The sequence below is a fragment of the Alishewanella tabrizica genome, assembly GCF_014652375.1.
Classification (GTDB): Bacteria; Pseudomonadota; Gammaproteobacteria; order Enterobacterales; family Alteromonadaceae; genus Alishewanella; species Alishewanella tabrizica.
The window spans coordinates 115,343-173,013 of the sequence record NZ_BMYR01000006.1; the positions used below are offsets into that span (position 1 = coordinate 115,343).

General features: G+C 46.6%; 48 protein-coding genes (2 of these 48 running past the window's edge). 26 read left to right on the forward strand and 22 right to left on the reverse strand.

Translation table 11 applies throughout. The features are described 5' to 3' along the window. On the forward strand, positions 1–234 hold the 3' portion of the coding sequence (locus tag IE070_RS08320; RefSeq protein ID WP_189482356.1) for an ROK family transcriptional regulator. The gene continues 987 nt to the left of window position 1, outside the view; 234 of the gene's 1,221 nt are visible here — the last part of the coding sequence; its start codon lies beyond the left edge, outside the window; its stop codon occupies positions 232–234. Between the two features lie 34 nt (positions 235–268). Here the strand turns inward: IE070_RS08320 and IE070_RS08325 are convergent, their stop codons facing one another. Both IE070_RS08325 and IE070_RS08330 read right to left on the reverse strand, forming a co-directional pair. After that, positions 269–1,603, reverse strand: a complete 1,335-nt coding sequence (locus IE070_RS08325; RefSeq protein ID WP_189482358.1) for a sugar porter family MFS transporter — start codon at positions 1,601–1,603, stop codon at positions 269–271. A 119-nt stretch (positions 1,604–1,722) separates the two neighbouring features. Further along, on the reverse strand, positions 1,723–2,523 hold the full coding sequence (locus tag IE070_RS08330; protein WP_189482359.1) for a sulfite exporter TauE/SafE family protein: 801 nt from the start codon (positions 2,521–2,523) through the stop codon (positions 1,723–1,725). A 143-nt stretch (positions 2,524–2,666) separates the two neighbouring features. Here IE070_RS08330 and IE070_RS08335 point away from each other — a divergent pair, with 143 nt between their 5' ends. Continuing rightward, positions 2,667–3,707 carry a linear amide C-N hydrolase gene (locus IE070_RS08335; RefSeq protein WP_189482361.1) on the forward strand — a complete coding sequence of 347 codons (1,041 nt, stop codon included), beginning with the start codon at positions 2,667–2,669 and terminating at the stop codon, positions 3,705–3,707. Here IE070_RS08335 and IE070_RS08340 read toward each other — a convergent pair. Next, on the reverse strand, positions 3,670–4,626 hold the full coding sequence (locus IE070_RS08340) for a TDT family transporter (protein ID WP_189482363.1): 957 nt from the start codon (positions 4,624–4,626) through the stop codon (positions 3,670–3,672). The two genes, IE070_RS08335 and IE070_RS08340, sit on opposite strands and share 38 nt — an antisense overlap. Positions 4,627–4,745: 119 nt before the next feature. Between IE070_RS08340 and IE070_RS08345 the strand changes: the two genes are divergently transcribed. The 3 genes from IE070_RS08345 to IE070_RS08355 all read left to right on the forward strand — a co-directional run bounded on the left by IE070_RS08345 (position 4,746) and on the right by IE070_RS08355 (position 9,128). Further along, the gene (locus IE070_RS08345; RefSeq protein WP_189482365.1) at positions 4,746–5,612 is read left to right on the forward strand and encodes a LysR substrate-binding domain-containing protein; all 867 of its coding nucleotides are present in this window, start codon (positions 4,746–4,748) and stop codon (positions 5,610–5,612) included. Positions 5,613–5,860: 248 nt separating this feature from the next. Next, positions 5,861–7,357, forward strand: coding sequence for an MFS transporter (locus tag IE070_RS08350; RefSeq protein WP_189482366.1), 1,497 nt, complete (start codon positions 5,861–5,863; stop codon positions 7,355–7,357). 37 nt (positions 7,358–7,394) lie between these two features. Next, positions 7,395–9,128 (forward strand): alpha-amylase family glycosyl hydrolase, encoded by a 1,734-nt coding sequence (locus IE070_RS08355; RefSeq protein ID WP_189482369.1) that lies wholly within the window; start codon positions 7,395–7,397, stop codon positions 9,126–9,128. 116 nt (positions 9,129–9,244) lie between these two features. Here IE070_RS08355 and IE070_RS08360 read toward each other — a convergent pair whose 3' ends face one another. Both IE070_RS08360 and IE070_RS08365 read right to left on the reverse strand, forming a co-directional pair. Next, positions 9,245–10,117 carry a sensor histidine kinase gene (locus IE070_RS08360; RefSeq protein ID WP_189482371.1) on the reverse strand — a complete coding sequence of 291 codons (873 nt, stop codon included), beginning with the start codon at positions 10,115–10,117 and terminating at the stop codon, positions 9,245–9,247. Then, a complete protein-coding gene (locus tag IE070_RS08365) occupies positions 10,110–10,655 on the reverse strand; it encodes a heme NO-binding domain-containing protein (RefSeq protein WP_189482373.1) in 546 nt (181 codons plus the stop codon). The genes IE070_RS08360 and IE070_RS08365 overlap by 8 nt, the downstream gene beginning before the upstream one ends. A 450-nt stretch (positions 10,656–11,105) precedes the next feature. Here IE070_RS08365 and dauA point away from each other — a divergent pair, with 450 nt between their 5' ends. Continuing rightward, positions 11,106–12,836, forward strand: coding sequence for a C4-dicarboxylic acid transporter DauA (gene dauA, locus IE070_RS08370; RefSeq protein ID WP_189482383.1), 1,731 nt, complete (start codon positions 11,106–11,108; stop codon positions 12,834–12,836). 25 nt (positions 12,837–12,861) lie between these two features. Here the strand turns inward: dauA and IE070_RS08375 are convergent, their stop codons facing one another. Both IE070_RS08375 and IE070_RS08380 read right to left on the reverse strand, forming a co-directional pair. Next, complete coding sequence (locus IE070_RS08375) at positions 12,862–13,893, reverse strand: LacI family DNA-binding transcriptional regulator (protein ID WP_189482385.1); 1,032 nt, start codon at positions 13,891–13,893, stop codon at positions 12,862–12,864. Between the two features lie 126 nt (positions 13,894–14,019). Then, on the reverse strand, positions 14,020–14,691 hold the full coding sequence (locus tag IE070_RS08380) for a DUF3334 family protein (RefSeq protein WP_189482387.1): 672 nt from the start codon (positions 14,689–14,691) through the stop codon (positions 14,020–14,022). A 164-nt stretch (positions 14,692–14,855) separates the two neighbouring features. On the opposite strand from IE070_RS08380, the gene IE070_RS08385 reads away from it, so the two are divergent. Continuing rightward, positions 14,856–16,034: a multidrug effflux MFS transporter gene (locus IE070_RS08385; protein ID WP_189482389.1), complete on the forward strand. Its 1,179-nt coding sequence runs from the start codon at positions 14,856–14,858 to the stop codon at positions 16,032–16,034. A 3-nt stretch (positions 16,035–16,037) separates the two neighbouring features. Here the strand turns inward: IE070_RS08385 and IE070_RS08390 are convergent, their stop codons facing one another. Next, on the reverse strand, positions 16,038–16,190 hold the full coding sequence (locus IE070_RS08390; protein WP_189482391.1) for a hypothetical protein: 153 nt from the start codon (positions 16,188–16,190) through the stop codon (positions 16,038–16,040). Positions 16,191–16,495: 305 nt separating this feature from the next. Between IE070_RS08390 and pyrC the strand changes: the two genes are divergently transcribed. Next, positions 16,496–17,527 carry a dihydroorotase gene (gene pyrC / locus IE070_RS08395; RefSeq protein WP_189482393.1) on the forward strand — a complete coding sequence of 344 codons (1,032 nt, stop codon included), beginning with the start codon at positions 16,496–16,498 and terminating at the stop codon, positions 17,525–17,527. Between the two features lie 2 nt (positions 17,528–17,529). Here the strand turns inward: pyrC and IE070_RS08400 are convergent, their stop codons facing one another. Next, complete coding sequence (locus IE070_RS08400) at positions 17,530–19,032, reverse strand: YifB family Mg chelatase-like AAA ATPase (RefSeq protein WP_189482395.1); 1,503 nt, start codon at positions 19,030–19,032, stop codon at positions 17,530–17,532. Positions 19,033–19,197: 165 nt separating this feature from the next. Between IE070_RS08400 and IE070_RS08405 the strand changes: the two genes are divergently transcribed. The 4 genes from IE070_RS08405 to IE070_RS08420 all read left to right on the forward strand — a co-directional run bounded on the left by IE070_RS08405 (position 19,198) and on the right by IE070_RS08420 (position 27,449). Beyond that, entirely contained in the window at positions 19,198–21,498 is a 2,301-nt protein-coding gene (locus IE070_RS08405; RefSeq protein ID WP_189482396.1) for an efflux RND transporter permease subunit, read from the forward strand. After that, complete coding sequence (locus tag IE070_RS08410) at positions 21,482–22,267, forward strand: outer membrane lipoprotein-sorting protein (protein ID WP_229796988.1); 786 nt, start codon at positions 21,482–21,484, stop codon at positions 22,265–22,267. The genes IE070_RS08405 and IE070_RS08410 overlap by 17 nt, the downstream gene beginning before the upstream one ends. A 14-nt stretch (positions 22,268–22,281) precedes the next feature. Then, entirely contained in the window at positions 22,282–24,006 is a 1,725-nt protein-coding gene (locus IE070_RS08415; protein ID WP_189482400.1) for a FimV/HubP family polar landmark protein, read from the forward strand. Between the two features lie 224 nt (positions 24,007–24,230). Further along, entirely contained in the window at positions 24,231–27,449 is a 3,219-nt protein-coding gene (locus IE070_RS08420; protein ID WP_189482402.1) for a DEAD/DEAH box helicase, read from the forward strand. 104 nt (positions 27,450–27,553) lie between these two features. On the opposite strand, the gene IE070_RS08425 is transcribed toward IE070_RS08420, so the two are convergent. Then, positions 27,554–27,913 (reverse strand): c-type cytochrome, encoded by a 360-nt coding sequence (locus IE070_RS08425; protein ID WP_189482404.1) that lies wholly within the window; start codon positions 27,911–27,913, stop codon positions 27,554–27,556. A gap of 103 nt (positions 27,914–28,016) precedes the next feature. On the opposite strand from IE070_RS08425, the gene IE070_RS08430 reads away from it, so the two are divergent. After that, positions 28,017–29,126 carry a carboxysome shell carbonic anhydrase gene (locus IE070_RS08430; protein ID WP_229796989.1) on the forward strand — a complete coding sequence of 370 codons (1,110 nt, stop codon included), beginning with the start codon at positions 28,017–28,019 and terminating at the stop codon, positions 29,124–29,126. 13 nt (positions 29,127–29,139) lie between these two features. Here the strand turns inward: IE070_RS08430 and IE070_RS08435 are convergent, their stop codons facing one another. Genes IE070_RS08435 through IE070_RS08445 form a run of 3 tightly spaced genes read right to left on the reverse strand, consistent with a single transcriptional unit; the run spans position 29,140 to position 30,187 of the window. Next, entirely contained in the window at positions 29,140–29,454 is a 315-nt protein-coding gene (locus IE070_RS08435) for a YqjK family protein (RefSeq protein WP_189482421.1), read from the reverse strand. Continuing rightward, positions 29,444–29,845, reverse strand: a complete 402-nt coding sequence (locus tag IE070_RS08440; RefSeq protein ID WP_189482423.1) for a phage holin family protein — start codon at positions 29,843–29,845, stop codon at positions 29,444–29,446. The genes IE070_RS08435 and IE070_RS08440 overlap by 11 nt, the downstream gene beginning before the upstream one ends. A gap of 3 nt (positions 29,846–29,848) precedes the next feature. Continuing rightward, complete coding sequence (locus IE070_RS08445) at positions 29,849–30,187, reverse strand: ElaB/YgaM/YqjD family protein (RefSeq protein ID WP_189482425.1); 339 nt, start codon at positions 30,185–30,187, stop codon at positions 29,849–29,851. Between the two features lie 295 nt (positions 30,188–30,482). Here IE070_RS08445 and IE070_RS08450 point away from each other — a divergent pair, with 295 nt between their 5' ends. The 6 genes from IE070_RS08450 to IE070_RS08475 all read left to right on the forward strand — a co-directional run bounded on the left by IE070_RS08450 (position 30,483) and on the right by IE070_RS08475 (position 39,144). Then, positions 30,483–31,058 (forward strand): histidine phosphatase family protein, encoded by a 576-nt coding sequence (locus IE070_RS08450; protein WP_189482427.1) that lies wholly within the window; start codon positions 30,483–30,485, stop codon positions 31,056–31,058. Between the two features lie 180 nt (positions 31,059–31,238). Then, positions 31,239–32,237 carry an aldose epimerase family protein gene (locus IE070_RS08455; RefSeq protein WP_189482429.1) on the forward strand — a complete coding sequence of 333 codons (999 nt, stop codon included), beginning with the start codon at positions 31,239–31,241 and terminating at the stop codon, positions 32,235–32,237. Positions 32,238–32,461: 224 nt separating this feature from the next. After that, positions 32,462–35,179: a TonB-dependent receptor gene (locus IE070_RS08460; protein WP_189482616.1), complete on the forward strand. Its 2,718-nt coding sequence runs from the start codon at positions 32,462–32,464 to the stop codon at positions 35,177–35,179. Positions 35,180–35,355: 176 nt separating this feature from the next. Further along, a complete protein-coding gene (locus IE070_RS08465; protein WP_189482431.1) occupies positions 35,356–36,882 on the forward strand; it encodes a tryptophan halogenase family protein in 1,527 nt (508 codons plus the stop codon). 8 nt (positions 36,883–36,890) lie between these two features. Beyond that, positions 36,891–37,625, forward strand: coding sequence for a SapC family protein (locus IE070_RS08470; protein WP_189482433.1), 735 nt, complete (start codon positions 36,891–36,893; stop codon positions 37,623–37,625). A 70-nt stretch (positions 37,626–37,695) separates the two neighbouring features. Then, positions 37,696–39,144 carry an SLC5 family protein gene (locus tag IE070_RS08475; protein WP_189482435.1) on the forward strand — a complete coding sequence of 483 codons (1,449 nt, stop codon included), beginning with the start codon at positions 37,696–37,698 and terminating at the stop codon, positions 39,142–39,144. Between the two features lie 77 nt (positions 39,145–39,221). Here IE070_RS08475 and IE070_RS08480 read toward each other — a convergent pair whose 3' ends face one another. Next, complete coding sequence (locus IE070_RS08480; protein ID WP_189482437.1) at positions 39,222–41,177, reverse strand: beta-galactosidase; 1,956 nt, start codon at positions 41,175–41,177, stop codon at positions 39,222–39,224. Positions 41,178–41,362: 185 nt separating this feature from the next. Between IE070_RS08480 and IE070_RS08485 the strand changes: the two genes are divergently transcribed. Then, positions 41,363–43,504 (forward strand): alpha-galactosidase, encoded by a 2,142-nt coding sequence (locus IE070_RS08485; protein WP_189482438.1) that lies wholly within the window; start codon positions 41,363–41,365, stop codon positions 43,502–43,504. A gap of 75 nt (positions 43,505–43,579) precedes the next feature. Here the strand turns inward: IE070_RS08485 and IE070_RS08490 are convergent, their stop codons facing one another. Further along, complete coding sequence (locus IE070_RS08490) at positions 43,580–44,281, reverse strand: FadR/GntR family transcriptional regulator (protein WP_189482441.1); 702 nt, start codon at positions 44,279–44,281, stop codon at positions 43,580–43,582. 180 nt (positions 44,282–44,461) lie between these two features. Here IE070_RS08490 and IE070_RS08495 point away from each other — a divergent pair, with 180 nt between their 5' ends. Further along, on the forward strand, positions 44,462–45,220 hold the full coding sequence (locus tag IE070_RS08495) for an SDR family NAD(P)-dependent oxidoreductase (RefSeq protein WP_373296944.1): 759 nt from the start codon (positions 44,462–44,464) through the stop codon (positions 45,218–45,220). Further along, complete coding sequence (locus IE070_RS08500) at positions 45,221–46,186, forward strand: 2-dehydro-3-deoxygalactonokinase (RefSeq protein ID WP_189482445.1); 966 nt, start codon at positions 45,221–45,223, stop codon at positions 46,184–46,186. A gap of 53 nt (positions 46,187–46,239) precedes the next feature. Here IE070_RS08500 and glpD read toward each other — a convergent pair whose 3' ends face one another. Together glpD and glpK are read right to left on the reverse strand one after the other, a co-directional pair. Continuing rightward, positions 46,240–47,787 carry a glycerol-3-phosphate dehydrogenase gene (gene glpD / locus IE070_RS08505; protein ID WP_189482447.1) on the reverse strand — a complete coding sequence of 516 codons (1,548 nt, stop codon included), beginning with the start codon at positions 47,785–47,787 and terminating at the stop codon, positions 46,240–46,242. A 105-nt stretch (positions 47,788–47,892) separates the two neighbouring features. Further along, entirely contained in the window at positions 47,893–49,371 is a 1,479-nt protein-coding gene (gene glpK / locus IE070_RS08510; protein WP_189482449.1) for a glycerol kinase GlpK, read from the reverse strand. A gap of 372 nt (positions 49,372–49,743) precedes the next feature. Here glpK and IE070_RS08515 point away from each other — a divergent pair, with 372 nt between their 5' ends. Then, positions 49,744–50,670: an SMP-30/gluconolactonase/LRE family protein gene (locus tag IE070_RS08515; protein WP_189482451.1), complete on the forward strand. Its 927-nt coding sequence runs from the start codon at positions 49,744–49,746 to the stop codon at positions 50,668–50,670. A gap of 50 nt (positions 50,671–50,720) precedes the next feature. Here IE070_RS08515 and IE070_RS08520 read toward each other — a convergent pair whose 3' ends face one another. Genes IE070_RS08520 through IE070_RS08530 form a run of 3 tightly spaced genes read right to left on the reverse strand, consistent with a single transcriptional unit; the run spans position 50,721 to position 54,228 of the window. Beyond that, complete coding sequence (locus tag IE070_RS08520) at positions 50,721–52,022, reverse strand: alpha/beta hydrolase family protein (protein WP_189482453.1); 1,302 nt, start codon at positions 52,020–52,022, stop codon at positions 50,721–50,723. A 20-nt stretch (positions 52,023–52,042) separates the two neighbouring features. Then, the gene (gene galK, locus IE070_RS08525; RefSeq protein ID WP_189482454.1) at positions 52,043–53,188 is read right to left on the reverse strand and encodes a galactokinase; all 1,146 of its coding nucleotides are present in this window, start codon (positions 53,186–53,188) and stop codon (positions 52,043–52,045) included. Positions 53,189–53,193: 5 nt separating this feature from the next. Continuing rightward, positions 53,194–54,228: a UDP-glucose--hexose-1-phosphate uridylyltransferase gene (locus IE070_RS08530; protein WP_189482456.1), complete on the reverse strand. Its 1,035-nt coding sequence runs from the start codon at positions 54,226–54,228 to the stop codon at positions 53,194–53,196. A gap of 371 nt (positions 54,229–54,599) precedes the next feature. On the opposite strand from IE070_RS08530, the gene IE070_RS16715 reads away from it, so the two are divergent. The 3 genes from IE070_RS16715 to IE070_RS08545 all read left to right on the forward strand — a co-directional run bounded on the left by IE070_RS16715 (position 54,600) and on the right by IE070_RS08545 (position 56,638). Continuing rightward, positions 54,600–55,400 carry a GNAT family N-acetyltransferase gene (locus tag IE070_RS16715; RefSeq protein WP_189482458.1) on the forward strand — a complete coding sequence of 267 codons (801 nt, stop codon included), beginning with the start codon at positions 54,600–54,602 and terminating at the stop codon, positions 55,398–55,400. A 17-nt stretch (positions 55,401–55,417) separates the two neighbouring features. Next, positions 55,418–56,239 (forward strand): substrate-binding periplasmic protein, encoded by an 822-nt coding sequence (locus IE070_RS08540; protein WP_229796991.1) that lies wholly within the window; start codon positions 55,418–55,420, stop codon positions 56,237–56,239. 72 nt (positions 56,240–56,311) lie between these two features. Then, positions 56,312–56,638 carry a YceK/YidQ family lipoprotein gene (locus IE070_RS08545; protein ID WP_189482460.1) on the forward strand — a complete coding sequence of 109 codons (327 nt, stop codon included), beginning with the start codon at positions 56,312–56,314 and terminating at the stop codon, positions 56,636–56,638. A gap of 27 nt (positions 56,639–56,665) precedes the next feature. Here IE070_RS08545 and IE070_RS08550 read toward each other — a convergent pair whose 3' ends face one another. Together IE070_RS08550 and IE070_RS08555 are read right to left on the reverse strand one after the other, a co-directional pair. Further along, positions 56,666–57,532 (reverse strand): DUF7281 domain-containing protein, encoded by an 867-nt coding sequence (locus IE070_RS08550; RefSeq protein ID WP_189482462.1) that lies wholly within the window; start codon positions 57,530–57,532, stop codon positions 56,666–56,668. After that, positions 57,532–57,671, reverse strand: partial view of a hypothetical protein gene (locus tag IE070_RS08555; RefSeq protein ID WP_189482463.1) — the final stretch only. It continues 1,105 nt past the right edge of the window; the window shows 140 of its 1,245 coding nt (coding positions 1,106–1,245); the start codon falls outside the window, past its right edge; it ends in the stop codon at positions 57,532–57,534. Before IE070_RS08555 ends, IE070_RS08550 begins: the two co-directional genes overlap by 1 nt.

Consider the following 57,671-nt stretch of genomic DNA (forward strand, 5'->3'; position numbering starts at 1 on the left):
GTGATAGATGCACAGCTACCGCCGTATTTGTTAATTGAATTGATCAGCATGATTAAAAGACGTTTAGCGGCAATACCAACAGCCAATCTATTTATACCCAGCGTGCAGAAAGGCAGCCTAGGCGAAGATGCTATTGCTATTGGCGGTGCAATCTTGCCGTTGTATTCGCATTTTGCTCCGGATCGCACCGTGCTACTTAAAGGCGGCGTGCCTGACAGATTGCAGCAAAAATAGCAGCATAGTGCCCAGTATACTATGCTGCCGGTCTTTACTTAGCCGTGGCGACGTTTGAGTTTTCTTGCATAGCTACCGAAAGCGATTCCAAAGTATGCCCCTTAGTCTCTGGCATTATAAATAATACAAAAAACAGTTGTAGTAACATCATAAAAGCAAAGAACATAAAGATGCTGGCAGGGCTAAATACACTTAGGAAAAACGGCATTAGCAAAGTAATTAAAGCGGCAAATACCCAGTGGGTACTGGCACCCAGCGATTGTCCTTTTGCTCGAACTGCATTAGGAAATACTTCAGATATAAACACCCAAATTACTGCGCCCTGGCCAACGGCATGTGCAGCTATAAACAAGAACACAAAGAAGACGACTGCCATACCCCCGATATCAGCGTAAAAGGCGTAAACCACCACAGATAACGATACGAGATAACCTACAGAGCCAATCAGCATAAGCAAGCGCCTGCCTGCTTTATCAATCAGATATAGCCCTAACATGGTAAAAATAAGGTTAATCACTCCAACACCTGCAGATGAGAGTAAAGCAACATCGCTATCCAACCCCGCTAAGGAAAAGATTCTGGGGGCAAAATAAATAATAAAATTAATGCCAGACAATTGGTTAAAAAAAGCGACTAAAAACGCCAGCATCACCGGTAAACGATATTGCCTCGATAGCAGGCTCGATTTTTGTTGTGGCGGTACAGTGCGTTTAATGTCAGCGATAACCTTGTCTATGTCAGGTTCTTGTAATTTTTCAAATACTGCTCTTGCCGCGATTTCGTCTTTTTTATGCAGTATTAACCAGCGAGGACTTTCTGCTACCCGCACGACCAGAAATAAAAATACCATAGCCGGTATAATCTCAACACCGAGCATCCAGCGCCAATCTTCATTGGTGATACCGGAAAGCAGATAGTTACTGAAAAAAGCAACTAAAATACCGAATACAATCTGGAACTGGTATAAGGCAACCAAACGGCCACGATGCTTTGCCGGTGCAATCTCTGCAAGATATGCTGGTACGGCGATCGAAGACACGCCAACACCTAAGCCGCCAATAAAGCGCATAAGAGAAAAGGTATAAGGATCTGCAGCTAAGGCTGAACCCAACGCTGACACAATGTAAAGCACACCAATGGCAATAAGCGTAAGTTTGCGGCCAAACCTGTCGCAGGGCACGCTGCCAAAAAGCGCGCCAATTACCGTGCCCCATAGAGCCGACGACATGATAAAGATACCATGGAATAACGGATCCGTTTGCCACAGCTGCTGAATAGGTAAATCTGCACCGGAGATTACCGCAGTATCAAAGCCGAATAAAAATCCGGCCAGCGCCACCGTTATCGCCCATAAAAATATGGTTTTCATTTTGCCCTGCCTAAGTAACACTGATTTAGTTATTCTGGTTGAGTAGAATAAATTCAGGTAGGCTTGTCAAGATGAATTATAAGGCGAATCTCAAGCAGAGGTTATTCCGCACTCAATAGTCACATTACCGACAGCAGCATTTTAGTGCTTAACAGTAGCAATAATACGGCGAACACCTTTTTGAGCGTTGCTACCGGCAGTTTATGCGCCAGTGATGCCCCGAACGGCGCGGTAGTAAAACTGGCGATGGACATCAACAGTACCCCCGGCAGGTAAACCATACCCACAGCATAAGGTAAGTCTACCCCCGGCTGGCTATGCAACAAATAGCCTAGTGCACCAGCGAATGAAATGGGTAGACCTACGGCGGCAGAGGTGCCTATAGCCTGTTTTAGTGGCATACCCCGCCAGCTGAGATAGGGCACAGTTAATGAGCCGCCACCAATAGATACCAACGCAGACACTGCGCCAATACCACTGCCAACAGCGGCAAGTTCGCCCTTACCTATTGTTTTCGCCTCGGTGCTTACTGCCGTTTTAGGCCGTAACATATTTAAAGCCACATACCCCATAAACACCGCAAAAAAGATGGCTAAGTGTTGCCCACTGATATGGGCGGCTAAAAACGTAGCAGCAAAAGTGCCAAGAATAACGCCTGGTGCCATGGCTTTTACGGTAGGCCATAACACGCCACCTTTAGCATGGTGTGCCCGCATACTGGAAATGGAGGTCATCACAATGGATGCCATTGAAGTGCCCAAGGCTAAATGCACTACATAGTCGGGGGCTAAGCCCATCGCTAGAAAAATAGTGGTGAGCATGGGCACCATAATGCCGCCGCCGCCAATACCCAACAGGCCTGCCATAAAACCCGCAAATACGCCTAGCGCTAAAAACGCCATAATCCATTCAACTGCCATACCTTGCCTTGTTATCCACCACCTGCTAAAGAGAGTGTCACCATAACAAAAAGTGCGCGCTTCACTCATTACTTTTTGTGCCAAAATACCAGAAAAGCGTATAAGGTATTAACGCAATAACTGGCTAACGTAAGGAAGCAACAATGAAATGTCGACTATCGCTATTGCTGGCGTCAATATTGATGACACACATCACTGTCCCCGCCTCAGCGTGCACGCGTGCGGTGTATAAGGGGCCTGAGCACACGGTGATTACCGCGCGCTCAATGGATTGGAAAGACGAAATTCCCGCTAATTTATGGTTATTTCCCCGTGGTATGCAACGCTCAGGCGAAGCGGGCGCCAATTCGGTAAGCTGGACTTCAAAATACGGCAGTGTTGTTGCCAGCTCCTTTGATATTGCCAGTGCCGATGGGATGAACGAAAAAGGCTTGGTTGCGAACTTACTGTGGCTAGTCGAGTCGCGCTATCCTGAATATGACGGCAGTCAACCGGGGTTAAGTATTGCGGCGTGGGTGCAATATATGTTGGACAACTTTGCTACGGTGGCCGAGGCTGTCGCGGTAATGCAACAGGCTCCCTTCGTGATCGTGTCGGCCGATATTCCAGGTACCAGTAAATTTGCTACCTTGCATTTGGCTATCTCCGATGCCACGGGCGATAACGCCGTTTTTGAATACATTGACGGTAAATTAGTGATTCACCACAGCCCCGATTATACCGTCATGACCAATTCGCCCATTTTTGAAAAACAATTGGCGATTAACGAATATTGGAAAGAAATTGGTGGCACCACCATGTTGCCGGGTACTAACAGAGCGGCAGATCGCTTTGTACGGGCATCGTTTTACTTAAATGCGATTCCGCAAACCAGTGATCCTAAGCTGGCGGTAGCCAGCGTATTTAGCGTGATCCGTAATGCGTCTGTGCCTTTTGGCATTTCGTCAGACGCTGAACCCAATATTTCGTCAACCCGCTGGCGTACCGTGTCGGATCAAAAACACTTAACCTATTATTTTGAAACAGCGCTGACGCCCAACACCTTTTGGGTAGATATTCGCAAGGTGAACTTTGCCGCGGGGCAGCCAGTACGTAAGTTAGCGTTAGCGCAACACCAAACCTACGCAGGCGATGCGCTAGCGCAATTTAAACCGGCAAAACCTTTTGTCTTTGCGGGGCTATAACCGTGAAAAGGACAAAACGATACGCGACATAACTGCAAACGAGCGTGGCAATAAGCAGTTCAACATAGGCTAGCCAATAAACCATTGTGGCGAATTGTGACCATTGCCACTGCTGCAACACCGCGCTTGCCTTAAACAGTGCCGTTGCGCCAATCACTAAAGGAAAGGTGTATGCCGCGAAAGCGGGCGTAAAAGGTAAGCGTAACAAGCTTGGCAACGCGACATAGATAATAGCTGTCATTAGCAATGCCAGTAATAACAGCGGTAATACCAACCACGCACTTGGATTTATGGCAAAGCTTAGATAGCCGGTTAGACATAAGCTGGCAGGTGCGGCCAAAATGGCGAAGCTAGGTTTGGCTGCCGCAGGTAACTGACCACCATAGCGTAAACGGTACAGCATGATGGGCAGCATAAGTAGATATGCGATGAAACCAAACCAAAAGAGGCTCGCAATAACCTGGGGTGATATAGCGTCAGGGCTGGTGGCCACCGCCGTGACAATGCCGATAGGTGGCACAAACCACCCCGGAATGAGCTGGCTTAATTGCAGGTTGGGCAAGCGATACCTTAAAAACGCTACAAATAAACTGCTATGCACCAGTACAGCGCCACACCACAGTGGTAACGCGATGGACGCGGGTAGGGCAACTGAAACGATCATTAGTGCCATGGCGAGTGTCGGCAGCACACTGCCCAAAATAGGGTGGGCGAGTTCTTGCCGTAAGACATGCGGATTAACGCAAAACTTAAGTACAACGAGGGCAACCAAGCCACATGCCAGCAGTGCGCTAGCACGCTGTACCATGCCGTCCAACTGCAGTGCGGTATCTAAGCACCAGCCTAAGCTGGCCAGCCCTAACGCCAATGCCGCTAAGGGCGAGGGAATATGTTGGCTACGCTGTAAAATCGTTGGCATGAATCTCTTCCTCTTTATTACACGATCACGGCAGAAAACGACAAGATGGCCTAGCATAGCGCGCACAATTGAATTAGGATATCTGAACGTTTTTAACTAAGCGTTAGGATAAACCGAACATGATTAGCACAAAGAAATTGCAGGTGTTTAGTAGCATTGCCAAACATGGCAATTTAACAGCGGCCGCAGCTGAGCTTTTTCTCAGTAAAGCGGCCGTATCGCAAGCCTTGTCGGAACTGGAAACGCAGTTAACGGCACCGTTATTTGATCGGGTGCATCCCCGCTTAGCCTTAAATGCGCAAGGTAAAATATTGCAGCCGTTAGCGGATGAAGTACTCAGCCGCATTGCCGACATTGAGCAGTTGTTTACGCAAAACCAATTGCAAGGGCAATTGCGCTTGGGGGCAAGCCATACTATAGGCAACTATTTACTGCCGCCGCTTTTAACGGCCTTACCGCCCGGCCACATTCAAGTCAGTATTGAAAATACCTACAGCCTTTGTCAGCAGCTACGGCACTTTGAGTTAGATCTCGCCCTGATTGAGGGTGATAACCCTTTTTCGGAGCTGATCACCCGTCCATGGCTAACGGATGAAATGATTTTGGTGGCGTGGCCCTCGCATCCGCTGGCGATGCAGCATGATATTGATTATGCCATGTTAGCACAGCAGCCTTGGGTGTTGCGCGAAGCCCAATCGGGTAGCCGTGCTCAGTTTCATCAGCATTTAGCGCCAAAGTTAGCAACTCTGGGGCCTATTACCGAGCTGAATGCGTTAGAAGCGGTGATGGCAGCTGTAGAGGCAGGACTTGGGCTAACCTTTATTTCTGCCCATGCGGCGGCGGCACGGCTCGCGCAAGGCCGCTTGGTTAAACTGGCGTTACCCGACGTATTTAGTCGCCAGTTACATTTGGTTTGGCATAAACAAAAATACCATTCTGCTTTAGCTCGGCATTTTATGACGGTGTGCACGCAGGCGGGTTCGTAACGCGATAGGGCATTTTGTTGTGGCTGAATACGTATTCATCTTGTTCTTGCACCAAAATGGCGGTATCTAACAAGCTGACAGGTAACTACCCAAACAACGTAATGGTGCGGCTATGATGCGGCACGGTAAGGCAAAATCCCTATAATGGATTGCTTTGCTGGTTACAGGTTTAGGGTAACTCTACCCGCTAGTGGTGCAACGCATCGGTAGCCGGTAGCAACAATAATAACGCAATAGAGACGATAACTATGCAAACTAAGCCAAACCTTAGCTTCTGGCAGATTTGGAATATGTGCTTTGGATTTTTTGGTATTCAGTTTGGCTTTGCCCTGCAAAATGGCAACGTGAGCCGAATTTTCCAAACCCTTGGCGCTGATATGGATCAAATCCCAATCTTATGGATTGCCGCGCCGCTCACCGGCTTGTTGGTGCAGCCTATTATTGGTCACTTTAGTGACAAAACCTGGACAAAATTAGGCCGTCGCCGGCCGTTCTTTTTATACGGTGCGTTAGCTACCACGGCCGCCCTAGTGATTATGCCCAACTCGCCTACCTTGTGGATTGCCGCGGGCATGTTATGGATTTTAGATGCCGCCATTAACGTGACCATGGAACCCTTCCGTGCCTTTGTGGGCGATAACTTAAATAAAACACAGCGGCCAACCGGCTTTGCCATGCAATCGTTCTTTATTGGTGTCGGCGCGGTCGTGGCCTCAGCCTTACCTTGGATGATGACCAATTGGTTTGGTGTGTCTAATACGGCAGCAGAAGGCTTAATACCTGATTCAGTGGTGTACTCGTTTTATGCCGGGGGTGTGGTGCTGTTTTTAGCCGTGGGTTGGACCATTATTTCTAGCAAAGAATACAGTCCAGAGCAATTAGCCGCCTTTGATGCGGCAGAGCAAGCGGCGCATCCTAGCCCAGCCATTGCCACTCCGGCCGATAACTATTGGCGCAGTGGTGCGGCGGCGGTGGTGATTGGCGTGGTCGCTTTTGCGGCGGTGGGCTTCTGGCAATTAGATAAACAACTGTACTTATTAGGGGCGTTAATTGCCGCCTTTGGTTTATTGCAATGGGCTGCCAGCTGGTTTAAACAGCAGCAAAATCGCAATATGTTAGTGCAATTAACCGACGATCTTTTCACCATGCCTAAAACCATGCGTCAATTGGCGGTTGTGCAGTTTTTCTCATGGTTTCCTTTGTTTGCCATGTGGATCTACACCACCGCGGCGGTGACCAGCTATCACTATGACACTACCGACACCACGTCTGTGGCGTACAATAATGGCGCAGATTGGGTGGGCGTACTCTTTGCGGTTTACAATGGTTTTGCGGCGATTGCCGCATTGCTGATCCCGTTATTAGTCAAGGCGACCAGTACGCAAAAAGCCCACTGTATTAACCTGCTGTTTGGCGCACTGGGCTTATTTTCATTCTTCCTGATTAAAGATCCAACACTGCTGTGGCTGCCGATGATTGCCATTGGTATTGCCTGGGCCTCAATTCTATCACTGCCTTACGCGTTGTTATCTAACTGCCTGCCAGCCAATAAAATGGGCGTGTACATGGGGATGTTTAACATTTTTATTGTTCTGCCACAGTTACTGGCCGCGGCCATTTTAGGCAGTTTAGTCGGCTACCTGTTTCAGGGGCAGGCAATTTATGCGCTGGCGATTGGCGGCGTAAGTTATGTTATTGCGGCACTTTATGTGTTGCGGGTAAAAACCGACAACGCAGCAGCCTAAGATACAGCGCTGCAACAAGAGAAATAAGGATACCTTAATGTTTAAAACGTCACTCACGGCCATCGCTATTGCACTGGCTTTAACGGCCTGTAAACCGGCACCACAGCAAGCCTCTGCTGCGGCAGAACCAGCCGTTTCTGCTGCTAATGCCACTGCCACTCAACAAGCCCCCTGGTGGGACGATGCGGTATTTTATCAAATATGGCCACGTAGCTTTTACGATACCACCGGTAATGGCCATGGTGATTTTAACGGCATGACGGCCAAATTACCCTATTTACAAGAGTTAGGTGTAGATGCCATTTGGTTAACGCCAATGTTTGAAGCGCCGTCGTATCACGGTTACGACTTTACCGAGTTTTATCAGGTAGAAAGTGATTACGGCAGCATGGCGGAGTTTGAAGCCTTTATAAAGGCTGCGGATGCCAAAGGGATGAAGGTGATATTAGATTTGGTGATTAACCATATCTCGCGCGAGCATGAATGGTTTCGCAAATCAGCCGAGGGCGTAGCGCCCTATAAAGATTACTTTGTCTGGCGCAAAGATTTACCGGCCAAAGGCGAGGGCTGGGGCCATGCTTGGGATACCAATGATAACCCCGAAGCGGTATGGCATTTTGACGAACGCCGTGGCGAATATTATTACGCGGCCTTTGGCGCCACACAGCCGGATCTGAATTTAGAACACCCGGATGTGATTGCCGAAATGAAAAAAATGGCTAAGTTCTGGTTGGATAAAGGCGTAGCGGGTTTCCGTTTAGATGCCGTACGCTTTGTCATGGAAAGTGGCCCCGACGGTCAGGCCGATTTACCAGAGACGATCGATTACTGGCGCGACTTTAATGCCTATGTGAAAAGCGTTAACACCGAAGCTTACTTAGTGGGGGAGGCGTGGGTGGACATTCCGGTCGCGGCGAAATACTGGGGAGAGGGTAAAGGGCTTGATCAAGGATTTGACTTTGAAATAGGCTATAAAATTATTGGTCAGCTTAAGCAAGGTGCGGGTAATGCGGCGCAGTTTGGTACCATGAGTGACATACAGGGTAGCGGTACACAAAGTGGCGAGTTACATCCGTTACAAGAAAACCTGCAGCGCCGCTTGGATTCTTCAGCGCCCTTGGCTTTCTTTAGCCCGTTCTTAACCAATCATGATCAAGATCGCGTTGCCTTTCAATTTGCCGATGCGCGCGCGACGGTGCTGCAAAAGTCTAAACTCGCTGCAGCAATGCTCTTTAGCTCACCGGGCACCAAGTATATTTATTACGGTGAAGAAATTGGCTTAACGCAAGCACAAAGTGGTCATGACGTGTACAAGCGCGCGCCGATGCTGTGGAATACTGAAACGCAAGCGGGCTTTACTGCCGCGCCCCTGAGTTGGGTAGAGCAAAAAGAGCTCTTTACCGTGCAGTTCGATAATTGGTGGCCAGGCTTTTTACAGCAACAATTAAGCGCAGGTGGTAACACCGTCGCCGAGCAACAAGCGCAGCCCGATTCACTATGGCGGTTATATCAGTTCTTGATTGCCCAGAAAAAGCAGCGTCCCGAGCTAAAACTTGCCGGCAGCTATCAGGTTACTGAACCGGCCGCTGGACTGCTACAAATTGATCGCGAGCTAAACGGCAGCCGCACCCGCTTTGTGTTAAACCTCAGTGCGCATTCACAGGATATTAGTGCCACATTGGATACTAAGCTAAACGCCAGTTGGGGTTTTGAACTTAATGCAAGTCAGTTAGCACCTTATGGTTTAGCGGTGTTACAAAGCAGCAATTAACAATTTTGTTTATGAGAAAACCCACACGGCATCGTTGTCCTGTGGGTTTTTTATTGCTGTGTATTCCATCAGTGGCAGATCCTCAATTAAATATAGTGTCAATAAAGAATTGAGTTTCACGGTATTGGAAGTATTAAGGTAACCGTGGTTCCTTGGCCAAGTATTGACGTTACTTGGATGTCACCGTTATGTTTGGTTGTCATTTTTAGGGTCATTGGCAAACCCATGCCAGTGCCTTGTCCAACTGTCTTAGTGGTAAAAAAAGGATGGAAAATTTTTTGCTGTGTTTCGTCACTCATTCCGCAGCCATTATCAATAAACATAATATGCAAATGCTTATTTGCTAGGTGTGATTTAATTTTTAAAAGCGGCTCATCTTCATTTTTTTCGCATGCTTCAATAGCATTAAGTATGAGATTAACCAGTACTACACTCAGCTCGCTAGGATTAAAAAACACTTCGTGTTCTGCTGCGATATCTAGCTGCACGTTTATGCCGGATAATTCGGCTTTAAGCATAATAATAGCAAGCTCGATCGCTTTTGTTAGATTAATCTGCTGCGGATGGTCTGTTTCATTTTGACTAAAAAAAAGTAAATTACCGACTATGTCTTTTATCCTAAGTGAACCCTTTGTCATTTCGTCTACTATTTCATATGTATCGTGTACAATGCTTGGATTGGCTTTGTCGCCACACGTGCTTATAAGTTCATTTGTATAGTAAGACAGCGTATTTAAATTACTGATTATAAATGCAAGAGGATTGTTGATTTCATGCGCTAAACCTGCAGCAAGTGTGCCTAGAGTACTCAGTTTTTCATGTTGTAGTAGCGTATTTTGTTGTGACTTAATTTGAGCAAGCTGTTGCTCAAGTAATTGATTTTTTTCATAGAGCTGTCGGGTACTATCCTCGAGAAGCTGCTCTATCTCGCGCCTTGCCTTTTTTTCTCGCAAATACGCGTCATAATAAGGACCAAACTGCTCAGTCATGCCGTTGCTCAATAATCAATTCACATTGCTCCGCACCTAGATGCATGCATTGCGTATGCTGAATAGTAATGGGAATTTTGTAATAATCTGCAGCACCATAAAGCAATCCTTCTGCGCACAAACAGAGTTGCCGTGGTGAATGATAAAACATTTTTATGGTGTTATCTGACGTTTTCTCGCAGGATATCGTTGGCAGAGAGGGATCAACATAAAGTTTGTTAACCTCAACATGGATCACATCATGGATACCCAATACCAAAGCGTCGAAGCTTGCAAATCGCTGGACAACACTCTGATGCCGCTCAACCAACCCTTGAAATAAATAATGGCCAAAAGCTTTTACCACGTCAGCAAGAGGGAGTTGTAATGTATCTCCAACAGCCTGAGCTAAACTAAAGAGTTCACTATCGTCATAGTTTTTAGCTGACACATAAACTCTACCTTGCGGCGCATTTTTTTCTAATAAACTATTCCAAGCAGCCATACCTAGTTTTTCAACCACCATATCTTCAAGAATATTAAAGATGATACCCTTCATACTTAACCTCTTTTACTATTCAAGCTATTGAATTTAATTGTTTATTCTCTTTTAGAGGGTAAATTTAATAAGATAGTGAAAAGTGTGTTTCTTAAGATAATGCATACAGGTAAGATTAGCATAATAAAATTTTTGCGCAGGCACACGATAACTGAAACTAAAGGTTTGCTAAACAAAATTAGCAAATGCTCTATTTTGAAAAATCGAATATTTCCAACCCCTTAAGATCTTGCTTGGTCCTGCTACAAAGCAAGTAAAATGTTTTGTGTTAAACCGCGACAAATTCTGGTCCAGCACACTGCAGCAATACAGGTTTTTTAATCTTCTGTATAGGATCATAGTCAACTGATATTAGGTTTTTTAGGCATCAGACTAAAAGCGCATAGCGCTAAATCCTTGTGGGCACTAGACTAAATTTATTCTTACGTAACATAATTAGCAGATGCTGTTATGTCTCATCGCGCCTATTTATTTTCATTACGTATTGGGCATGCCCTGCGTGAAAGCGTTGCTGAGGGCTATGGCCGTCAAACGCTCTTAAAAGATCTTCTCGCTGGTGTGACAGTGGGCATTATTGCCATTCCGCTGGCAATGGCGCTGGCGATTGCCTCTGGTGTGCCGCCGCAATATGGGCTCTATACCGCCATTATTGCTGGTTTTGTGATTGCGCTGACCGGAGGCTCACGGTTTAGTATCTCTGGCCCTACTGCCGCCTTTGTGGTGATCCTTTATCCCATTGCCGTTAAATACGGCTTAAGTGGCTTGCTGCTGGCTTCGGTATTGGCTGGGGTTATGCTGGTGGCGATGGCGCTGTTTCGACTCGGGCGGTTAATTGAGTATATCCCTGAATCGGTCACCCTGGGCTTTACCTCAGGTATTGCTATTGTTATTGTGATTTTGCAGGTAAAGGATTTCTTAGGTTTACCGCTTACCGCTTTACCAGAGCATTTTGGCGATAAACTTTGGTTGTTAACTCAGACGTTACCGCAAACCGCTTGGCCGAGTTTAGTGGTGGCGTTAGTCACTTTAGCGGTGATGATTGGCTGGCGCGCCCTTAAAACCCCTATTCCGCCGCATTTACCTGCGCTGTTTATCGGTACCTTATTGGGGGTGTTATTACTGCAATTCGGTGCCGAGTTACCCACCGTTGCGTCACGGTTTAGTTATACCGCTGCAGATGGGAGTACTGCCGTGGGAATACCGCCCTACTTACCTTATTTTGATTGGCCTTGGAATCGGCCTGGACCTGATGGCATTGCGTTGAGTTTTAGTTGGCAGCTCGCTAAAGATTTACTGGCAGCGGCGTTTGCCATCGCGATGTTGGGGGCCATTGAATCGCTGCTGTGTGCTGTGGTACTGGATAACACCAGTGGGCGGCGACATAGCGCGAACAGTGAATTACTCGGGCAGGGTATTGGCAATATTATTACCCCCTTTTTTGGCGGGATCACGGCCACTGCCGCACTGGCGCGTTCGTCGGCCAATTATAATGCCGGGGCGCAATCGCCTATTTCAGCAATGGTGCATGCTGTAGTAGTGTTACTGGCTTTATTATTTCTTACGCCAGTTTTAGCGTACATTCCCATGGCGGCGCTGGCAGCCTTATTGGTGATGGTGGCCTGGGGAATGAGCGAAGCGCCTAAAGCGCTGCATTTGTTAAAAACTGCACCACGGAGCGATGTACTGGTCTTTCTGGTGTGTCTGTTATTGACCGTGGTATTTGATATGGTGATTGCTATTACCGCCGGTATTTTACTCGCTACTATGCTGTTTATGAAAGATATTGCGGCCATGACTAAAGTGACCGACATTTCAGCCAACCGCAAACAAATCGAACACCCACTACCAAACGGCTGGAAGGTATTAAAAATTAGCGGTCCGTTATTTTTTGCAGCGGCAGATCGCATTTTTGCTGAAATTGCGTTACTCAGTGTGGGGCAGCGTGGAGTGGTGTTGTATATGGATGGAGTCCCGTTACTGGATGCTGGCGGGTTAGCGGCGCTAGAAAAATTACGCGCCAGTTGCCGTAAGCAACAGGTCGAGCTACTTATCGCTGATGTGCAGTTTCAGCCACTGAAAACCTTAGCAAAAGCGGGGGTAAAGCCTGAGCCGGGTTATTTAACGTTTTACGCTACGTTACGCGAAGCGCTTGAGCAGCTAGCCCAGCGCGATGTGGTGTAGGATGCGTTGTCGACTGAAACGTTGCTTAGGTTTGTGTGGCGCCACAGGACTGACGAATAACTAATTTAGGTTCAATAAAGGTATCTGTGATCGGTTGATTATTGATCAATTTTAGTAAATTGTTGACCAACAACTCACCTGCTTTACTGGTATCTTGCTGAATGGTACTGAGCCCAGGGGAAGCGAAAGATGCGGCAGGGATATCATCAAACCCCATGACGGCAATTTCTTCAGGTACCCGAATGCCACGCCGTTTTAAACAGCGCATTACGCCAATGGCGATTAAATCGCTGGCGCAAAAAATGGCATCTACTGCGTGTTTGCTTGACAGAAGCTGTTCAGTGGCGATGTCTCCGGCACTTTCAGTAGAAATGGCGTCAAAGTGCGGCACCTGTTGTGCTTGAATATCGGCTGCTACCAAGGCGTCAATAAAGCCTTTATAGCGTGCACTAAACTCGGGACTGCCCTCTGAGGCATTACCGATAAAGACAAAATTACGATGGCCCGTTTTTAAGAGATGCTCGCCGGCTAAATGCCCGCCGAGCCAGTTATTGCTGCGAATGGTGAATTCAGGATGCCCTAGAACATCGGCTCCCCAGCAGACAAAATGGGTTTGTTGTGCCAGCAGTTTGGCGAGTTTTTCTTCGTAATCGACGTAATCGCCATACCCTAATAAAATGATGCCGTCTGCTTTTTTACTGTCTTCATAATCGGCATGCCAATCATTGCTGAGTTGCTGAAACGATACCAGCAAATCTTGTCCGCTTTTGGCGCACGCCCGAGTGATGCTCCCTAGCATTGATAAAAAAAACGGATTAATTAGAGATTCGTCGGTGGTAGGATCTTCAAACAACAGCAATGCCAGCGTACTGCTGCGTTGTTTACGCAAGTTACTGGCGTTTTTATCAACCTTGTAATTTAGCTGTCGGGCAATCGCCTGCACTTTTTCGCGCGTTTCTTTATTCACCTGCGGGCTGTCACGTAAGGCTCGCGACACCGTAGATTGCGAAACGCCTGCCATATAAGCAATATCAAAAGAGGTAGCTTTTTCTTTCATAAATACTCTTATTTGTTACAACCAGCAGTGCTGCGACATTAACAATGTGATTCGGTAGCATAAATAAATTGTACTGGTGCGTCTCTAAAAAAGCACCAAAGATTCGCTTAACGAAATGAATGGGTGTTAAAAGCCCAGTTCACTTAAAAAATCGTCATCCACCGCGCTGTTAGCAACCTGTGCATTCGCTTGCTGGTTTTTGGCTTCAGCCAAAATGTCATCTGGGTTGTCTTGCTCAGGTATTTCAAAATCTTGCAGTTTAATAAATTCGGTTTTATCCATGGCCAGTTCCATGTAAAAAATATTATGGTCTGGAGTATTAAAGGTTACGCGCCGCGCTTGCGGTTGGTCCAATTGCGTGTTGATTAAAATTTGCACTTGTTTATTAATCGCCATCATCTTAGGTTGGCTTTGATTAATACTGGTTTGTAATTCTAAGCGCACTTGTCCGGTAAAGTCGCCGACAATTTGGTTCATCAGCTCGCCCATCACATTGCCCACTTCATCAGAGGTATGGAATGCCGCCAGTTCCGATTCGGGCATCCCCATGCTTAATAGGTAGCGCCGATAAATTTCCATCGCGGCAGGGGCGGTAAAGTTAATAATAACTAAGCCAGAAAATCCGCCATCAAATAATACAAAACAGCCGAGGTCTGGCCTTAAACAGGTTTTTTGAATTTTTTGGACCATTTTGGAATTGGTAACGCCGGGGTTACCTGCGGCCGCAAGAACGCGCTCTACAGAACGGCAAAGCGTCAGTAAAATATCATCTGTGGTAATTATTTTGTTCTTTTTCATCGTAATATCCACTACAGTCAAAACGCCCTAATTCATAATGATATGTTTTTACCGTAGTCCAGGCTTTTTTACCATCTAAAGCCTGCAATTTTGTTGATTTGTTTTGTGATACACTACACATGTACCTATTTTAGTTTATTTTGCCCGCTAAAGAGACCTTACTGATGCAGGAAAACCGCCCCTCCTTGTCGCTGATTGCATTGCTGGCTGCGGTGATTGCCATCACCCCTTTGGCCATAGATATGTATTTGCCGGCAATGCAAATTATGGTGAGCGATTTAGACACCACCATGGCATTAGTGCAGCAATCGCTCAGCATCTATTTAGCGGCCTATGCGGTGGGTATGCTGCTATTTGGCCCGTTAGCCGATATGTTAGGACGTCGTCCTTTGGCCTTGGCTGGTTTAATTGGCTTTTTAATTAGCAGTGTGCTGTTAAGTATAGTGAATAGCATAGAGGGCTTTTTGTTTTGGCGGGCAGCCCAAGCGTTTTGTGGTGCCGCAGCAACGGTTGTGATCCCCGGTATCGTAAGACATTTGTATCAGCAGCATACGGCAAAAGGGATGTCGTATGTGTCGATGATCATGATGTTAGCGCCGTTAATTGCTCCGGCGGTGGGCAGTGGCATTATGTATATTGGACACTGGCAAGTTATTTTTGATGTTTTAGCCGGTTATGCATTAATTGTGTTGTTGTTAAGTTGGCGCTTTATGCCAGAGGTGCCGCGTGATACCTCAGTGGTTAAACCAGCCTTTTTTAGTGGTTATCAGCAAGTATTTGCTAATAAAGCGGCTTGGCCACATATCGCCACCTCGATGTTTGCATCCTTTAGTTTTTTTACGTTTTTAACGGCCGTGTCCTTTGTGTATATCAGCTATTACGGTGTCAGCGAACAACTGTTTGCGCTGTTGTTTGGGCTTAATGTGTCGGCCTTGATTTTGGCAAATTTCTTGAATAGCCGATTGGTTACCCGCAAAGGGCCTCAGTTTATGCTTAATGCCGGGCTTGTCTTGGCGGTAGTCTGCGCTACGTTATTGAGTACTTTTAGCTATTTCGAATTAGGCTTATGGTTCACCGTATTTACCATTGCGCCTTTAATGGCGAGCTTAGGCTTGGTGGCCACTAATGCGGATGCGATGATATTGATGAAATTTCCTGATCACACCGGTACGGCGACTGCGGTTATTGGGACGCTACGCTTTGGCGTTGGCGCTTTAGCGGGTCCGTTACTGGGAGTGTTTTACACGGGAACGGCCTTGCCGTTCTCGTTATTGATGCTAACCGGCGCTTTACTTATTGTGTTGGCACAATTGGCGCGACGCTATCGGCAACGCCAACAATAAGCGTTAAATTTTACAGGCACCGCCGCTGCATTCATCGTCATCGTCACCAAATTGCGGCTCGCTGGCGGCTAACTCTGCGGCGGCTTGTTGGCTAGCGACGGAGTCTTCTGCAGCAGAAAAATCGAGGTGATCTAAATCAAAATCAAAGTCAGACATAATGGCTGCTCCACATGGTAGCGTTAGTAGATTCGTAAGTTTAGCAGAGTGCGCCTGCAGACAATAGTCTCCTAAACGTAAACTCGAGGGTAAACTCAAGGGTGAAGTTGCAGGTGAAGTAGCGGGGCAAACTAAAATCGCTATGGCGCATTCATAAGGCTTGGCTTCCCTGTTATCATAATGGCATTTTTACTTCACTGCGTTTTGTCAGTAACGTTTTGTAATGTTGCTTGGCAATAAAGCGAGTGGTAAAAGGTTTCTTCCCGCGTTTTTGCCTTGCCGCTGTGCAACCACTGGAGCCTGTTATGACAACTTTGACCCTACAAACCCCTGATGATTGGCATTTGCACTTTCGTGATGGCGAGATGCTATTAGAAACGGTGCCCGCGACGGCTCGAGTTTTCCGCCGTGCTATTGTTATGCCCAACTTAGTACCGCCTGTTACGACCGCAGAGCAAGCCGTGGCATACCGTGAGCGGATTTTAGCTGCTCGGCCCGTTGGCAGTGATTTTGAGCCCCTAGTTACGTTGTATTTAACGGATAAGACCAGCAAGGCAGATATTCAGGCAGCAAAAGCCGTCGGCGTGGTTGCCGCTAAATTGTATCCTGCGGGTGCGACAACCAATTCAAGCTCGGGGGTTGCGGCGCTAGAGGCGTTATATCCGGTGTTTGAAGCGATGGCTGAGGCGGGCATGTTGCTGCTGATCCATGGCGAAGTTACCGATCACGATATCGATATCTTTGATCGGGAAAAAGTGTTTATTGATCGCTATTTACAGCATATTGTGGCCCGTTTACCCCAGTTAAAAGTGGTTTTTGAGCACATTACCACGGCCGATGCGGCGAGCTTTGTAGCAGAGGCATCCGCCAATGTGGCAGCAACTATTACGCCGCAACACCTTTTATTAAACCGTAACGATTTACTGGTGGGCGGGGTACGGCCACACAATTATTGTTTGCCGGTGTTAAAACGTCGTACTCATCAGGAAGCCTTGCGAGCAGCCGTAGCGAGCGGATCGCCTAAGTTCTTTTTAGGGACTGATTCAGCCCCGCATGAAAAACATCGTAAAGAATCTGCGTGTGGTTGTGCTGGATGTTATAGCGCGCACAGTGCAATTGAGCTTTATGCACAAGTTTTTGATGAACTGGGATGCTTAGAAAAGCTTGAAGGCTTTGCCAGCCATTACGGCGCAGATTTTTACGGATTACCTCGTAATAGCGGTACTATTACCTTAGTGCGCGAAAGTTGGCAGGTACCCACTGAAATTATGTTGCCAACAAATCAGCCTATTGTGCCGTTTTTTGGTGGGCAAACACTGAACTGGCGTTTACGTTAGGATTATTGTTGTAGGTATTGGATTAAGCGTTCCAATGCTCGGTAATTAAGGGCTTCTAATAAATGTGGTCGAGCTATCGTTGGGCTTTGTTGCAAGTCGGCGATGGTTCTGGCCACTTTTAACAGCTTATGAAAGGTACGGGCAGAGAGCTTAAAGCGCTGTAACGTCTCTTCTAAAAACTGGTTATCTGCAGGCGTAAGTGCGCAATGCGCTGTTATTTCACGTCCGTTTAGCCTGGCATTCGCTTTGCCCTGCCGTTCAATCATCGTGGCTCGGGCGGCCATCACCCTTTGTTTTACCTGTTCACTACTCTCTTCTTTCTGTTCGCTGCTCAGTGTTCCCGCGGGTAATAACGGCACTTCAATTTGCAGTTCAATTCGTTCTAAAAAAGGCCCTGATAGCCTATTAAGATAGCGTAAGATTTGTTCGTGGCTAGCACGACCATCTTCGTGATGGCCTGTGGGGCTGGGATTTAGGGCGCTAATAAGTTGAAATTGGGCAGGAAACTCGGCTTGTCGTGCCGCGCGAGACACATGAATCATCGATGTTTCAAGGGGCTCTCGCAGTACATCTAAAACTTTACGTGGGAATTCAGTCAGTTCATCTAAAAACAGAATGCCATGATGGGCGAGCGATATTTCACCTGGCCTAGGTACAGAGCCTCCGCCCACCAACGCCACGGCGGATGCCGTATGATGGGGCGCTCGATAAGGCCGCTGTCGCCAGGTTAGTTGATCACGTGGTTGACCTGCAATCGAGTAGATTGCTGCCGTGGCCAGCGCTTCTTGTTCCGTGAGTGGCGGTAAAATACCCGCCAAGCGTTGCGCCAACATGGATTTTCCTGTTCCCGCAGGGCCAAACATGAGCATATTGTGTTCGCCAGCCGCGGCAATTTCTAATACGCGCTTCGCTTGTTGCTGACCTCTAACATCCGCCAGATCGGCTTGCACTGAGGTCGGTTGCACCGGCAATGGCGGAATAGCGGGGAGAGGTTGTTGTGCCAGTAAAAAACTGTGTACTTGCAGTAAATGGGTCGCACCATGTACGCGGGCATCGCTGATTAAACTGGCTTGCTGGGCGTTTTGCATAGGCAAAATGGCTGAGCGATCGGCATCACGGCACGCGATGGCTAATGGGATCTCGCCTAATACTGGCCTAATTTCGCCTGATAATGCGAGCTCGCCACAAAACTCATAGGGATCGGTGCATTTTTCAGGTAATTGGCCTGACGCTACAATAATGCCGAGTGCAATGGCAAGATCAAAGCGGCCGCCCTCTTTGGGTAAATCGGCCGGCGCCAAGTTAACGGTGATCCGCTTATCCGGAAAGGTGAAGCCGCTATTTAATAACGCGCTACGTACCCGATCGCGTGCTTCTTTTACCGAGGTTTCGGGTAAGCCAACGAGTTGAAATGCCGGTAAGCCATTGCTTAAGTGCACTTCTACCGTAACTAAGGGGGCTGCCAAGGCGTAGCGTGCGCGGCTGTATATAATAGCAAGCGACATAACCACTCCTTAATGATAATCGATCATTAAAGTTTAGATATATGTTAATTATTTGCAAGTTTTCGGCGTGTTGTCGGAAATATTCACGCTTACACGCGCATGTCATCGTTTTACGGTATAAACTGTTTTCAATTTAAACAGCGAATAAATCATGAGTATTTTTAAATGAATACACCATTACCCTTCATTTTACGCCGACCTTGGTTGGTGTTATTGGCATCGTTGTTGCTGATTTTTATGTGCAGTGCTGGGTTAAGTAAATTGTATTTCCGGGGCGATTATCGGATCTTCTTTGCGCCTGATAATCCACAGTTGCAAGCCTTTGAGCAGATGCAAGCCGAATTTAACAAAAGCGATAATATTCTGATTGGTATTGCACCGAAAGACGGGCAGGTATTTCAGCCAGCACTATTACAACTCATCGAAGACTACACCGATGCTGCGTGGCAAACACCTTATTCGATACGCGTTGATTCGTTGAGTAATTATCAACATACCGTGGCTGAGTTAGATGATTTACAGGTGGATGATTTAGTTAGAAACGGTGCAGCGTTAACAACAGCTGAGATTGCTGCGATCAAGCAAGTCGCCCTAGCAGAGCCTGTATTAGTTAATCGTTTAATTGCGACAAATGGCGCTGTCACTGCCATTAATATTACCCTGCAATTACCCGAACCGACAGGGCAGCAACAAGTTGATGAAATATGGCATTTTGTGCGGGCACTCAGTGATGAATTTGCAGCAAAGCATCCTGACGTGACTTTTTACCATACGGGTATTATTGCCATGAATTATGCCTTTGCATCAGAGGCAGAAGCCGATGTAAAACGGCTAGTGCCGATTATGTTATTGGCCATTATTTTGATGCTTGCGTGGCTACTGCGTTCAGCATGGGCGGCCTTCGCCACTTTAATAATTATTATCGTCACGGTGACTAGCACCTTGGGTATTGCGGGTTGGTTGGGCATTTTTATGAGCACGGCCACCGTCAATGTCCCCACTATTTTAATGACATTGGCGGTTGCTGATTCGGTGCATTTACTCGCCTGTATGCAATTGGCGTTACGTGAAGGTAAAAGCAAACCCGAGGCCATTCGCTTTAGTTTGCAGCGTAATTGGCTGCCAGTGCTTATTACCAGTGTCACCACCGCCATTGGCTTTTTAACACTTAATTTTTCTGAAGTGCCGATTCTTCGCGACTTAGGTAATCTTACCGCTGTGGGGGTTATGCTCGCGTGCTTGTTTAGTCTAACGTTACTGCCATTGATGATGTGGGTTTTACCGTTAAAAGCGGCTAAAAATGTCGAACGTAGTGCGGCCAAGATGGATTGGTTAGCGAATCAGGTGGTGCAAAAACAAAAGCCGATCTTGTATGGTTTTGTGATACTGACATTAATCAGTACAGCATTACTGACCTTGAATGAGGTTAATGATGAACCGAATGAGTATTTTGCCAAAAGTACCGCCTTTCGTCAGGCCAACGATTTTATGGAGCAAAACTTAAGTGGCTTTACCTCGGTTGATTTTGCGCTATCAGGTGCAGGAGAAGGTGCCATTGCCCAGCCCGAGTTTTTAGCGGCGTTAGCGGGGTTTAGCGCCTGGTTGGCGGAACAGCCTGAAGTGATGCACGTTAATACCCTAAGCGATATTATTAAACGCTTAAATCGTAATATGCATCAGGACGATCCTGCTTTTTACCGTTTACCTGATACGGCAGAGGAAGCGGCCCAATATTTATTACTGTACGAAATGTCGTTACCTTTTGGGCTCGATTTAAACAATCAACTGAACATTGATAAAAGTGCGACACGCCTAACCGCAACGCTTTACAACTTAGGCAGCAAAGAGATTATTGCCTTTGAGCAACGCGCGCTAGAGTATGTTGCTAGCAACTTTCCAACCTATCAGGTAACCGCGGCTAGCGCAGCCTTGATGTTTGCGCATATCGGTGAGCGTAATATGGCATCGATGCTGAGTACTTTGCCGGTGGCATTATTGTTAATTTCCTTGTTACTGGTGTTTAGTTTGCGTTCGTTACGATTAGGGGTATTGAGTTTAATCCCTAATTTAGTCCCAGCCATAATTGGTTTTGGTTTATGGGGCCTGTTTATTGGTGAGATAAATTTGGCGCTATCAGTGGTAGCGGGTATGAGCTTGGGGATTATTGTTGATGATACAGTACATTTTTTGGCGAAGTATCGTTACGCTCGATTAGAGGGGCGAGACAATGAACAGGCAGTACGCTATGCTTTTCACAGTGTTGGCCGCGCGCTGTGGATCACCACAATGGTCTTGGTCAGTGGTTTTGCGGTGTTAATTTTCTCCAGCTTCCGACTGAATTCAGATATGGGATTGTTAACCTCGGGTATTATTTTGATCGCACTTATTGTTGATCTCTTGTTCTTACCCGCGTGTTTATTAAAGCTGGATAAATCTAAGGATGAAAAACATGTTCAAAACGCTTAATAAAATGTTGTTCGTCAGCGCCTTGTTGTGTGCGTTGCCATTAGTAGCAGATGAACAAGCTAAAGGCTTAGCGATTGCTCAGGAACAAAAAGCCCGCGATCGCGGCTGGGTAGAAAGTGAGAGCGAGTTACAAATGATTTTGCGTAATGCGCAAGGCCGCGAAAGTGCAAGGCGCATGCGTACCTTTGCGCTAGAAGTGCAAGGCGATGGTGATAAAGCTTTAACGATTTTTGACGAGCCGTTGGATGTGAGAGGCTCGGCATTTTTAACCCATTCTCATCCAACTGCGGAAGATGATCAGTGGTTGTATTTGCCCAGTGTAAAACGGACTCGACGCATTGCCAGCCGCAATAAATCGGGCCCTTTTATGGCCAGTGAGTTTGCGTACGAAGATATGACATCGTTTGAACTGGAAAAATTTAGTTTTCGTTATCTGCGCGATGAGGCCTGCGGCGAGCTGCAATGTTATGTGGTAGAGCAAACACCAACCGACACTTTCTCAGGCTATAGCAAAATTATTGTTTGGGTTGATCAGGCGCATTATCGGGTAATACAGGCAGAATACTATGATCGTAAAGCCAGTTTATTAAAAACATTAACCGCGAGTGATTATCGTCAGTACCTAGATAAGTTCTGGCGCCCACATAAGTTGCATATGTTAAATGCGCAAACCGGTAAAAGTACCGATTTAGTGTTAGAAACTATTCGTTTTCAAACGGGTCGCACTGCGGCAGACTTTGATGTAAGTGCATTGGAGCGGGCGCGTTAAGCGCTTTGGGCGATATGCGATTATCTCTGGGATTAGGTGCTGTAGGATTACTCTGTTTAGCAGCAAGTACCTGCTTACTTGCCGAAACAGTGGGGCCGGTTAAAGCCGACACTACCTTATGGCGCTTAGCCTTAGAGGCGAGGCCGGATGAGCATGTTAGTATGCCACAGGTGATTTATGCATTATGGCAGCAGAATCCTCATGCATTTCGACAGAATAATCTTCATCATTTAATCCAAGGGGCGGTATTAACACCGCCGAGTCGCGAGCAAATGTTGGCAACGGATGCCGCCACTGCAAAAACATGGTATTACGCGCAGTTAGCAGAACAGCCTTTGCCCAGCCATGCGAAACCGACAACGTCTACATTGGTGTCTACGCGTCGTGACAACGGCTCAGCCACAGCCGCCTTATCACCGCCGCCTGCCACGAGCGCTGATATAAATAGCAATAAGAACGCTATGGTTATTGCAGAGCTTGATACACCGGATGCTGACGTTTCGCCGCTAACCACTAGAGTTTCACCAGCTGTATCAGTCGCTGCTGCGACTGCGCTTGCTGAATCTACAAGTTCTCGCGATACCCATGCCACACCACAACACCCTACCACAGCAAAAGGCAGCTGGCGGGTACAGCACGAGTTTGCGGCAGAGCAACGTTATTTTAATCGTAGTGGTATGCAAGGTGCTGCGCACTTTCATAGTTTACTAAGTTATCGTGGACAATGGTCTTATGAAGATGTCAGTCGGCGGCATAATGTGAATATTGAGCCCTATCTGCGTTGGCACCAACGCGATAGTGATAGTCATCTTGTCGATTTGCAACAAGCTTACTGGCGTTATATTGGAACAGGTTGGGAAGTTAAAGCGGGTATTGATACCGTATTTTGGGGCGTAACTGAATCACAACATTTAGTGGATGTTATTAATCAAACCGATGTTACCGCTGGGGTAGAGCTCGAAGCTAAGCTTGGTCAGCCGATGCTCTCGCTAAGACGTACAGGCAAAGCGGGTACGTTAGATATCTATGTTTTACCGTATTTTCGAGAGCGGCAATTTCCAGCGCCGGCTGGGCGCTTAGGTCCACCTTTACGTGTTAATCAGGATCTAACCTGGTATGAGTCATCGGATGGCAAGCATAATTTGGATGTGGCACTGCGTTATAGCCAACGCTTTGCGGGAATGGATGTGGGGCTAAGTTTTTTTAGTGGTAATAATCGTGAGCCTTTGTTACAGCCCACGCCCAGCGGTGAGCTGCAATCGCTGTATTACCAAATGGAACAATATGGTGTTGATCTGCAATGGGTGCAGGGCGAGTGGTTATGGAAGCTTGAAAGTATTTATCGGCGTACCGGTTACGCCGAATATGTTGCAGCGACGGGCGGTTTTGAGTATACCCAAATTGGCGCTTTTGCGCAGGTATGGGATTTGGGCTGGATTGCCGAGTACCAGTATGACAGCCGCGGTGCTCAAGCTACATTACCCGGGCAAAATGATCTCTTCCTAGGATGGCGTTTGGCGCTAAATGATCTAGCTGGTAGCGATTTTTTAGTGGGAGTACTGCAAGATTTAGATAATAAGCAAAGCCGCTCGATGAAATTAGAGGGATCTACGCGCTTATCAGATAGTATGCGACTAAGTGTACACGCCTGGTTGTTTCAAACGGATGATCCACTCGATCGGTTATTTTTACTAAAACGCGACGATTATATCGCCTTGCAACTGAGTTATTATTTTTAGTATAGGCCGGTGGCGCTATAACTGTTAAAAAAGCAACAATTTTGTAGCACAACGCTTTGGTCTGCGCCCCCTTTGCGGTAGCATAGTCATTTGTCTGTGGCCGAACAAGCCTAAACTTTTTCGTCCTACGTATTACCAGCATTCACGCATCGCGTTTCGATATCTACTGTGTTTAGACACCGCCCTGCGTTCATGCATCGTTGAAGTAAAGAGAGCCGAGTAAGTTGACTGAACAAACCGACGTTGAAAGTTCCGCCTTATTTCCGTTAAGTGAAGCAAATTTACTGCAATGGTTTGATATTGCAACGGTGCATCGTGCCCGCGCCTATTTGCAGGCAGGTAAAGTTCTAAAGCTGGAATATCATGACGATTTAAGCCAAATTAGTGCCCAAGTTTGGGGCGCTGGGTTTGCTCCCTATCGCCAAAAATTAGCGCTATTGCAATACGATGGACGCTGGCACTTACAAGATACCTGTAGTTGTCCTGTCGGGCAGCGTTGTAAACATGTGTTAGCAGTGCTGTTAAGATTAAAGCGTGATTATGCGCAGCAGCAATTACGGATCCAGCAATTGCCCTTAGTGCAGTTAGATAGCTGGTTTGCCGAAGTAGAGCAGCAACAGCAACCGAATAAATCTGAACCTGAAGATACGGTGCTCTATTTACTCAGTTATGGGCAATTGGGGCTGCAAATGTACCCGCGACGGGTAAAACTATTAAAGAAAGGGGGGTATAGTAAAGGCCAACCTTTAGGCAAATATGATCTGATCAGCCCGCAGCCTCCATCTTGGCTCAGTGAAGAAGATTATCGTTTGCTCACCGTTTTTCGCTCGCATAATAGCGCAGAGCAGCATGTTTTAGAGGAGCGTTGGGGCTATGAACTGCTGCAAGAAATCTTGGCAACAGGACGGTGTTTTTTTGGCGAAGCTCGGTATGAGCTTAGCTGGCAGGGTATCCGGCCTTTACAATTGCAATGGCAGGAAAAAGACACCGGTCAGCGTTTAACCTGGCAGATTGCCGAAGATGATGCAAACCGCTTAGTGTTTACCGATCCCCCATGTTTTATCAATACGGATCATTACGAATTAGGCGATGTTGATACGACATTGAGTGGCCGGGAGCTAAAATTACTGGCCAAAATGCCGGTTATTCCGCCCAATCAATTAGCATCGCGATTGGGTAAACTGCAGCAATTATTTAAGCAAGTCACCTTGCCTGTGCCCAAGGGCGTGGCAATCAAACAAGTCGATGTAGCGCCTATCCCGGTGCTGGCCTTGCAGATGCGCATCCATCAGCCGCAACAAGCCGCCAGACCAACAGCCGTATTATGGTTCGATTATGCTGGGCATCGTTTACCGCTGGAGCTCAAACAAGCACAAACAGAGCTGATAGAAGCTGAGCAGAGCCTGTTCATCAAACGCCATCGCCAGTGTGAAGTAGAGGCGCTAGAACAGCTATTACAGCTCGGGCTAGTCGATTGTCCTCTGCCTGCACCGGCCAATAAATTAAGTGCCTACGGTATTGGTGATGGCCCCGATAATCCTGAATTATGGCAGCCACTCTTAGATGCGTTAGTAGAATTAACTGCACAGGGCTGGCAAATTGAACAAGACAGTGATTTTAATCTGCAAATTTTAGATGCTACGCCTTATTTGCAAGTGCAAGATGGTAAGCAAAGTGGCTTTGAATTGGGTATTCAGGTGGATATAAATGGCCAACAAGTGCCTTTATTACCCCTTATTAGTCAATGGCTACGCCAATTTGGTTTACCTACTGCGGGTCAAACCATTTGGCTAAGTTTACCGCAAGGTAAGTTGGCGTTACCCATGCAGTTAATTCAACCGTTAATTGATACGATTGTTGAATTACTCAATTTACAAAAATCGCCGTTGACGTTGCAATTACCTGATTACAAAGCCGCTATTCTACCGCCTCCCGGTGCAGCCGAAATCCAGTATTTAAATGCGAATCGCGTCAGTCATCTTACCGAGCAGCTTCATAATTTCCAGGGGATAACCGAGGTTCCTTTACCCTCAGGATTAAACGCAGTCTTGCGCAGTTATCAGCAGCAAGGATTAAATTGGCTGGTATTTTTACGCCGTTTTGGTCTAGGCGGCGTGTTAGCCGACGATATGGGGCTTGGCAAAACGCTGCAAGCGTTAAGTTTTATGCTACATGAAAAACAGCAAGGGCGTTTACAAAAGCCGGCGTTAATTGTCTGTCCCACATCGTTGTTAGGGAACTGGCAAAATGAAGCCGCCCGTTTTACGCCCGCGTTATCGGTATTACAAGTGTATGGCGCTAAGCGACGCCCGTTGTTTGAAGCGTTGGCCGATTATGATGTGATTGTGACGAGCTATCCGTTATTGGTACGCGATTTACCTTTATATCGGCAGCGTGAATTTAGTTTGGTGGTGCTGGATGAAGCGCAGCATATTAAAAATGCGGGCAGTCAGGCAGCACAAAGCGTTCGGGCATTAAAACGTGAGTTTAGTTTAGCGCTTTCAGGTACGCCGCTAGAAAACCACTTAGGGGAATTAAAATCATTATTTGATTTTGTGCTCCCCGGTTTATTAGGCACTGAAGCACATTTCAATCAGGTATACCGCAAACCGATTGAAAAGCACGCTGATTTAGAACGCGCCAATCATTTAAAACAAAAAATTGCGCCTTTTATGCTGCGTCGCAGTAAAAGCCAAGTGGCAACCGAGTTACCCGAAAAAACAGAAATCGTGCAATTGCTTGAGCTTGAGGCGGATCAACGTAACTTGTACGAAAGCATCCGCTTAATCATGGAAACTAAAGTGCGGGAGCTGTTCTTACGTAAAGGGGTCGCGGCCAGCCAAATTGAGTTTTTAGACGCGTTATTAAAGTTACGCCAAGCCTGTTGTGATGCGCGGTTAGTGCCTATCGAACAAGCGCAAAGTGTTCGTCATAATGCCAAACTCAGTTGGTTGCGCGAAAATCTGCCAGAGATGATTGAAGAAGGTCGGCGGGTATTATTGTTTAGCCAGTTTGCCAGCATGTTGCACCTAATTGAGCAAGAACTGCAATTTTTAGGGATCAGCTACAGTAAATTAACGGGACAAACTAAACAGCGTCAGCAACAAATTGATGCCTTTCAGCAGGGTGATACGGAAGTCTTTTTGATCAGCTTGAAAGCAGGAGGTACGGGACTCAATTTAACGGCGGCAGATACGGTAATTCATTATGATCCTTGGTGGAACCCCGCGGCTGAGAATCAGGCAACGGATCGCGCGCATCGCATCGGCCAAGATAAGCCGGTGTTTGTATACAAACTGATTGCGCGCAACACTGTGGAAGAGAAAGTACAACAATTACAGCAGTATAAACAAGGTTTAGCCGATCAGTTGCTAGGTAATGGCAAAGGCCAAGTATGGCAAGGTAATGCCGACGATTTATTGTCTTTATTTGCGACAGACTAGCGCGTGTTGAGGTGTGTTGGTTGTTTATGCTTAAAGCGTTTACGCTTTATTGCGCCTGCTTACTGTCACACTGTGATGTATTTAGCAGCCGAATGAACGCGTGGTTACTTCGTGGCTGCAGCGGGCAGTAAGGCGTAATAAGCGGCTAATAATTCGATATCTGCATCTGATAGTCCGCGCGCTTGCGGGCTCATTAAGGCGTTTTTTCGGCTACCATCACGAAATGCCTGCATCGCTTGTACGAGTTCAATAGCAGGTTTTCCCGCTAAACTCGGGTACAAGGCTTGTCTTGAGATCCCATTAGCCCCATGACAGGCGGCACAACTGCGTGCGCGCTGACTACCCTGTTGTAATAGTTGTTGCTGTTCTACTGTAAAGTTATTTGCTAAAACATCGGCGCTGGCGGGGTGTTTGTCGCATGCGACTAGGGTGAACAGCAGCAGTAAGCTAGCAAGAAGGCGCATGTTTATCTGAAATCCTGTTACTTGTGATAGTAATTCCTAATAGCCTGCCACAAAAATCCCGCTTTGCCCAGTACTGCGTCTAAAGGAGAGAATTCGACTAAAGTTGCAGCCGCATCTTACGCGTTTTCGATTATTGTTAATTTATCCCTCACATGGTAAGCAAGATATGGATCTATACCAGCAAGCTTTTAGCGCTCGGATCATTTGGTTGGAGCAATTGGCGCAACGCCATAGTGAGGCTTTTATTGCTAGTGCCGCACAACGGCAGCAGTATTTGCAACAGCATCCCACTAAGTTAATCGCGCTTAAGTGCATGGATGGTCGCATTCATTTACCGCATGCAACGCAAACCCCCTTAGGGATCATCCAACCTTATCGCAATTTAGGCGGTATTTTTGATTTGGGTTGGCCATATTTAGGCGATCTGCTGTGCGATGATATTTCGCAGGCGTTGGCCGAAAATAGACCGGTATTAGTGTTAATTACCTATCATTTTTCTGCAGGTGATAAATGGCGTGGCTGCGCGGGATTTAAATGTGATCGCGATGCTGCGTTGGCGCAGGCGCTACAAATTCGTCAGCAGTTACAGCGCATTTTTGAGGATAAACCTCAGTGTTATGCGTTAGTGGCAGGGTTTGAAACTGACAGTGATGCCTTAGTGTTGCATGGAAGTACTGGACGCATCCTCGATTTAAGCGTGTATCGCCCTATCGATAGTGTCGATTTACCTCGGCTGCTGCATCAGCTTTGCCCAATGATGCCAGAGGCGATACAGCGCGATTTATTACCATTACTGTCGGGTAACATTCAGCATAGTGCAGTGCAACGGCAGCAGCGTCGACAATTGGATGTACAACATCGGGAATGGATTATTTGCTTAGGTCGTGGTTTTGACTTTCTGCATGTGCCGAATATTGCTCTCATTATTGGGCCTTTTAGCCCCGACTTATCACAACCCATAAAAAAAGCCGCCGCGATTATTCGTAGCAATATGGATTCACAGCGTATTTTGGCCGATGGTATTTTATTGCTCGCATCTGTACCTTATTTGGCGGCAGGGATAGATCGTAGACGCGCGGCGTTAAAAGCGGCCTTCTTTTGTGCGTTTGCAAAACAGGTGATTGCCGAAGCTGAGCCTAGTTTACTGCCACAGTTGCATAGTCGTGAAGCGGTAATGTATTGGCCAGATCGCAGACTAGAGTGGATAGCATGAGAACTTACATGCGTTAAAAGGTGTTGTTGTCTTTTGTTGTATTGAGCGAACTTGTCCGCTTCAGTAACTGATAGCTAGTCCAAATTGATAACGCTTTGCGCCCCCAACGCATCAAATGCAGCGGCTTTTTCAGCGTGGTGAGCGCTAAAATGGCACCGGCGCCCATCACTAAAGGCCGATAACGCATGATGGCAGCCAAACCATTGTCAAGCCGCTGCGTAGCGGCATGCCATTGTGTTGCTTCGTGTCGCAAGGTTTCGCGCTCGGCAGCAATGGCCTGCAACAGCACAGATTTACGACGTTGCAAAACGCGACGTTTACTGGTCATCTGTTGGCTCCTGAAGGGCACGTAAATCTTTTTGTAACTGGCGTCGGGTTTCTACCAGCAGTGTACTTTTGCGGCTCAGTTTTAGCGTACTGTAAACCCCAACACCCGCGAGTATAAATAATGTTAAGCACAGAAGGCTTAATGCAGTAAGTCGATAGGCAGGATCAATTGCCCAACTAACTAACATTAATAAACTCATCAACGCAAAGGCCAAACAGAGTAAAGAGGCACCCGCAAGCAGCAACAGTTTAAGTAATTGCTGCTTTTCTTCTTCAAGCTCAATAGTGGCTAAGGTTAGCCGGTGCTCAGCCATCCTAAGTAAACGTTGTAGCATCCGCTTACTTAGGGTAAAGAGTTTGGCGGCTGGCCCTTGCGAGGAAGAGTCTGTCATAGTTTAACGCTTACTCAGCAATACGCCCAACACAAGCCCAACGGCTGCGCCAATGCCTACACTGGTCCAAGGGTTTTTCTGTACATATTCATTGGTACTATCAGACACGTGCTGTGCTTTAGCCGTAACGGTCTCTTCTGTATGATGTAAGGCTTCGGAAAGCTTTTCAGTTGCGTTGGCCAATTTAGTGCGCGTGTTTTTTAGCATATCTTCAGCTTTTGCCTTCAGTTTTTCGACTTCAGCTTTTGGCTTGTCGCTAGAATTCTGCAATAACTCTTCTAAAGTATCAGCAATTAATTTCAGTTCTTTCTGTAAATCGTTCTCTGTTGCTTTAGCCATCATATGCTCCTTTGCGGCAATTAGGTTAGTGATATGGAATTATCACTGCATCCACCTTACATAATAGACTATTGGGATGAACCTCTGGTGAATCAATAGTTAGGTAAATACTTAATAGTACGGTTTGATGAACACCTATTGCGTCATCGTGTGCGTACTTTGCCTAATCGATTGAGCCAAAATCATTTGCATACTTTTATTAGCATTGAGTAAAGACTGGGGGGAGGACTAAACTTGTCCCCGCTTGTGCACGTAATGTTTACACCTTTTCAAGATTGCATTACAAGGAACGGTTTGTATGCTGAACACACACATCGTGAAGCGCTTTATATTTCTGCTTAGCTTAATTTTTATCACACTGGGTGTTAAGGCGACTGATGAACCTACAGCATGGCAAGCTTGGCTTAATGGCGAGGCTATTGTATTAATGCGCCATGCATTAGCGCCAGGTACCGGTGATCCTGCCGGCTTTCAGCTAGAGGATTGTGCTACCCAGCGTAACTTAAACGCACAAGGTCGTACTCAAGCGAAAGCGTGGGGGGAAATGCTGCAACATCACGCTGCTGGGCCAGTAGCAATATATAGTAGTCAATGGTGTCGCTGCTTAGAAACTGCTCAATTATTTGGGCTTGGCAACGTGCAACCACTTGCCGCGTTAAATTCGTTTTTCGCCGGGCGTGGTAATGGCCAGCAGCAAACGGCAGCGCTCATTACGCGATTTTCTGATGCTAAGGTAGCGCAGCCAACGGTGTTAGTATCGCATCAAGTGAATATCACAGCACTCACGGGCATTTTTCCCGCCTCTGCAGAAGCAATCATTATTGCGTTACCCCTTAGCCAACCTGCCACAATTTTAGCGACAATTTCACCTTAACCCGCTCAAAAACCAAGTTAATAGCATTCAACACCCCAGAGGGCATTCCTCAGCATATTCTACGTGTTCTACAAAAACAGATGACTGTTATAGAATTCCCTATTTGCTACTTGCAAATTTGTCTGATAAATACTACTTTATGTGAGTTAAGGTAAAAATATGTCAGATTAAAAGGTGCGTATGCAGCAACAGGTCATCAACGTCGACAATATTCGCTTGGAAACCGCAGCAGGGTTACGCGTTGAAATATTACCTTTTGGGGCAACAATCAAATCTATTCACGTTAAAAATCAGTTGGTTACTTTAGAGTATCCGCAGGCTGAAACCTTTCTGAGCAATCCTTACTACTTTGGGTCTACCATCGGCCGTTATGCGAATAGAATTGCCGCTGGCCAGTTCTCGTTAGGTGAGCAGCTGATAACATTAGCAATTGGTGATGCCCCGCATGCTTTGCATGGCGGTGAAATAGGATTGAGCCATCGCGCATGGCAATGCATTGCGGTCGAGGCAGATCATTGCCAACTCTATTACCATTCGCCGGATGGCGAGAATGGTTTTCCTGGTGCTTTAGATATTTTTCTGACAGTGCGAGTTTCGGGTTTAGCCGTTGAACTTGAGTATCAGGCTCGCGCAGATCGCGACACTGTCATCAGTTTGACCAATCATTGCTACTTTAATTTAAACGGCGATCGGCAAGATGCGACGGCACATGAGTTAAGTATTGCTGCGAGCCATTTTTTACCTTGCACCGCATCAGGGATCCCCACCGGCGAAATTCGGTCGGTAGCGGGTTCCGTTTTTGATTTTCAAACTGCAACAGCCATTTGCGATCGCATTACCCAAGATGATGCCACGTTGCAGGCTGTAAACGGGTTTGATCATTATTATGTGTTTGCGGCAGATCGTGATCTGAGCTTACCGGTGGCGGAATTAACCTCGCGGCAGAGCGGGCTTAAATTGCAGCTGTTTACCACTCAACCGGGTGTGCAATTTTATGCAGGTAATTTTTTGTCCGCACCGTTTCAAGCCCGCTCAGGGATTTGTTTAGAGGCTCAACATTGGCCTGATGCGCCAAACCAGCCGCACTTTCCCTCCGCGGTGATCCATGCAGGTGAGACCTATCGCCAGCGCATTTGCTATGAATTTTCATATATGGAAAACAACCCTATTAAGGACTAGGTATTAACTAGTTGTTTTGCATTAATAAAGTGCTTTAGCTAAGGGTGTTTTCAGCGTGAAGCAAAAAAATAAGGCAGGAAAAAGATTGAATTTTAATCATAATTGAGTTATTTGTAAGATAAATAGGCTAATATAAAACATAGCTATAAAAAATCAGGTAGACAGGGAGAAGGTAAGTGAAAAAACAACATATAACATTATTATCCAAACAAACGGCAATTAGCATGGCTGTTGCTGCTGTTTTGGCAACAAGCGGTCAGGTATATGCACAACAAACCACCACCGCTGGCGCAGAAGACAATATTGAAGTTATCGCCGTTAAAGGTATTCGTAGCAGCTTACGCTCGTCGATGATCGACAAGCAATCTGCCTCTGTTGTGTCAGATGGCATCCGAGCGGAAGATTTAGGTAAGTTTCCAGATTTAAACGTGGCTGAATCATTACAACGTATCACGGGTGTATCGATTGATCGTAGTGGTGGTGAAGGTCAAGCAGTGACTATTCGTGGCTTTGGTCCACAATTTAACACCGTATTGGTAAATGGCCGGCAATTTGCCACCGATACCGATGGTCGTGAATTCAACTTTGATGTGCTGGCAGCAGAGCAAATTACCGGTGCCGACGTCTTTAAATCTACTACCGCAACCCTACAAGAAGGTGGTATTGGTGGCACTATTAATGTAACAACCGCCAGACCATTCGATTTCACTGGTTTCCAAGTTGTTGGCTCAGTAAAAGCGATGTACGAGAGTTTGTCTGAAGAAACCTCGCCTTCAGGTTCTGTCTTAATCACCAATACCTTTTTAGATGAAAAGGTTGGTGTATTAGTGGCGGTGAGCCAACAAGAGCGTAAGGTACAAATTAACCAAATCAATACTGCCGGTTGGTTAGGTGGACAAACGGTATCAAACCGTCGTGATGGTGTGCTCGCGACTAACGTATATATTCCACGTAACTGGGATCAAATCGTTGATGAACAAGATCGTAAGCGTACCAATGCGAGCCTAGTTTTCCAATATGCCCCGTCTGAAGATATTACGATTACATTAGATGGTTTAATGTCAAAATTTGATGTGGACTCCCAAGTTACTGACTTAGCTTCTTGGTTTGAAGCGGATCGCGTGGGCAGTGCGGTCGTTGATCCTGCAACGGGAACCTTGCTTCGTTTTACACAAGAGCGTGGCTTACACCAAGGCAGTGGTGATCCAGCAACTGACTTTGTATCTACAACGCGGAACTCACGTTACAGCACCACCAATGCTTATGGTGCTAATGTTGAATGGCGCATCAATGAGCAACTTAAAGCTGAATTTGATTTATCTACCTCTAATGCCGAAAATGATATTGCCGGTCGCGATCGCTTTAACGTAGTGGGCATGATTAATGATTATACCTTTGATGCAACAGGTAAATACCCTACGGTAACACATGCTGGCTTTGGTGGCAGTTCCTTGCCTAATCCCAATTTAGCACGTATGCATTACAACGACATTGGATTAGGTTTTACCAATGAAGATGAAATTAACGAGCTGAAAGCCGATTTTATCTATACCCCAAACAGTGATGTTTTTGAAAAAGCACAATTTGGTGTGTATCGGCAGGAGCGGGAGAAATCAAGCTTCCAAATTCGCGGTAGCCAGTGCGTGTTTTGTGGTTACGGTACAGCGGCACCGCTTGATGCTATTAATTTCAGACCCTACACGGCGAAAAACTATTTCCCAGGTTTAATTGATACCTTTTATACCTATGACGGCGATTTAATGAATAAATTTCTTGCCGATTCTGGGTTCCCGATTGTACCGACCTTACAAAATAACCGTTATCGCATCAATGAAGACATAACTAGTCTGTATACCGATTTCACCTTGCAATACGATATCGGTAGTATGCCTGTTACGGTGAACTTAGGTGCGCGTTATGCTTCCACCGATGTATCAGTAACGGCAATTCAAAGTTTTGTGACGGATATTGTGCCCACAGCCGATCCAACCTTGTTTGCTAACGTGTTTGGCCCAGCAACTGAGATTGAACAAGGCTCAAGCTATGCCAATTTATTGCCTAATTTAAACATTAAACTGGGCATTGCCGACGACATGATCTTACGTTTTGCGGCTTACGATACAATCACGCGGCCAACGATGTCACAAATGTCACCGGCGACTAACTTTAACGAGCCTCGTCGACAGAACTTATCAGCAAGTGGTGGTAACCCGGCGTTAAAACCGTTCCGCGCATCAAATTGGGATATTTCTTACGAGTGGTATTACAACGATGCCAACTTATTTAGTGTGGCGTTCTTTAATAAAGAAGTTGAAGACTTTATTGTTACCTTAACCGGTACTGAAGTGTACAACATGACCGATCGGGTTGGGCCAAACTTTAACTGTAACGTGACCAATTCGCCATTGTGTGCGAGCGGTATCATCAGTACTACCGAGGAGTTAAATGGATCGTCTGAGCAGTTTGTCGTTGCCAGACCACAAAATGGTGAATCGGCTCGAATCACTGGTTACGAAATTGCCTGGACGCACATGTTCGATAATGGCTTCGGTGTGTCAGCCAACGCGACAGTGGTTGATAGCAATATCAGCTTAACGGCGGATAGCACCACGCGCTTTGCCTTAGAAGGGCTAGGCGATTCGCAAAACTTAGTGGTGTTTTACGAGCAAGGCCCATGGCAAGCTCGAGTCGCCTTTAATAATCGTGAAGCCTTTTTACGAGCCATTGATAACGGGTTTAATGGTGAGCCGGTTAACACAGAGCGTTTTGGTCAGTGGGATGTTAGCGCCAGCTACGATTACAACGAATACCTCACGTTCTTCTTTGAAGGCATTAACGTAACAGGTGAAGAGTTAAGACAAACGGGCCGCTTTAAAAACCAGTTATTCTCGTTAGAAGATAACGGTTCACGTTATGCGGTGGGCGTGCGTGCTAAGTTCTAAGTGTAAAGCAACTGCCTAGCAGGTGAATGAGGTGATAGTGCATGCTATCACCTCATTAATTGCTTTCTAGCCAACTTAAATCTACATCTTGAAGTTACTTGGATATATACATGATGTTTTAATGTGGTTATGTTCAACAGTACCACGTTGAGTAGTCATTGACGCAGAGAATGAATATGGTCAAGTCCGTTAAACAGATTGTGATAGTGGGTGGTGGAACGGCGGGTTGGTTAGCGGCAGCGATTATTGCCGCGCAGCATAAAAGCTATGCTGCAGAGGGGATCCGTGTCACCTTGGTTGAAGCCTCCGATATTCCCACCATTGGCGTAGGTGAGGGTACCTGGCCTACGATGCGTAATACCTTGCAACAGATTGGATTAAAAGAGCGTGATTTTTTTGAAAAATGTCATGCCGTGTTTAAGCAAGGTGGTAAGTTTGTCAATTGGGTAAAGGGCGATGGCGATTTTTATTATCACCCGTTCACCGTGCCACTGGGTTACGGCCGTATTGATTTAGCGCCTTACGTTGCAGATATCAGCGAATACGCACAAGAAACGAATTTTCAGCATCATATTTGTGAAGCCGGTTTAGCTCCCCGTACTTTAGCGGAAGGGGAATATCAGGCGCAGTGTAATTACGCCTATCATCTTGATGCTGGGGCATTTGCCGAACTATTAAAACGTCATTGTATTGATACGCTGGGCGTTCAGCATAAAATTGCGACGCTTGAGCACTGTACGCTGGATGCGACGGGCAATATCAGCGGTTTACTCTTCCGTGACGAACCTACGCCTTTTACTGCTGATTTATATATCGATTGCACGGGGTTAGCTTCTCTTTTATTGGGTAAAGCGCTACAGGTTCCGTTTAACTCTATGGATCATTTATTGTTTAATGATCGCGCATTGGCTATGCAAGTACCTTATCCGTCACCAGACAGCCCTGTCGCCTGCCATACCATTGCTACCGCGCAAAATGCGGGGTGGATTTGGGATATTGGTTTAACCCATCGTCGGGGTGTCGGCCATGTGTATGCCAGTAAATTCTTGAGTGATGATGAAGCTGAGCATAATTTACGTCGTTATATTGGTCCGGCCGCAGACGGGCTGACCGCGCGTAAAATCAGTTATCAGTCGGGCTATCGTGAAAAATTTTGGGCCAATAATTGCGTAGCAATTGGTATGTCAGCAGGCTTTGTTGAACCGCTTGAGGCCACTGCTATTATGCTCGTTGAGCTTTCTGCGCGTTTTGTGGCAGAAAATTTACCGGCCGACACAGCAGATATGCCTTTAGTCGCGAAACGTTTTAATCAACAAATGGGTTATCGTTGGCAGCGGATCATTGATTTTTTAAAGCTGCATTACATGCTAACGAAACGGCCAGAGCCTTACTGGCAAGCACATTTAGATCCTAGCACCATGCCGCAGAGTTTAGTTGAAGATTTACAACTCTGGCGTAGCAGAGGGCCAACGACACAGGATTTTCAGGGGCCGTTAGAGTTGTTTCCTGCCGCCAGCTATCAATATGTGATGTATGGCATGGGCTTTAAACCCGATTTTAGCCAGCGACCTTACCTTTACAATCAATCACAGCAAGCCGCGCAAATTTTGCGTAAGAACCAGCAATTAACGCAGCAAATGCTGGGCGCACTGCCAACGCATCGCCAGTATATTGAACAATGGTTGCGGCAAGCACATGCCTAAGGATTTTTATGGCTGATTTTATCGCATTAAATGCTGAACAGCATGCGGCTGTCAGGGTGTCAGAGCAGCAAGCCCTTAGCGTTATAGCCACTCAGCATTTAATCAATTTACGTGTTACTGAGTTAGCGCAGCTAGCCTGTGATATACCGGTATTTATTAGTAAAACGCCCTATGGCGAATGGGCATTATCGGGGCTTTGTAGTGTACAGCCTGGGCGCAATTTATGGGTGGCGCAGGGGCAGTGGCAGGCCACGTATGTGCCTGCGTATCTGCAAACCTATCCTTTATGTGCTTTGCCAGGATCTGAGCGAGGACCCGTTAGCCTAGGCATTTTTACTGAAGCCAGTCAGCAACAGCAGGGGATCGCTTTGTTTGATGACAGAAAACAGGCGTCTGCTGAGTTACTGCGTCGGCAAAAGCTGGTCGAGACCGATCTGCAAAATGAATTTTTAACCTACACCTTTTTACAACAGCTAGCGACATTAGGGTTATTGCAGCCTATTACGTTGGTACTGCAAAGCGCTGTGGATGAGCAGCAAATTGTTGGCTTGTATACCATCAATGAAGATCGGTTAGCACAATTGTCAGCAGCGCAATTACAGCACCTGCAACAGCAAGGTATGTTGTTGCCAATTTATGCATTGTTGCTGTCGCTGTTACAACTAAACACCTTAATAAATAAACATAATAACGCGCTACCTCATGCTGTGCTTAAGCACATAAAGTTGGCCATTACGACGTAACTAAACGCAACGCAAACATGGCCAAAGAGCCGTGGCGTTTTAGTTTTTTGAACAAGGTAGATAATAAAACATGACGGATAATTACATTCAACTTTCTATTTTTGTATTGGTGTCGGCCTTAATCGGCCTGTTAACCTATTTAAAGTGTCGCGGTCAAAATCGCCATTTACATAGCCAAAATAAAGAGTTCTTTCTAGCCGGTGGCGGTTTAACGTGGATATTTGTGGCAGGCTCCATTACTTTAACCAATCTGAGTACTGATCAATTAGTGGGCATGAACGGCAATCAAATGATGTTGCTGGTCTGGTGGGAGTTAGCGGCAGTAGTTGGTCTCATTATTTTGGCAAAAGTATTTTTGCCGGTGTACTACCGTTACAAGTGTACGACGACCACGGAGTTATTAGAGAAGCGTTATAACAATATCCACATTCGGGCAGTGATTGGCGGTTTGTTCTTTTTGGGCAATGCTTTTATTTACATGCCGGCAGTAATCTACTCTGGCGCACTCTTTATGCAGAGCATGTTTAAAATTGATCTGTCTATTCAGTTTATTTCGGTTATTTTCGCAGTTATTGGTGCACTTTACGCCTTTTTTGGTGGATTACGCGCGGTTGCCGTTTCTGATACCTACAACGGCGTATTAGTACTAGGTATGGCCATTTTGATTGTCATTTTGGCGTTATTTGCGATCGATTTTGATTTTAGCGGCATTCCTGCGGAACGCTTAACCTTGATTGGTGGACCCGACTCGCCGATCCCGTGGACCACGTTATTCACGGGTATGCTGTTTATCCAAATATACTATTGGGGAACAAACCAAACCATCACGCAACGAGCAATGGCGGCGCCTAATGTTAAAGAAGCCCAAAAAGGTGTGCTAGTCGCAGCAGCCATTCGGCTATTAATTGTGCCGGCCATTGTGGTGATCCCAGGAATTGTGTCTTATAAGCTCTATGGTCAAATTGGCGATGCCGCTTATGGTCGAATTGTTGGCGATTTAATGCCTGGTTGGTTAACGGGGATCTTTGCCGCAGCCATTGCTGCTGCGGTGTTATCGACCTATAATAGTTTACTGAATTCGGCTACCGCGCTTTATGTATGTGATATTCACGAAGCCTACGTAAAGAAAAATCCAAATGTGATTAAACTAAGCGGTATAGTCACGGTATTACTGACCTCACTTACACTGGTGTTAGTGCCAGTGTATCAACAAGCTGAGAGCATTATTAATTTACTGCAGCAACTAAACGGCCTTCTCAGCATGCCTATTTTATCTATTTTTGTTGTGGGTTTATTGTTTAAAAATGTTGATGCGCGTGCTGCCATAACCGCGGTGATTTTTGGCGTATTCTTGTATGGCGGTATGACCTTTTCGTTCTCGCCGTTTTTTGTGAGCTGGCACTATATCCATTTAATGCCTGTTACCTTGTTTAGTTGTATCGCAGTCGCGTTATTAATGAATAAGTTTGTGTTTAAACAACAAACACAATGGGCTGGGCGAATTGCACCAGAGGTGTGATAGCCGTTACTGAGTTCTGTTCCTGGGGTGTTTCCGGTGTATTTTGCTAAATACACCGGTTTTTTACAGGCGGGAGTTTAGCGGTAAATCACCACATCAAACGGATTGATCTGATTAGAACCCACCACAAACTGCGTAGTGGCAGGCAAGTTCAGTGTGGCGGCTGTGGCGCCATAGTTAAAGATAAAGGTCAGATCACCACGGCGAACCAAGCGTAAATCTTCAGCGAGCTGCACAGTGGTAATTCCATACTGCTTAGCCAGTGCAGCAAAGAAATCATACAAGAACGTATCGCACGTTAGTGTACCGATGTAATAGTTATGCTGGGCTTGCACGATGGCAGGGGTATTATCGTGATAGCGCGCAACTACCATTAAATCAGCATGCTCTGACAACTCCTCACGCCAGCGCGCACTTTCATAGGTTTTGTCGGCAAAATGTAAGGCATCGTGGCAATCTGGGCGGGTAGTTTCTACGCTTAATACTTTTACCGGTATCAGTTGCTGCAATAAGCCTGGTCCTAAATTGGGCGCAAGTGTGAGATCAGGCGTTTTTGCGCCGCTGCGGGGGCCAAATACTAACGCGGCATTGCTTCTTGCACAGCGATCAACAAAGGCTTTGCTAACAATAGGTAAACACGGTGCGATAATCAGTTTATACGCACTGAGATCAGCATCCTGTCCAATAAAGTCGACAGTAATACCCAACTTACGTAGGGCGCTGTAGTAAGCAAATTCGACTTGCTGCTGATTATAGCTGTCACCCTGCCGTTCAATCTCCGTGACCCATTGCGCCACTGTCTCAGTAACGATGGCGACTTCTGCTACGACTGGCGTTTCAGGTAACGCGGGTAATTTAGCCAGTTCTTGTTTCAGCTGTTGAATTTCTGCATAGGCGGTAGCCGGCGAGTTATCTGTGCGTTTTAACCCCGCATGCATTTGTTCTTGCGCAAAGGGCACCTGACGCCAACGGAAAAAACATACCGTAGCAGCGCCATGAGCAAAAGCTTGCCATGACCATAATCTGACCATGCCCGGCTCAGGACGTGGATTGTGCCGTGCCCAATTCACTGGGCCAGGTTGTTGTTCCATGATCCAGAAAGGACCATGGCTAATACCGCGACTTTGATCAAAAGCATAGCTGGCATAATCAGGATGGCCAGTACGCATGTAACGTTTAAAGTTGGGCGTTGCGGCATTGGCAAAAAAGAGATCGGTGCGACCCAAGGGGTAATTATCATAACTCACAAAATCTAATTGTTTAGCGAGTGCCGCGTTATCGGTTTGGGTATCACTCATCGGGATAAAGTTATGAGTGATAAAACGGTTTGGTGCATAACGGCGCAAAATCGCAATCATTTCATCATGAAAGCGAATAACCTGATCGGAGCTAAAACGCCGATAAGCCAAATTATGCGATGGGTTGGTTTCGGTAACGGCTAAATAAGGCAACTCAATTTGCTGAAAGTTTTGGTATTCCATTGACCAAAACACATTGCCCCAGGCTTGGTTTAAGTTATCTATATTGCCATAGTGTTGTTGGCACCACTGTTGAAATGCTGCTTTTGCATTGGCTGAGTAACTGTGGGTGGTATCATGACAGGCTAATTCATTATCGGTTTGCCAGCCACAAATTGCAGGATGTTCGCCATAGCGTTGACCGAGTACCTCAGTGATCCGCATGGCTTCGCGGAAAAAATTCTCGCTAGAAAAGTCATAATGCCGACGTGAACCAAAACCGCGTGTGGTGCCCGTTTTTACGTCGACGGGTAAAATATCGGGATACAAATCAATTAGCCACTTTGGCGGTGTTGCCGTCGGCGTACACATAATCACACTAAGTCCCGCATCCGCGAGCGTCGCAATGGCGCGATCGAGCCACTCAAAGTGGAAGACCCCAGGGGCAGATTCAATGCGTGACCAAGCAAATTCCCCTATCCGCACATATTTTAAGCCCAGCGCAGCCATCTCTTGCGCATCTTGCGCCCACATCGATTCTGGCCAGTGCTCTGGGTAATAACATACACCTAACATAACGCTCTCCTACCTTGGGATGAACTAAATACTGCCGACTAGGCTGATCCTATTGCAAGGACGCAGCGGATTATCGACAATCACACAAATTATATGATATATACTATTATTATTTAGGGTATCTGTCTAATCGCGTATTAAGACGAACGCCCTTACGCCAGTAAAATTTTTTTGTGGAGCCGCGTATGCAACAAATGCCCCCCTATGTCCGGTTAGACAGCGCCTTACTTACTTTAATTATTGATTGTACAGCGAAGACGCCCGCGATCTTGTACTTTGGTACGGCACTGAGCCCCGAGATAGCACCTGCAAGTTTAAAAGCATTAAGCCAGCGGCAAGAAGCGAAATGTGCGTCAGTAGATGAAGTCCCAATTTCATTAACACCTTTAAACGGTGAAGGCTTTACTGGCGCGCCAGGGATTGAATTGCATGATGAAGCCTTAGCATGGTCTTTTGGGCCACAATTAGTTGCGGTGAGTTATCCAACAGTACACAGCGTGCGATTAACTTGTACGGATGTCCATCGACAGTTGACCCTTGAGCATGATTTTTTGCTTGATCCACTCAGCAATGTATTAGCCAGCGAAACCACCATCATAAATAATGCTGACCGAACGCTACTGGTTAATTGGTGTGCGGCACCCACCATGCTACTGCCTGATCATCTCACGCAAGTTACTGGCTTTGAGGGGCGTTGGTCTAATGAATTTCAGCAGCACCGTCGCGACTTGTTTGTCGGGGCGTACTTTCGCGAGAATCGCAAAGGTAAAACCTCGCATGACAATTTCCCGGGCGTGCTGGTGCATCATGCGGCGTGTACCGAACAAGTGGGTGAATGCTTTGGATTTCATTTAGGCTGGTCGGGCAATCATCGTACCCGCGTTGAACTATTAGCGGATGGTCGCAGTTATGTACAAATGGGGGAATTACTTTTACCCGGTGAAGTACAATTAACGGCTCAGCAACGCTACACCAGTCCTACGTTATACAGCTCATTCTCAAGCGAAGGCTTCAGTGCCTTATCTGCCAATTTTCATCAGTATGTGCGCCAGCAGTTGCTTAGCAAAGCACAACGAAGTAAGCCACGCCCAGTGCATTACAATACTTGGGAGGGCATTTACTTTGATCATAATGTGGAGACACTTAAGCAATTGGCGGATCATGTGGCGCCCTTAGGCGTAGAGCGCTTCGTGTTAGATGATGGCTGGTTTAAGGGGCGTCGACATGATAGGGCGGGCTTAGGGGATTGGATCGTAGATAAAACGGTTTATCCTGAGGGATTACAGCCGATTATTGCCTATGTTAATAGCTTAGGGATGGAGTTTGGAATTTGGTTTGAACCAGAAATGGTTAATCCCGACAGTGACTTGTATCGTGCTCATCCTGATTGGGTGCTACAAACCGCCAACAATACGCAGCTAAAATTTCGTAATCAATTGGTGCTGGATTTAACGCGGCCAGAGGTCGTGGCGTATTTGTTTTCTGCTATCGATGCCATCTTACGAGAGTATCCAGCAATCAAGTACATCAAATGGGACATTAACCGTGATTTAAATCACCCGGGTAATGCACTCGGGAAACCGGCAGTGCATCAGCAAACGCTGGCGCTTTATCAATTAATTGCCCGAATTAAAGCAGCACACCCGGGGTTGGAGATTGAAAGCTGCTCATCGGGTGGGGCTCGGATTGATTACGGCGTATTACGTTATACCGATCGGGTGTGGACGTCAGACTCCAACGATGCCCTGGATCGTTTAGCTATTCAACGTGGCTGCTCGTTTTTCTTTCCATCGGATGTGATGGGCGCGCATGTAGGGCCACGTGATTGTCATACCACTGGGCGACGCGTGAGCATGGAAATGCGGGCTGCCGTAGCGTTTTTTGGGCATATGGGCATTGAAATGGATCCGCGTGAGCTTACCGACGCTGAAAAAGACACCTTAACTGCAGCCATCGCGTTACATAAACACTATCGCGATTTTATCCATAATGCGCAACTTCACCGACTAGATACCGACAAGCTGAGTATTAATTTTGGTTTGGTCAATCAAGAGAAAACGTTGGCGCTATTCGCGTATAACAGTGTTGTTGAAAGTGGCCGTACCTTACCGAAACGCTTACGTTTTGTTGGCTTAGATGCCAATAAGCACTACACACTCTCGTTGGTTTGGCCTACGGTCTTAAAAGAGCATACGCCTTCGTTAATGCGGAATATTAATAAACAGGTGTTTAGCGGCGCAGTATTAATGCAATTTGGCATGCAGTTACCGATCACGTTACCGCAAAGTGCGCTGATTTATGAGTTGGCGGCGATTACAGAGGCATAATTGTCGTAGCGAATAACCTTGTTGTCATACCGTGTGATGTCACGGTATGACAGATTGCGTAGCGTATTGGCGGTCTTATTCCAATTTCGATTCAATAAGCTCTAGCGCCTCGTCTAAAATGGCCTCAACGGCTTTTTTAGCGCGCTCAGGGTTACGAGATTTAATCGTGTTTAAGATATCCGCATGTTTTTGCACATCGGCACCCGGTACCCCTTTAATCCGATTGGTGTATCGAATGCTCACGCGCAGCGCAGTGCTGATAAATTCAGTAAGCTGTAAAAAAAACCGATTATTACTGGCGGCCAGTACACTGGTATGAAAAGCAATATCGGCTTCTAAAGGATCATCTAACCCTTGTTCCGCTTCGATCATCCTGCCTAAGGCTTGCTCAATCGCCTCTAATTGTTTGTAACTGGCCGTTACTGACGCTAAAGCAGCAGCTTGGGGTTCAAGCGCTACTCGTACCTGCGTAAATTCCTTTAACAGGGCTAACGAGGGTTTACTGCTCAAAATCCACCGCAGTACATCGGTATCGAACATATTCCAATTACTTTCGGGTAGCACGCGTATGCCTTGTTTCGGACGGGATGAAATCAATCCTTTTGCGGAGAGCATTTTTACGGCTTCTCGGGTAGAGCTGCGGCTGACATCATACTCGACACATAATTCTGCCTCAGACGGCAAACCCGTCCCAACAGGATAGGTGCCTTGTACTATCGCTAAACCAAGATCATTGGTTAATTGATGGGTTAAATTTTGTCTGGGCGCATTTTTCATTCGCATGCTCTCTAGGTATATTAATGTAATATATCATATTAAAGTACATGGCTTTATGATATAAGTTTTTTGCCTAAAAAGCAGTTTTCTCTGCTTGGTTGCGTCTGTCAACCCGAGTAGTATGCTGGTTGCCAACTATCAGAGGCAGGATAATGCCTAGTTTATTAGGGAGACTAAAGGGTGTCTATGACGGTTGAATATCAATGCCTAAAGCAAAAAATGGTGTTTATTACCGGCGGCGCCACCGGCATTGGTGCTGCCATGGTTAAAGCATTTTTACAACAAGGTGCGCAGGTGGCATTTGTTGATATCAATGACGACGCCGCAGCTAATTTGTTGCAAACGCAGCAGCACGAAAGACTGTGGTTTAGACGGGTTGATGTGACGCAGTTGGAGCAATTACAGCAGGCGATCACCGATGCCACCACGCATTTTGGCAAGCTATCGGTACTCATTAATAACGTCGCCAATGATAAAAGGCAACTTAGCCAAGCCGTTTCGGTTGCTGAATGGCGAAGCTGTATGCAAGTGAATTTAGACGCTGCGTTTTTTGCAGCGCAGGCGGCATATGCGTTTATGCAACAGCAGCAGACCGGCGCCATTATCAACTTTAGTTCAATTAATGCGTTAACCGGCCAACCCAATATGGCGGGGTATGTCACCGCTAAAGCGGGATTAATTGGTATGACTAAAGCCCTTGCGCGTGATTTTGGTACAGCCGGTATTCGAGTGAATGCCATTTTACCCGGTTGGGTAGCAACCGATCGACAGTTAGCCAGTTGGTTTACTGCTGAAGAACAACAGCGTTGGTTAGATGCAGTGGCGCTTAAACAGTTTATCACGCCGACCGATGTGGCTAACTTAGCCTTATTTTTAGCGTCTGAACAAAGTGCCATGATTACCGGTCAAGCAATTAACATTGATGCTGGGAGAAGTTAATTGCATTCGGCGCTTCGGTTCATTGCCCTTGATTGGGGCTCAACCCGTTTACGTGCCTATTGTTGTGAGTTGACACCCCAACAAGAGCTCGTGTTGCTGGCACAGGCCAGTGGCCCAGGTGTTGTAAAAATAGTGGGAACCTTCTCAGACGTATTGCAACAGGTGATTGCGCCTTTTGTGAAGCAGTATGGCGAGCTCCCTATTTTTATGGCGGGGCAAATATCGTCCAGTATTGGTTGGTTTGAAACGCCTTACTTGAATTGTCCTGTCACACCGCAGGCCATTTTACACAGTGTGTGTGAACGTATAAGCGGGCAGCAATCACTCTATATTATGTCTGGTCTACGTTATCAAAACCCCAGTGGCGATAATGACACTATGCGCGGAGAAGAGTTGCAGCTATTGGGGCTGTTACGCCGTTATCCGCAGTATTTGCATGGTCAGCATTTGGTCTGTTTGCCTGGCACGCATTGTAAGTGGGTTTTGTTAGATAATGGTTATGTGAGCTGGTTTAAAAGTGCCATAACCGGGGAGTTATTTGATGTATTGTTACAGCACAGTATATTGCTGCCCAAACCGGCAACACTTTATACTGATGATTGGGCAACGTTTACCGCAGGTTGCCAACGTGCCTTGACCTTTCCTAACGAAAGTATCGTGCACGCACTTTTTAGTGTGCGCACGAAGCAATTATTCGATGCCTATACCGCAAGCAATGCCAGAAGCTATTTGTCGGGTTTACTTATTGGCGCCGATGTCGGTAGCATCTTGCATGACACAAAGGTGGAGAGTTTGCCCACAGGCTCAATCATTTTAATTGGCAGTGGCGCTTTGCAACAGGCTTATGCAACAGCATTAACACAGGCGAATCAACAAAGTGTGCTTATAACTGAGCAAGAGGTAGTGCTAGCTGGTTTCGCAGCGGTTGCAAACCAAACCTTGTTACCTTTGAGCTGCCAAGCTTAAAAAGGTTTGGCAGCGCCTTAAATTACATAACAATAACGTGAGCAATTACGCGTTTAGAGCACACTCATTGCCACCGAGTCTGGTGATTGTGACTGTGTATTTGTCGGTACCGAAAGAGTTTCAGGTGCTGCTTGCTCCATTAAATAAGCATTAAGTTTAGCCACTTCAGTTGGTGTGGTGGTTAAGCCAAGTTTGGTTCTGCGCCATAAAATATCCTCAGCGGTGGTTGCCCATTCTTCCGCACGTAAATAATCCACTTCGGCTTGCCATAAATCAGCTGAAAAGGCGATACCTAAGTCGCTTAATTGGGTTTTATGCTGTAAAAAGCGATGGCTTAAGTTGCCATAGGTGCGGGCAAAGCGCTCACACAGTGCCACGGTTAGCCAAGGATAACAATGTTGTAACTGAGTGCTCAGTTGCGCGATAGTATCAAAATCCCCACCGGGTAGACATTGGCTGGCGGTCCAGCGAGGCCCAAGAGTGGCAAAGTAAGGCTGTAACTTATCTACAGCCGCTTCTGCCAGTTTTCGATAAGTGGTAATTTTGCCGCCAAATACAGACACCAAAGGTAAGCTATTCTGCTCAGCAGACACTTCAAGTTTGTAATCACGTGTAACGCTTTGCGCTGAATCAGACTCGTCGTCTAATAAAGGCCGCACGCCTGAATAACTGTGCACCACATCAGCCGCTGTGATTTTGTGTTTAAAGTACTGATTAGCAATCGCCAACAGGTAGGTGGTTTCCTCTTCACTAATGGCTACGGCACGAGGATCGCCCGTGTACTCTACGTCTGTAGTGCCTATGAGAGAGAATTTCTCCTCGTAAGGGATCACAAACACAATACGTTTATCCGCGTTTTGTAAAATGTAAGCATGGGGGTGTTCATGCAAGCGTGGCACAACGATATGGCTGCCTTTAACTAGCCGAATATGCTGTGGACTGTTCTCGGTAAAAGTCTCATCAAATAATTGGCTTACCCAAGGACCAGCAGCATTCACAATGGCTTTGCTTTGCACCGTAAAATGTTGACCACTGCGTTCGTTGCGAAGTGTAACGAGCCAATGCGTGTCTTGCCGAGTCGCTTTAATACAGCGGGTGTGAGTATATATTTGCGCGCCGCGCGTTTTAGCGGCCATGGCATTTAGTACCACGAGGCGCGAATCGTCTACCCAACCGTCGGCATATTCAAAACCTACTTTAATCGCCGCCTCCAGCGGGCTGTCTGCACCAAAGATTATTTTGCGTGAACCATGAAGTTTTTCGCGTTTGGCTAAATGATCATATAAAAATAACCCAAGGCGGATCATCCACACCGGTCGTAAATGGGCTTGGTGTGGCAATCTAAAGGTTAATGGCCACATAATGTGTGGTGCATTTTTGAGTAAGACTTCGCGCTCAGCCAAGGCCTCGCGTACTAATCTAAACTCGTAATGCTCTAAATACCGCAAGCCACCATGGATCAGTTTACTGCTATTGGAGGACGTTGCAGCAGCCAAATCCGTTTGTTCACATAGCAAAACGCTTAAACCGCGCCCAGCGGCATCATTTGCAATACCGGTGCCATTTACGCCACCACCAATTACCACCAAATCAACCTGCATTGCTCCCACTCCGGCTTGCTAATTATCATACAAATAGTATATATGAGATTGTTGATGATGTGGATCAGTTTTTCCAGCTTAAGCCTTAATGCTGATGCGCTATCATCATAAACGCACTTGGGCGACAGCGTGTTGCCATTTAGCATACAAACAATTACGGGCTGCGGCATCCAGCTTGGGTTCAAAGCGTCTTTCACACACCCATAGTTTGGCTAATTCCTCGGTAGAGGCAAACACGCCACACTGTAAACCGGCTAAATAGGCGGCACCCAGCGCAGTGGTTTCGGTAATTTGTGGGCGCTCTACCACGGCACCTAAAATATCCGCCAAAAAGCTGAGTACCCAATTGTTTTTGACCATGCCACCATCAACCCGCAGTACCGTTGGCCGTAAACCATCTTTTTCCATGGCTTTTTGCAAATCTTTAGTTTGATAACCCACCGATTGCAACGCAGCGGCTACAATGGTGTCGATACCTGAATCTCGGGTAAGCCCTAAAATGGCACCGCGCGCATTGGGATCCCAGTAAGGCGCGCCTAAGCCCGTAAACGACGGTACCAGAAAGACGCCATGATCTAGGGGCACATGCTTTACCATCTCTTCACTTTCGCCGGCATGGCGTAGCAGTTTTAAGCCTTCTACAATCCATTGCATAGTTGCGCCCGCCATAAAAATACTGCCTTCAATGGCATAGGTTGGTTTGCCGTTTAAACGGTAAGCGACGGTAGTGAGCAAGCGATTATTGGATTTAAGCGGCTTATCGCCGGTGTTAAGCATTAAAAAGCAGCCCGTACCATAGGTGCTCTTTGCCATACCTTGCTGAAAACAGGCATGGCCCACTAAGGCCGCTTGCTGATCGCCTGCCATACCGCCTATAGCTACTTCGCCACCAAAAATCGATGCGGTGGTGATGCCAAAAGGGGCTGAGCTATCTAGCACCTCAGGTAGCATCGACGCGGGAATGTCAAACAGCGCCAGTAAGTCACTGTCCCATTGCTGGGTATGAATATTAAAGAGCATAGTGCGCGAGGCGTTAGTGGCATCGGTGCGGTGTACCTTTCCGGCCGTTAATTGCCACAGCAGATAACAATCGACGGTACCAAAGGCCAGCTCGCCACGCTCGGCTTTAGCCCGGGCGTCTGGCACATTATCTAAAATCCAGCGGATTTTGGTGGCTGAGAAATATGGATCCAGTAATAAACCGGTTTTATCCGCAATCAGTGTACTCACCTCGGCGCTCAGTAGCGCTTCGCAGAATGCGGTGGTACGGCGATCTTGCCAGACAATAGCATTATAAAGTGGTGTACCGGTCGCTCTGTCCCACACTAGCGTGGTTTCACGCTGATTGGTGATACCAATTGACAGGATCTGTTCATATTGAATCTGCTGTTTTTCTATCAGTTTTTTACAGCAGCGCAAGACGGTTTGCAGTAAATCGTTAGGATCGTGCTCTACCCAGCCATTTTGCGGGTAGTGCTGCGAGAAGGTTTCACTCTCGGCGGCAATCAGCTTGCCTTGGGTATCAAACAGCACAGCGCGTGAGCTGGTAGTGCCCTGATCAAGCGAAAGTAAATAATGCGTCATGGTCTTACCTTGTCTATTTATCATATTATATGACTAGATTGCCGCGTCTTGGGCGTTTTGGCAACCCTATTTTGTGCTTATTGCAACGGTTTGCTTGCGTGATGCACACCCTAAATGGCCCATGTTGTTTATTGTATGTGATATCAATCTGCATAGAGCCTATCCGCACAGTATGTTCGTCACATAACAGGCGATGCTGGAAAACAACCGTCCTAAATAAAGCGTCTACATTGAAAAACTGTTAGCATAGGTGAAAATAGCAAATGCGACGCATTTTCTTTGTCGTAGTACAACACACAACGCCACAGCACAATGACAAAAGTAAAGTAATGACAAAAATAATGACAAAAATAACTGCAAAGGTAGAACAGGGTGTCTAAGCAAGGTACAGCTACACTGCTTAAAGTGATCAATTGCCACAACACCTTAGGTGAAAACGTGTTGTGGCATGAGCTTGAGCAGGCCATATACTGGATTGATATTGAAAAGGCCGAGATACTGCGCTATCACCCTGAATCTGCCGCGTTATGCCGCTATCCGTTGCCAGAGCGTATTGGTAGTTTTGCTTTTTTAGCGCCCGGTTACACGCACGAGTTTGATATTATTGCCGCCTTTGCCTCTGGCTTTGCACTCTTTCAGCTAGCAAGCGGAGCCATTAAATGGTTAGCCAAACCCACACAGATGGCTGGCTTACGTTTTAATGATGGTCGAACTGATCGCCAAGGCCGTTTTTGGGCGGGCACGATGGTCGAGCATGCCGAGCTTGCCCAGCAGCAGGGCGAATTATGGCGGCTTAATGCGGATGCCAGTTTGTATAGTGCAGTGCAAGGTATTGGTATTTCGAATGGCCTTTGTTGGAGCCCCGATGGTAAAACACTTTATCATGCCGACTCACCAGCACATCGAATTATGCAATACCGCTTTTGCCCAGAGCGTGGCCAGTTAAGTGCCCCCCAATTATTTACTGACACGCCCGAAAATGCCCATCCGGATGGTTCGACTGTCGACAGTACGGGGTATGTCTGGAACGCACACTGGGGCGCAGGAAGAGTGGTGCGCTACGCACCAGATGGCACTGAGAACATGGCCATTACGTTGCCGGTATCGCAGCCTTCAAGTGTGGCATTGGGCGGGCCGAATAAAGATTGGCTGATGGTGACAAGCTCAAATTTGGGTTTAACATCGTTGCAGCTTTCTAGCCAGCCAGAAGCAGGAGCGTTGTTTATCTATCAATTAGCAGGTATTCAAGGCCTAGATGAAGTATTTTGCCAGCTGCCACAAGGCTGGCTGGCAAAATAAATAGGTACTCGCGCAGCCTATTTTAATCCGTTTTGCTGCGCGAGATCCGCTTACTTGGATTGCCACGACAACCCCGTGCTAAAGCGTGCTGGAAAGCCTTTCCAGCCGCTGTCTTTGTAGTCAGCAACGGTAATCGTGGGCGGTAAATCTAGATAGCTACACTGGGTGGAAATGCTTTTAACATGGCAATCTAGCATGGCTAGCGCAAAGTGTTTATTGATTTCATTAATGTTTTGTACCGACCAACTGCCTTCATGATAGGTGCCTAAATCCAACTCATTACTCGTGGCGGCCGTGGGAGCAGGGTGGGGCGCAATATTATGCCGAGCCTGATGGAAAGTCAGTAAGTACTTGGCAGCACTGCCGGTATTATCAAATAACCATTTAATACCGTTGTAGCCTGAAATATCGTCTAGATCGCCAGCCAAATACAGCGTGGGTACGCTGATTTTAGCCAATGCCGTTTCTGAAAATAGCTTATGCTGGCCACCCCAGGGCGCAATAGCAATGGCCGCTTTCCAACTGGGATCAACGTTTACCTCATTATACTGCCCACCCGCACAGCTATTAAGAAGTTGCTGAATTTGCGCTTGCGTTGCCGTATCGGTAGTGCCGGTAAACGCGCCTACTGTGGCTGGCGTGAAGTTATAGCAACCACCAATAGTATTAATGGCACCAAAACCGCCCATGGAAAAGCCAATTACGGCAGCATGCTCGGTATTAACGTGGCGCTGTAGCGCGCTGTCTTTTTGTTTAAAGTAATTTAATACAAACTGCTGATCGCGTGAGCGATTTAACAAGGTGCTAAAAAATCCGGCAAAAGGCGCTTTGGTAATATCGACTTCGGCATGGGTGGAATCGGTATGATCAATTGACGCCACCACATAGCCATGTGATGCCAAATGCTCACCAAGGTAGTACATGATAGTACGATAGCCGGTATAACCATGCGATAACACAACCAATGGATAAGTTGCTGCATCGGTTTTACCCTCGACCAGTATCGCATCACGCAATGCCTCGCCTTGAATAGCAAAAGGAATACCTGTTCGGGTAACATCACGATAAACTGCAGCCGCCCCCGAATTACCTTTTGGTACTGGATACCAGACTTCTAAGCGTAGCGGTCGATCCTGTGATTGCTGTGTCGTTGGATTAAACTGCTGGGGATTAACGACGTCTAAGGTCGTCACGCCAACAGCGTAAGTGCCTGTTTGCGCCAGTGCGGGGATCATTGATGCTGGACGCGGTTGGTATAAACGTTCGGCTATCACATCGCTGCTAGCCACGCTGGCAAATGGTATGGTCGCTATCAACGCTGCTGTGAGTATGGATTGTGGGTATCGCATCATTTTCTCCTAAACGCGTTGTGTTAAAAGTAGCTAACATTGAGCCCTTGACCTGCTGTACAGACATATAAATCAGCGGTCAAACCAAATTGTTGTTGATACTGAGGCAGTACTTGGGTTTCTAAAGCATGTACTGCTTCAGGTAAACACAAACATACAATCGCACCACCAAAACCACCGCCAGTCATCCGTGCTGCGCCTTTGTCACCCAAGGCAGTCTGGCTTAACGAGACTAAACCATCGGTTGCGGCTACAGTAACCTCATAATCACTATGTAAAGACGCATGAGATTGCGCCATTAACGTTTTTAATGTGGCTAAATCGCCTTGTTGTAAGGCGGAAACGGCGGACATTACGCGTAAGTTTTCAGAAACAACATGACGGGCACGCTTTCGCTCGGTATCAGTCAACGTAGTAGAATGGGCAATATCCTCTAATGTCGCCTGCCGTAAAGATGCTACGCCAAGTTTTTTAGCCGCGGCTTCGCAATCGGCACGGCGCTGATTGTATTCACTGTCAACCAGTTTACGTGGATAGTTCGAATTGATTATGACCACGGCCAGATTTTCTGGCATGGCAACTAATTGCGTGCTGAGATCTTGGCAATCAATCAATAAAGCATGGTGCGCTTGGCCGTTAGCCGATATTAATTGATCCATAATGCCGCATTGGCAATCCATAAAATCATTTTCGGCTTGTTGTCCAAATACCGCCAATTGGGTCGGGCTGAGGTTAAGCGTAGCGAGGCTATTAAACATACCGCCTACTGCCAATTCCAGTGCGGCAGACGACGATAAGCCAGCGCCTTGTGGCACATTGCTACTTATCAGCAGATCGGCACCGGTTAAGGTATGCCCTGCGCGTTGTAATACAAAGGCGACGGCTCGCACGTAATTGCCCCACTGTGATGGGCCCGCGCTGATGGTGTCATTGACGCTAAAGCTGTCAGATTCGCCCGGATAGCTTAACGAATGAACATTTACGCGATTATCGTTACGGGCTTTAAATAAAATCTGTGTGCGAAAATTCAGTGCGCAAGGTAAAACAAAGCCATTATTATAATCAGTATGTTCGCCAATTAAGTTGACTCGCCCTGGTGCCGTTGCTACGCCATCGGCTTGAGTATGATAAATAGCGGTAAACTGGTTCTGTAACACGGTTAATTCCATCAATCTTATCCTTGTTTTTCTTTTTTATAATGCACAGAGCTGGCAGCCTGAAGGATAGTCGCTGCGGTTTCTGCGGTGAGATCGCGCTGGCTTTCGCCCAGCATTTCGTAACCTACCATGTGTTTTTTTACCGTTGCCGAACGTAGTAACGGTGGATAAAAATGCGCGTGTAGGCGCCAATAAGGTTGCTCACGATCAGTTGGGGCGCTATGCCAGCCCATCGAATACGGAAAACTGCAATTGAAAATATTGTCGTATTTAATGGTCAACACCTGTAGCGCTTCGGCCAGTGCCTGATTTTGCGCTGGGCTTAATTGACCAAAGTGCTGCACATCGTCTAAGCAAATCAGCAAGGTCTCAAAGGGCCAGGCTGCCCAAAAAGGTACCACGACTAACCAATGTTGATTAGCAAACACGACTCGGTTTTTCGCCTCTAGCTCGCGGCTGGCGTAATCGGCCAATAAACTGCGGCCATGCTGGTTAAAGTAAGCTAGCTGGGCCGCATCTTCTGTGGCAATTTCGGTTGATAGATGCTGGTGTGCCCACACCTGACCATGAGGATGCGGCTGCGAACAGCCCATAATGGCGCCTTTGTTTTCAAAAATCTGAATGCACTTGTACTGGCTGGCCAGTTCAACATACTGCTGCTGCCAAGTCGTTACCACGGCCGTTAATTCGCCAAGGGTTAATTCGGGTAAGGTTTTATTGTGCTCGGGCGAAAAGCAAATAACCCGGCATTCACCGCTGGTGGTTTCGATAGCAAATAATGGATCCTCGGTTGCCGGTACGGTGTCTTGTGCGATTAGGGCGCCAAAATCATTTTTAAACACATGGGTATGCGCATAAGCGGGGTTAACTTCGCCATTTGCCCGCGTATTACTGGGGCAAAGTGGGCAGCTGGCATCATGCGCGGGCAGGCTATCGTCGGCTACCGCTTCCGTTGCACCAAGCCAGGGGCGATTATTACGATGCGGAGAGACCAATATCCACTTGCCGGTAAGCGGATTCTGTCGACGATGCGTAAATTCAAAAGTATCCATTATCAGTTTTTCCTAACCGTTTATTGCCATGACCCAGTACGTTTTAGCCGGTTCACTCTTTTATAAAGATAATGCTTAGCGACTAATAGACTCTTAAACTAGTAAATTAATCGGAACGAAAATAGCACTACAAAAAATCATTTTATATTATAAATAGTATTAATGGTAGCAGCGGTTTTAGTCAATGCTTATAGGTAATTTTTAGTGTCTGGGTTCGCTTGAATTCGCTAATATGGCGAGGAGTCTAATGACTGTGTGGTGCAGGTAAATCCGGTTTAGCCAAAATTGACCTATCTGTATGGGCATTAATGGCACGAATATGTAAGAATAAACAATTAAAACGTTGTAAAAAATTTATAAAGAGTGCGCCAATGCAGATAATTCTTGATCCTCTTACTTCCCCCGCGGTAATGGCGTTACTCGAAGGCCATTTAGCAGATATGTACGCCACCTCGCCACCAGAAAGTGTGCATGCGCTGGATATTGCTAAGTTAAAAGCACCGGATATTCGATTTTGGACCGCCTGGGATGAAGGCGAATTACTGGGCTGTGTTGCTTTAAAGTTGCATAGTGCCACACTCGGCGAAATTAAATCGATGCGCACCGCTCCCGCCGCTCGGGGAAAAGGCTTTGGGCGAGTTCTACTGCAACATCTTGAACAGGAAGCGAAGCAACTGGGTATTACTGAGCTTTATCTTGAAACCGGCTCGATGGATTTCTTTTTACCTGCTCGTCGGCTCTATGAAAGTGCTGGTTTTGTGCATTGTGGTCCTTTTGCTGATTATACTGAAGATCCCTTAAGTACTTATATGATGAAAAACGTGCAGGTAGCCCCCGATGCGGCAGAGCCTGTGCGGCGACAATTACTGGCCTATAACGCTAAAGACCTTGCTGCGTTTGTGCGCTGTTATCACACAGATATTATGGTATATCGCATGCCGAATACCGCGCCCGCATTACAAGGTATTACCGAATTTAGTCAGTTTTACGCAACGGAGCGTTTTACCTTAATGAATCTGCAGGCGGTGGTGCTATCACGCATTATCGTGGGTAATAAAGTGATTGATCACGAGCGTATTTCTGGGCTAACGAGTGCACCGTACGACGTTGCGGTTGTTTACGAGGTACAACAGGGTTTAATCACTAAGGTATGGTTTTATTCTGCTAATTAACTTGGGATACGTATATTGTGTTGAGCTCCATTTTCGAAAAATTGTTGTTATTGCTGGGTCTGCTTTGGCTTTTAGGGCAATCGATGGTGCTTTGTGCTGAAGAATCTCCTGTCCCCCTGCCTAAAGTTATTGAAATAAGTGCTGGCGAATGGCCACCCTTTTTAGGTGCCGATTTGCCGCAACAAGGTGTTATTGCGCGTTTGATTCGAGATGTTTTTGCCGACGCTAACATTGAGGTGCAATTTGTTTTTTTGCCATGGAGTCGTGCGATGCATGATACTGGTAACGGTAAATATGCTGCCACTGCAGTATGGATGTTTAAACAAGAACGAACTCAAGCATTCTTGTACAGTGCGCCAGTATTAGATGAAAAATTTGTCTTTTTTTATCGAAAAGATCAGCCTTTTGATTGGCAACAACTTACCGATTTAAATGGCATGCTAGTCGGTGGTGTTAGTGGATACAGTTATGGGCCGGCGTTTGATGCCGCTGTGAAAGAACATGTCATTGGTTTAGATAGTGTGGGTTCAGTAGAACAAAATTTTCGACGCCTAGTCCTTGGGCGGGTAGACATTGTTGCTGAAGAGATCAGTGTAGGCTATCACATGTTACAACAGCGTATGCCTGATATTGCTGATAGTATCCGCCATCATCCGCAACCGTTGCTAATTAATCAAAGTTTTCTGTTGTTTCCTAAAGCGAACCCGCAAAGCGATGTGTTGAACAGTCTATTTAATGATCTGTTACAGGAATTTAGAGCCAGTGGTCGTTACGACAGCTATTTTGACACCTTAACTACCGTCGAATCAGATTCATTTGTTAAGCCAGTACAACCTTAATGTTTTTATTTTGTTTACTTAATTTTTACGTTAAGTTAAGCTTGAGCAAGTATTAAAGCGCAAGGTAAGCGAATGAAAATATTCTTATTATCGGTATCTGCAGTGTTCTTAACCGCTTGTGCGACAGTAAAAACACTCCCACCCAGCATTACCCATGTGAGCATCGAGCACCATGGTAAGAAAAGTTATTGTAAAGAAATTCCACGGGTTTACAGTGGCTTTGCCTTTAACCTATGCAAACTTAATGGCGAACCTAGTCGGCAGGAAAACTTAGGAAGTAGCTTTAACAATGTGCCGTTTTTTGTTATTGATGGTACTTTCTCGCTGGTCGCTGACACCGTGGTATTGCCTTACACTCTTTACACGCAAAGTCAGCATGGCAGCATCGACGTAAATTAATTTGCTTTGGTTAGCGACTTCACAAAATTAGCGAATTGAAACGGGCTTAAGATGCATTGCCTGCATATTTTGCTGTCTGAGTCCTACAAGTTGCTGGCACAGCAATTGTTGGTAGGGTGAAAATGCTGCAGTAACCTGGTATGTGGCAATCCCTGCAATAAAGCTAAGTTGCTTGTCTGGCAGCATATCGTTACTGGCATGATGTTGCAGCGTTGTCAGATCTGGCAGCAGCATGGCGCTGTAGTCCTCGCTTATGGCGATACTGACACCTTTGGCATCAAAGTCGCCAAAGTAAACAATGGGTTTATTTTCTCTAAGGCAAGCTATTTTTAGGGCTTTATAACCTTTGCCATATAACTTATCCCCTCGATAGATCAGCAGCGGCTGCTGGTAGGGGATGGCTAACTGAAAGCGCTCTAGCTGATAAAAGCAATCCAGATTTTCCACCACGAGCAAGGCGTCATAAGCGCTGAGTGCAATCTGCTGCCAATCTACATCAGTAATGCGAATAGCGGGTAGGCCTTGGCATGGCAAAGCATTATTCAGTCTAACTAATACTCTTTGCTGGCGCGGGCTTGGGCCAAGGCTTTTTAGCTCTTGCTGACTATTAAGAGCATTATCTAAGCGACTTTGCTGCTGAGTGGCATCCAGAAAACAGGCCTGCTGTAATTGCCGCTGTGTGGCGGCAATGGCTTGTAGCAGTGGCAGATTAAAACGAAATTGTGGTAATTGCAGGCTGTTAGCAGGCACTAACTCATGCTCTAGGCACCAGTGCAGCAGCTCTTGCACCGCTTTACCGCTGGTTTTTACCCGCTCGCTGCCACTGGCGTTTAGCCGCTGTTGCAGTTGCTGCAAGTAGCGTAGCGCCTGTGCACTCAGCGGCGGGTAATGCATTAGGCTGCCTGTAAACTAATGCTAATATCACGAATAAGCAGCAAGCTATTAAAATCACTGGCGGGCGCTTCTTCGCGCAGCATGGCAAACATGGCTTTTTCATCAACCGGCAGGGCTTGGTATTCGGCGATAATCTGAT

Bases quoted from the DNA above. Each gene is read 5' to 3' on its own strand.
- IE070_RS16715 (WP_189482458.1), top strand. From the start codon at position 54,600: ATGCAGATAATTCTTGATCCTCTTACTTCCCCCGCGGTAATGGCGTTA.
- IE070_RS08435 (WP_189482421.1), bottom strand. From the start codon at position 29,454: ATGACCAGTAAACGTCGCGTTTTGCAACGTCGTAAATCTGTGCTGTTG.
- IE070_RS08355 (WP_189482369.1), top strand. From the start codon at position 7,395: ATGTTTAAAACGTCACTCACGGCCATCGCTATTGCACTGGCTTTAACG.
- IE070_RS08520 (WP_189482453.1), bottom strand. From the start codon at position 52,022: ATGATGCGATACCCACAATCCATACTCACAGCAGCGTTGATAGCGACC.
- IE070_RS08390 (WP_189482391.1), bottom strand. From the start codon at position 16,190: ATGTCTGACTTTGATTTTGATTTAGATCACCTCGATTTTTCTGCTGCA.
- IE070_RS08545 (WP_189482460.1), top strand. From the start codon at position 56,312: ATGAAAATATTCTTATTATCGGTATCTGCAGTGTTCTTAACCGCTTGT.
- IE070_RS08335 (WP_189482361.1), top strand. From the start codon at position 2,667: ATGAAATGTCGACTATCGCTATTGCTGGCGTCAATATTGATGACACAC.
- IE070_RS08550 (WP_189482462.1), bottom strand. From the start codon at position 57,532: ATGCATTACCCGCCGCTGAGTGCACAGGCGCTACGCTACTTGCAGCAA.
- IE070_RS08385 (WP_189482389.1), top strand. From the start codon at position 14,856: ATGCAGGAAAACCGCCCCTCCTTGTCGCTGATTGCATTGCTGGCTGCG.
- IE070_RS08485 (WP_189482438.1), top strand. From the start codon at position 41,363: ATGCAACAAATGCCCCCCTATGTCCGGTTAGACAGCGCCTTACTTACT.
- IE070_RS08465 (WP_189482431.1), top strand. From the start codon at position 35,356: ATGGTCAAGTCCGTTAAACAGATTGTGATAGTGGGTGGTGGAACGGCG.
- IE070_RS08330 (WP_189482359.1), bottom strand. From the start codon at position 2,523: ATGGCAGTTGAATGGATTATGGCGTTTTTAGCGCTAGGCGTATTTGCG.
- IE070_RS08440 (WP_189482423.1), bottom strand. From the start codon at position 29,845: ATGACAGACTCTTCCTCGCAAGGGCCAGCCGCCAAACTCTTTACCCTA.
- dauA (WP_189482383.1), top strand. From the start codon at position 11,106: ATGTCTCATCGCGCCTATTTATTTTCATTACGTATTGGGCATGCCCTG.
- IE070_RS08475 (WP_189482435.1), top strand. From the start codon at position 37,696: ATGACGGATAATTACATTCAACTTTCTATTTTTGTATTGGTGTCGGCC.
- IE070_RS08360 (WP_189482371.1), bottom strand. From the start codon at position 10,117: ATGACTGAGCAGTTTGGTCCTTATTATGACGCGTATTTGCGAGAAAAA.
- IE070_RS08410 (WP_229796988.1), top strand. From the start codon at position 21,482: ATGTTCAAAACGCTTAATAAAATGTTGTTCGTCAGCGCCTTGTTGTGT.
- galK (WP_189482454.1), bottom strand. From the start codon at position 53,188: ATGGAATTAACCGTGTTACAGAACCAGTTTACCGCTATTTATCATACT.
- IE070_RS08530 (WP_189482456.1), bottom strand. From the start codon at position 54,228: ATGGATACTTTTGAATTTACGCATCGTCGACAGAATCCGCTTACCGGC.
- IE070_RS08325 (WP_189482358.1), bottom strand. From the start codon at position 1,603: ATGAAAACCATATTTTTATGGGCGATAACGGTGGCGCTGGCCGGATTT.
- IE070_RS08350 (WP_189482366.1), top strand. From the start codon at position 5,861: ATGCAAACTAAGCCAAACCTTAGCTTCTGGCAGATTTGGAATATGTGC.
- IE070_RS08405 (WP_189482396.1), top strand. From the start codon at position 19,198: ATGAATACACCATTACCCTTCATTTTACGCCGACCTTGGTTGGTGTTA.
- IE070_RS08425 (WP_189482404.1), bottom strand. From the start codon at position 27,913: ATGCGCCTTCTTGCTAGCTTACTGCTGCTGTTCACCCTAGTCGCATGC.
- IE070_RS08445 (WP_189482425.1), bottom strand. From the start codon at position 30,187: ATGATGGCTAAAGCAACAGAGAACGATTTACAGAAAGAACTGAAATTA.
- IE070_RS08470 (WP_189482433.1), top strand. From the start codon at position 36,891: ATGGCTGATTTTATCGCATTAAATGCTGAACAGCATGCGGCTGTCAGG.
- IE070_RS08340 (WP_189482363.1), bottom strand. From the start codon at position 4,626: ATGCCAACGATTTTACAGCGTAGCCAACATATTCCCTCGCCCTTAGCG.
- glpD (WP_189482447.1), bottom strand. From the start codon at position 47,787: ATGCAGGTTGATTTGGTGGTAATTGGTGGTGGCGTAAATGGCACCGGT.
- glpK (WP_189482449.1), bottom strand. From the start codon at position 49,371: ATGACGCATTATTTACTTTCGCTTGATCAGGGCACTACCAGCTCACGC.
- IE070_RS08480 (WP_189482437.1), bottom strand. From the start codon at position 41,177: ATGTTAGGTGTATGTTATTACCCAGAGCACTGGCCAGAATCGATGTGG.
- IE070_RS08375 (WP_189482385.1), bottom strand. From the start codon at position 13,893: ATGAAAGAAAAAGCTACCTCTTTTGATATTGCTTATATGGCAGGCGTT.
- IE070_RS08490 (WP_189482441.1), bottom strand. From the start codon at position 44,281: ATGAAAAATGCGCCCAGACAAAATTTAACCCATCAATTAACCAATGAT.
- IE070_RS08345 (WP_189482365.1), top strand. From the start codon at position 4,746: ATGATTAGCACAAAGAAATTGCAGGTGTTTAGTAGCATTGCCAAACAT.
- IE070_RS08460 (WP_189482616.1), top strand. From the start codon at position 32,462: ATGGCTGTTGCTGCTGTTTTGGCAACAAGCGGTCAGGTATATGCACAA.
- IE070_RS08450 (WP_189482427.1), top strand. From the start codon at position 30,483: ATGCTGAACACACACATCGTGAAGCGCTTTATATTTCTGCTTAGCTTA.
- IE070_RS08380 (WP_189482387.1), bottom strand. From the start codon at position 14,691: ATGAAAAAGAACAAAATAATTACCACAGATGATATTTTACTGACGCTT.
- pyrC (WP_189482393.1), top strand. From the start codon at position 16,496: ATGACAACTTTGACCCTACAAACCCCTGATGATTGGCATTTGCACTTT.
- IE070_RS08400 (WP_189482395.1), bottom strand. From the start codon at position 19,032: ATGTCGCTTGCTATTATATACAGCCGCGCACGCTACGCCTTGGCAGCC.
- IE070_RS08415 (WP_189482400.1), top strand. From the start codon at position 22,282: ATGCGATTATCTCTGGGATTAGGTGCTGTAGGATTACTCTGTTTAGCA.
- IE070_RS08455 (WP_189482429.1), top strand. From the start codon at position 31,239: ATGCAGCAACAGGTCATCAACGTCGACAATATTCGCTTGGAAACCGCA.
- IE070_RS08365 (WP_189482373.1), bottom strand. From the start codon at position 10,655: ATGAAGGGTATCATCTTTAATATTCTTGAAGATATGGTGGTTGAAAAA.